This is a genomic window from Gardnerella phocaeensis (assembly GCF_048545075.1).
Classification (GTDB): Bacteria; Actinomycetota; Actinomycetes; order Actinomycetales; family Bifidobacteriaceae; genus Bifidobacterium; species Bifidobacterium vaginale_J.
Genome location: NZ_JBKQXS010000002.1, coordinates 133,466 through 191,136 on the forward strand (window position 1 = coordinate 133,466; position 57,671 = coordinate 191,136).

Below are 57,671 nucleotides of genomic sequence, written 5' to 3' on the forward strand. Positions count from 1 at the left end.
TAATAGTTGGAGACCATTGAGCATTAGGAACCAACTGCTGATACGGGCTAGTCATTGAAGGATCAAAATTAGCCATGCTCAAACCAGTTAAAGACATGTACTCTAGGTTTGCAGTACCGCCACCGTAACCAGAAGAAAGCATCAAACCACTATCCGTATGCTTCTTCAAATTGCTAATAAATGGCATTGGATTCTTGTTCAACTTCAAACCAGGAACACGTGTAGGATCAGAGAAGGATTCAGACAAAATAAGAATAAAAGTATTATCGTTCATATTTGTTGTACGAGAACGATTTATACGTTTAGCTTCATCGTTATAACGCTTGTATACAGCCTTCATAGTTTCTTCACTGTAATCAGCAGGCTTATCCATAATTTTAGGATTCACATTACGCAAAAATGCCACAATAGCACCGTTGCGTTGAGCGTCATAAACAGAATCCCACATAGCAGGATTGTCACCAAGCATTTTAGAAAAAACATTGGCAGAAGAATCAACTGTGCCAACGCCGCAAATATACCAGCTTAAATTCCCTATTAAAATCAACGCAATTGCAACACGAATGCCAGCAGAATAGCGCCAATCTTTAAATCGCACAATCTTTCCATGATTTGTATCAAATATGTGCAAGCAAACAGTTGCAACTAAAATAAGAATAAAAACGCCTAAAGCAACACCAATTACCATAGGAGCATTATCTGGCAAAAATGAAGCAATATTACCAGTGTTACTTTTTAAAAAGTTTAAGTCCGCAGGAAGAATAGTTTCATAACGAACATTTACTTTCATATATTCGATAACAGAAATAAGCAATGAAATACTTAGAATTATTGCGCTTGATATCCAAAATCGGTTACTAATTAAAAGAATTAAACCGTATATAATTGCAACAACTAGCACGCTAAGAACAATAACAAAATTAAGTTCTCTCCAAGTTTTAGTTATTAATCCCCAACGTCCACCAGACATTGCAGAAGTCATCTCAACTCTTCCAGCGCGCTGCACACCCATTTGTACAATAATTACCGACACGACATCAACAACAAAGAAAAGAAATACATACAGCCAATATGGAACTTTCAAGCGCAAAAATGACTTCATACTATCCTCAATAAATCACACGCATACTAAATGTTACTAATACTGTGCAAGTTTACTTATTGCTATCGTCATAACTTTTTAACAATGCATTTAAACAAAAAAATAGAGATTCTAATACTTAGGACTGATTACAATATATGTTCCGATATTTATTATTTAAATAGAATAAATAATAAAAGATAAAACAAATATTGAGGAAAATTTCAGATACTAGCATTACATTACTAGGTTGGGCAAGTACTGTGCGTATATGTCGCTTAGATTAGTAACTGATACGCAATTAGACTAGGAAGTATAGGAGTCAAACATGCTGCAACTGGCAAAAGTGAGTCTTTTGCAAGGATGGCTACCAATAAGCCTTTTTAGCGTAAATGGTATTTCTTTAGTCTTGTTGCTTTTTATGAAAACAAAACGCGGCAAGAAAATGTTCCACTTATTAATACAGCTTGCAATAGGTGTAATAACATTTTTTGTCGGTGGAATAATTGCTTGGCTTATTTCAGACGTGTTTCTTGTATTCGGAGTAAGTCTTGGATGGCTCGTTATTTTTTCTATTGCATGCGGCTTCGGGCTTATAGGTTTTGCAGCAACAGCACTCGTTTTCTTGCACAAATGGAGGAAACTAGTTGCAGTAATAGCTATTATTTTGACATTACTAAGCACAGCTCTTCAAGTAGACATGATTTATGGAGAATACACGACAATAGGTTCAATATTTGGAATGGGCGGTTTTCCAAAATTAGAAGCTAATAGGCAAAAATCCGCATCCCTTACTATTAAGCAGTGGCGAGAATTAGCAACACAACACAAACTGCCAAAACTTCCTAAAAAAGGTATTGTCCGTTCAGTTTATATCCCTAATACTGCTTCACATTTCAATGCCAGAATAGCAAACGTATACCTGCCACCTGCTGCACTTGTTAAAGATTCGCCAAAACTACCAGTTATGGTCATGTTTGCAGGACAACCTGGTAGCCCTAATCACTTTTTTGCAGCAAGCGATATTGCAAACACTTTAGACAATTACGCAAAAGATCACTACGGTCTTGCACCTATTGTTGTAGCTCCTGACCAAAATGGCGACTCTTCACATAATTCTCTGTGCGCAGATACTCATGTGTTCGGAAAAGCAGAAACATATTTAACTGATGATGTTCCTAAATGGATACACAAACATTTACCAGTAAGCAAAGATCCTAAAATGTGGCTTATGGGAGGCTTCTCACAAGGAGGAACTTGCTCAACGCAACTAGTTCCATCTCACCCTGATATATTTGGCAGCATTTTTTCCGCCGGAGGCGAACTAGCGCCAACATATAATAATCGCCAAGAAACAATAAATCGTTATTTCAATGGAAACGCATCAGAATACAATAGACACGTGCCTAGTACGATAATGCGTAAAAATGCTCCTTTGAAACAAAATTATTACGCTATTGCAGGCTCATGGGATACTAAATCTCAAGCAAATCAAGCAACTATCGCACTAAGCGCACATAGCGCTGGAATGAACGTTATAACCATGCTTTCTCAAGGAACTGGTCATGATTGGCACACAGTAAAGGCTGGATTAAAAATAACAATTGATCAATTCTGCAAAAAGACAGGTATTTCAAGCACTGCACCAAAACTTAATACCTACCAAAATGTACAAATTCTTGTCAACCAGCAAGTGAATCGAGACTAATATGATGCTGTCTTTCTTTCATAAACGCTGTAAGAAAAATGATTATGACTCTAAACATTCAATAATTCGTCATGCAAAAATATTGATGCACGACTTCATAATCTGGATGCAACATAAAGTTTTCGCATTAACTCTTACGTGCATTTTTATTATTATAAATTGCACATATTGGATTGTGTTAACGCTTATGCATTTTTACACTTATGGCACAAGCGCTACTCTTGCACAATTATTTATGCGGCACCATCGCTCAAAAGGTCCAAGCTTATTCTTCGGTCACGGAAACGTCACAGAGCTGTTGATAAAAATATGCCATTCGCTTATTTTTGTAAATAATATGCCATCTCTTATGGTTAATTGCTTACTTGTTGCAGTAATTATTGGCGTTGCAGAAACTCGTATAAGCAAACTTAATATTATTTATATTTCAATATTTAGCACAATAGTTGGCATGATTGTAGGACTAACAATCATAGGTAATCTTTCAATCATTATTCGAAACATGCATTGGATTACCAAAATTCCTATTCGACTATCTCCATTCACACTGTTTATTGGCGCTTTTATGGCTTCTGCATCTTACGAATCTATTTTGTGGCGCAGAAGAACTTTAGTAATTGGATACGCTATTACTTCGGCAATGCTTCTTTATAGTGGAAATCCAGGAGATTATTGCACTATTATTGCAGCCCTTACAGGGCACATTATTGGCAATATTATGAGCAAAACAAAAGGCGTCAAACGAAATGTAAACTGGTGGGAAGGCACAGATTACGAAATTCGTAGACTTTTTGCAGTAGCTCAAAGCATTATTGCATTAGGCCCCGTGTTGGCATTATCTTCGCGCTCTCACGCAGGAATTCTTACTAATCTTGGCTTGTTTATGTCACCGCAACTAGGCTCTAAAACATGGCTTACGCGATGCATGACAAATTACAGCACAAATAATTGTTTCCTTCATTCAGGTCTACATCACGCTGCTATTGGAGGATTGTGGATTCGCATCCTATTACCAAGCATCACATTGATGATTGTTGCGTGGGGAATGTTACGCGGACGTAGACTAGCTGCATTAACTTCTATATTTATAAACGCACTAACTGTACTGTATGCAGGAATGTATTTCACTGTTTTGCCTTTAATTGCAACAAAACAAAATATTTTGGAACATCAACACAATGCTGTCGCTGTTGCTTTTATGCTTACAGCTCTCCCGCCATTATTGCTTACTATTTTGTTGATAATTAATTTAAAGCATTTTTCTGTTCATACAAACAAACTACAAGCGCGTTTGGGACTAATGGCAATTTTTATGGCATTGTACATAACTGGCGCTGGGTATGTTATTTTTGGTCTTACGATACCTGAAGACTTTACTCCATCTGCTGATATTTATCACTTATTGCGAGATTTACCAGGGCGCTGGATGCCTATGGGATTTGGAAACAGATCTAACGCAATGCTTCGCACTGAAACGCCTCTATCTTCTTTACTAGCGCAAAGCGTTGGCGTGATATTCTGGGCAATATTGTTTATTGTATGCTTTACATGGTTCCGCAGTAGCATCTCTACAAGCGAAAACGATAGAAAAAAAGCAAGCTCATTAGTAGAACTTGGCGGAAACACAATGAGCTTTATGACAACTTGGGCGAATAACCATTATTGGTTCTCTCAAAGCGGACAATCTGCAATAGCATATAGATTAAGTTACGGCATTGCGCTTACTCTTACAGAGCCTTTTGGAGATGAAAAAGAGTATTCGCAAGATATTCGAGGATTTATTAAATTATGCGAACAAAATTCGTGGTCTCCAGCATTCTATGCTGTTCACGATAAAACGCGTCAAGAACTAGAAAAACTTGGATTTACTTCTATTAAAGTCGGAACAGACATGCTAGTAGACCCTAATGTTTGGCAGACGCGAGGTAAAAAATGGCAAGATATTCGCACAGCTATAAACAAAGCAAAACGAGATGGAATTGCCGACGTACTTACAACATATAACGAAGCCTCTTGGGACATACAGCAACAAATTGTAGAAATTTCAGAAGAATGGGCAGAGTTAAAAGCTCTTCCAGAAATGAAATTTACTCTCGGCGGACTTGACGAACTTCAAGATAGCCGCGTCAAAATTTTATACGCTATTAATGAAGACGGCAGGGTACTTGGAGTAACTAGCTGGATGCCAACGTATAGGAATAATCGAATTATTGGTTGGACGCTTGATTTTATGCGTCACCGCACAGATAGTCCTAATGGGATTATGGAATTATTAATTGCTAGAATGGCAGAACGTTTAAGAGATGAAGGATTAGAAAACCCAGATTGCGCTGTAGAATTTATGAGCCTTTCTGCTGCACCTCTAGCTGGCATAAACGAAGACACGTTAAACGAAAATGGTCAAAAATCTTCTAATGTTATTAATCATGCACTAGAAATGATGTCTGACATTTTGGAACCAGCTTATGGATTCAAATCACTATATTTCTTCAAGAAAAAATTCCAGCCATCTGCAAGTTCCGTATATGTTTGTTACATGGATTCTGCAAAATTAGCTCAGATTTCACTAGCTGTAACTCACGCCTATTTGCCGGAAGCTAATCCTAAACAAATACTAGAAATGGTGAAATCTTTGCGTCCAAAAAGTAGCGAAGCGAACAAATAATTTGTTAAGTTTTAGATAAACTTCGGCGAGTTCTCCCTAGTGTTGCGTAAAGTAACAAGTGCACGTCAGGGAGGTTCATCGTGTCAGAAGTAAAGCCAACCGTCGCTGTCGTAATGGGATCCTCAAGTGATTGGGAAACCATGCGTCATGCTTGTGAAATTCTAGATAAATTCCAAGTTCCGTATATAAAACGAGTTATTTCCGCACATCGTACACCAGAATTAATGGCAGATTTTGCGCATAATGCTCGCTCAAACGGTTTCAAAATTATTATTGCTGGAGCCGGCGGAGCTGCCCACTTGCCTGGCATGATTGCGGCACAAACCACGCTTCCTGTTATTGGCGTGCCAGTGCGCTCGCATGCGCTATCGGGCTGGGATTCATTGCTTTCAATAGTACAAATGCCAGGAGGTATTCCTGTTGCAACTACTGCAGTAGGAAACTCTGGAGCAACAAATGCTGGATTGCTTGCTGTAAGCATTTTAAGCACAACTGATAATCGTCTTGCTGAAGAACTAGCAGAATATCGCAATGATCTAAAAGAAAAAGTCGAGGAATCAAATGCCAACCTTATCTGAAGTCACTAATGGCGCTGTTGAACGTTTAATGCCGGGAGCCACTATTGGAATTATTGGCGGCGGTCAGTTGGGGCGCATGATGGCTATTGCAGCTCGCCATATGGGTTTTCGTATTGGTGTTCTCGATCCAACGCTTGACTGCCCTGTGTTCCAAGTAGCAGATTTGCAAGTTGAAGCTAATTATGACGATCCTGAAGGCTTGCGTGAGCTTGCAGAGCGTTGCGATGTATTAACTTACGAATTTGAAAATGTTAACGCAGATGCACTTGATAAAGTTCGTCATTTAACAGCAATTCCTCAAGGAACTGACTTGTTACGCGTAACTCAAGATCGCGTCAGCGAAAAAACGTTTATCAATAGTCATGAAATCGAAACAGCTCCATGGCGTGAAGTAAATAATTTAGACGATTTAGATGACGCTATTGACGAAATAGGCTTACCAGCAATTCTTAAAACTCGTCGCGGCGGCTACGACGGTCACGGTCAAGATGTTTTGCGCACAGAAGAAGACGTTGCCAATATTCACCATCGTGCGGATCGCGGCGGAAAATTCCCTCCTTCAATTCTCGAAGGTTTCGTCGATTTTGCTTTCGAAGCGTCGATTCTGGTTTCTGGAAATGGCAAGGATTTCGTAACTTATCCTCTAGTAAAAAACGTGCATCACAATAGTATTTTGCACATGACTTTAGCTCCTGCAGTAGTTGATCCTGAAGTTGAAAAAACAGCTCACGAATTAGCTTTGCGCTTAGCTAAAGGATTCGAGCTGGCAGGAACGTTAGGAATTGAGCTTTTCATCACTAAAGATAATCGCGTAGTAGTAAACGAGCTTGCTCCTCGTCCTCACAATTCTGGGCATTATACGATTGAAGCTTGCGATATGGATCAATTCGAAGCGCATATTCGCGGTATTGTTGGCTGGCCTTTAAAGAAGCCTAAGCTGCTTTCTCCTGCTGTTATGGTAAATGTTCTTGGACAACATGTAGCTCCTACGCGTTCGCTGATTTTGGAACATCCAGAATGGCATATACACGATTATGGAAAAGCTGAAGTTCGTAAGAATCGCAAAATGGGTCATATTACTGTGCTATGCGATAATCCTGTTGAAGCAGCAGCTGCATTGGACGCAACAGGCTGCTGGGATGACGAACTAGACTAAACAACGAAAGGACGTGAAATGCCTAGCGAGCCTATGCGTAGACATACGAAGCAAAAAGAAATAGTACTCTCCTACTTACGCGAATCTCGTAATTTTGTTTCTGCACAAGATTTGCACAGAATACTCGCTAAAAACGGAGAGATTGTTGGCTTAGCAACAGTGTATCGTCAACTTAATTCTTTAACTCAAAACGGCGAAGTAGATACCGTGCGCTTTAAGGGACAGCAATTATTCCGTATTTGTGATGAAAATACTCATCACCATCATTTAGTGTGCGAACGTTGCGGAAAAACAGTCGACATTGAGCCGCCTGACGACGAGGGATGGATTCATAAAGTAGCTGAATCTCACGGGTACACTGTTGTGGATCATACGCTAGAAGTATTCGGCTTATGCGAAAGCTGCCGCGAAGAAGATAAGTAACCCTGCGTGCGTCTTAAAGACGCACGCAGACCTCGCTTGCGTTGAAAGCACACCGTGCTTTCAACCATGAGCAAGCTCGGCACTCCGAGTTGCTTTCGCGCGCTAAATCGCTGCGCTCAAGCAGGTCGTCGCGCACGCAGTCAACCATCTGCACCAGTAACAAAAAACGACCAAAACTGTACAGCGGTGTAAAGAAACGGTCGCCTACGCGCGAAAAAACGGCAGAAACTTTACGCACGTGTAAAGAAAAAGCCGTTTGCGCACCTCAATCCGGCAGAAACTTTACAACCGCGCGCAGTTTATGCCGCTTCCCAGCCAGATTCCGACCAAAACTTTACAGCGGTGTAAAGAAAAAGTCGGCTACGCGCGAAAAAACGGCAGAAACTTTACAATCGCGCTGCTAGCGAATCGATACACGCGTTAAATATTTTTGCAGTCAATAGAAAATGTCGAAAACATCTTGCGATTATGTATTTTCGACAGTTTTGGCTTGCGTTTTGTTTATTCCACCAAACGATTTGGTATTTTCGACATTTTAGTAAGCTGCAAAAATCGTAGAAAACGCTTGGAACGCAGCGCTCAGGCAGGTCGTCAGCGCACACCAATCACAGCCGAATTCCTAATGAACTACCACACAAACCTGCCCTGCCTTCGTCATTCGAGATGAAGGCAGACCTCGCTTGCGTTGAAAGCACACCGTGCTTTCAACCATAAGCAAGCTCGGCACTCTGAAAAATCTTGAAATGCGCTATGCTATTTCAAGATTTCATCGTGAACACGACTCACACAAAAACTACTCGCTCACACCTACAAATTCCGGAGAATTTCCTACAAGCATTACACACTAATCTGCCCTGCCTTCGTCTTTACTGACGAAGGCAGACCTCGCTTGCGTTGAAAGCACACCGTGCTTTCAACCTTGAGCAAGCTCGGCACTTTTAAAAAGCCCGAAATTCTTATAATTTCGGGCTTGGTAAAACACAAAACAAAAACCAAAAACAAACCAACAAGAACACCCTGCGCGCGTCTTTAAGACGCGCGCAGACCTCGCTTGCGTGCAAAGCACACCGTGCTTTGCACCCCGAGCAAGCTCGGCACTCTGAAAAATCTTGAAATGCACTATGCTATTTCAAGATTTCATCGTGCCCCCGACGCGACTCGAACGCGCAACCAACGGATTAGAAGGCCGTTGCTCTATCCTTTGAGCTACAGAGGCAAACAAATGGTTATTATACCAAAAAACTACTATCAACGCGCCATAAAATTATAAATATCAAACGTTTATATAAAAATTGTTATTCAATAATCCACGCAAGTGACATCAACACTGCAAGGAAGAACACATTGACAATAGTATACGTGAGCAAATAACGCCCACGGTAATGCGAATACTGGTGCGTAATTCCCTTATAAGAAATAAGCGAAGCCATAGAAGCAATCAAAGTACCCATTCCACCAAGATTCGTGCCAATGATAAGAAGCTTCCACTGGTCACAGAATCCAGAAAGCAGAATCGTCGTCGGCACGTTACTAATAAATTGGCTTGAAGCAATAGAAACTTCCATCGGATGCGTGCCAACCCACATTTGCGCAAGATCACTAAATCCAGGAACTCGACGCATATTGCCAATAAAAACAAAGAACATAATAAACGTGAGCGGCAAAGCCCAATCTAAAACACGGAATACGTGACGGTCGCAAACAAGAAAAGCTGCAACCATAATAAGCACCATAATCCAGTCAGGAATCCAACCACTAACACCACACAAGCAAACGACAAACAGCAAACTATAAACAGTAACACGCCAGCGAGTAAAACTCATGCCATAGCCCATAACGCGAATTTCATCAGGCTGCGGATGACCATGCGAAGGAGCCAACACACTTTGCTCAATATCATCACCATGCAAACCTGCAAACTGGTCAACCGGGCGCGACTTAAAGAATACGAATGCAAATACAATCATCAACAGTGCTGCTGTAATCGTATAAGGAGCCATAATCTTCAAAAAATCTTGCGTAGACATATGAGTCAACGCCTTTAAATACAGATTGTGAGCATTGCCAATAGGAGTAAGCATACTTCCAACATTGGCACCAATGGTCATAAGCGTAATTACAAGAATTGACTGCTTTTCAGCATTCGCCATTACGAGCACAGATAATGCAAAAGGCACAAAAGTAACCAAAGCAACGTCGTTCGTAATCCACATTGATGAAAAGAATGTTAGCGACATAAGCACGAGCACCAAGCCGCGCTCAGTGCGCACATGCCTTAACAAACGCGCACCAATAGATCGAAACACACCAATGCGCTGGAATCCGCACACAACCATCATAAGACACACTAATTGCGAAATAGTGTTGACATGAATATAACTTAAATATTGCGGATCTGGAGGTACAAAAAAACAAGAAATAATTGCTAAAATTGCGGCAACAATAAGAATGGTTTCACACTTGACCAGATTCAACAGCCAGCGCTTCATCATTCCTCCGTAACGCAATAGACACAATGATTCTATTGTACTAGAAACCCAGTCCCACAATCGTGTTAAATTCCCGACAAAATCGTTGCAATAACAATAAATTAGCAAGTATTAATAGCGTGATTTAGCCTAAAGTAGCTAACACAAAATTCCGCCCTTTTTTATGACACGCGCATCGCAAAAAATTGCGTTTAAAGACAAGATTGCGTATATCATATTAAAACAAAGAATTTGTTGTCTACACAAGAAGCGAATTATGGCAGAAATAAACAAAACAGAAGATCAAAAGCTTGAACAAAAACTTGCTCGTCAAATGCATCTTCGTGAAAACCACAAGCGCAATACTGCAGATTTAGTTGTTGAATGCTTGGTAAACGAAGGCGTTGAAGTAGTATTCGGTATTCCAGGTGAGGAAAATATTCCGCTTCTTGAAGCAATTGAGCGCGATGGACGAATTCGTTTTGTGCTTACTCGCCACGAGCAGGGCGCCGGTTTTATGGCAGCAACATACGCTCATATTACTGGAAAACCGGGCGTATGCTTGGCAACTCTAGGTCCTGGCGCATTGAATTTAACGCTTCCTGTAGCTCAAGCAAACGCAAGCACTACACCGCTTGTAGCGATTTGCGCACAAGGTAACGTTTCTAGGCTTTATAAGGAATCTCACCAAATTATTGATTTGGTTGCGCTCTTCCAACCGATTACGCAATGGTCTTCTATGATGCTTGCTCCAGAATCTGCGCCGGAAATGGTTCGAAAAGCTTTCTCTATTGCCGGTCGCAACCGTCCGGGAGCCACGTGCCTTGTTATTCCGGAAGATATTAGCGAAATGCCGGCACCTGACGACGCAAAGCCTCTTCCACTGCCGCATCCTTTGCATATTATGCCAGCGCCAGACACTATTGAAGAAGCTGCGAAAATTATTAGTCAAGCAAAGCAACCTATTATTTTGGCTGGAAACGGCGTTGCGCGCTCTCACGCTGAGGATCAGCTTCTTGCGTTTGCTGAGCAGCTTAATGTGCCAGTTGCAACTACTTTCGAAGGTAAGGGCGTTTTCCCAGATAATCATCCGAATGCACTTGGCGTAGTCGGCTTCATGCATCGCGATTACGAGAACTTCGCGTTTGACACTGCTGATTTGATTATTGCTGTCGGCTTCTCAATTCAGCAGTTCGACCCGAAGAAAATCAACCCAAATATTGATAAAACTATTATTCACATCAATACTTTTGTGGAAGATACCGACGCGCACTACCCTACTGCGTTGAATATTATGGCGAATATTGGCCAAACGCTTAAAACTCTTACAGAAGTATTAAAGACACGCAACATCACTTTCGACGTAAGCCACCCACGTATTCGACAACTGCTTACGGAAGAATTACATTCTTGCGAAAACGACGAAAGCATGCCAATGAAACCACAGCGCGTAGTTTACGATATTCGCCGCGCTGTTCCTGAAGGCACGAAGGTACTTGTAGATACAGGCGCTTTGAAAATGTGGATGGCACGCTTGTACCCAACTATGCACCCGAATACTTGCATAATCGACAACAGTCTTTCAACTATGGCTTGGACGCTTCCGGGCGCTGTTGGAGCTTCGTTTATCCGCGATAATTCCGGCAAAATTAACACGAAACCGGTTTTGGCTGTGATGGGCGACGGAAGCTTTATGATGAACGTGCAGGAAATCGAAACTGCAGTGCGCGTTGGAAGCCGAATGGTAGTTCTTGTTTGGGAAGATAACGCGTACGGCTTAATTAAGTGGAAGATGGAACTTCACGCAGGCGAGCACGAGTACGTTGATTTCCATAATCCGGATGTGCCAAAACTTGCGGAAAGCTTTGGCGCGCGCGGTCACGTTGTTAAAAAGCCGGAGGATTTGTACAACATGCTTCGCTCGGCTTTGGAGCAGGAAAGCGGAGTGGACGTGATTTCTTGCCCAGTTGATTACAGCGAGAATATGAAGCTTATTGAAAAGCTCGGCGATATTGACTTTAGTAACTGAGTTTCAATAAATTTTTGCAAGCAAAAGGCCACGCAATCACACTAGATTACGTGGTCTTTTGTTTGTATTTTTAATACAGTTCATTTTACACTATTCAGTCGTGTGGATATTCGTGTGGTAGAGATTTGAGATTTTTTGCACTGAGCGAGGCGAACGTCAGAGCCGCAGGCTGCTGATTCGCCAAGCGAAGAAGAAAAATCGAAAAATCTCTGCGATAGACACGGTTATTAACGATTAAACACACAGAGTTTGGGGGATTTCTTTACGAGCGCTAAAAGAGGACTGAGAAGCTACATTCCTTAAAGAAAAGCGAACACAATAAGCGCCTTTAGCAGCCAGAGCGCCCGAAGGACGGGACGCACGAGGAGAGAAATCCCCCGAAACTCGCGCAACAGCAAGCAAATCGTAAAATTAACTACAGTTTTGCACAAAATATTGCATTAAAGGCTACATGATTTGCGATTGCAAGTTTTTGCGAGCCGCTTCCATTGAGGTGATTTTCCCCAGAAGCTCAAGCTTTTCCTGACCATCCTTAAGTTTCGCCATACGCGCTCTAGCAGCACCGATTCTACGCATATAGCCGATATCAAGAAGGCGAATAAGCAGCTCGTTTGCATACTTACTTTCTGCGCTTGTAGCTTTCCGCAAAAGATCTGAAGGAGATCCGTTTGAGACTTGCTGATTCTGTCGATTGCCGGCATCTTCCAATGCATCTGCAGAAGAAGGAAGCGGCAACGGCATTACAGAAAGCTCTGTAATAACGGACTCAAGCAAAGGACCTGCAGCTTTTGTCATCATGTGCAGCCACAATCCTTGCGAAACATTGCCAACTGGCAATCCACCTGCAGCTACAAATGCTTGAAACAGCGTACGAAATACTGGTGTAATAAAATTATTCAAAGTCAATTGCGCAAATAATTTCTCATCAAAAGCAAGCGGGACTTGCAAAAGTAACGCCATAAATTGTTGTTCGCACATAAATACAGCATCATCCACACGATAATAATGCTGATTTTTAGCAGAACTTTTAATAATTTCCATGCGAGAAGCTTTAAAACCTGCATTACGATCGTCATTAATTTGCTGACCAAAAGGCGGAATAACGTTATGCTTTTGCGCATAAGCGTCGTCGTCATAAACTTTCAAACGTCTACGTGCAGACTCAACTTCATTGCGCATAACAGCTAAATCAACGCCAATTGAACGCACGGCTTTGCGCATATACAAGTCAAGCAACGAACGGTCTCGGATTTGCGCAATAAGAGGAGCGACAGCCTTTATAGCGCCCATTTGACCAGTAGTGTACGAAGTTTCAAAACGATTAATTACTGTGTCAATAACGAAATCATATAGCGGACTTGCGTGCGCAACAAGCGAACGCACAGCCTCGTCACCGCGCTGAATACGCAAATCGCAAGGATCGAGATTATTGTCTGCTACAGCAACAAAAGTTTGCGTCAAAAAGGCAGAATCCAAACCAAAAGCGTGAAGCGCAGCCTTCTGCCCGGCAGCATCACCATCAAAAGTAAAAACGATGCGCGAACTTACAGACTGTCCATCCACCTTCAGTGGGCCAACAAGCTGAATTGCACCCAAAGAATCGTCTGCAATAAGGCGGCGCACAATTTTTGCATGCTCAACACCAAACGCAGTTCCGCAAGTTGCAACAGCAGTATCGACACCAGCCAAATGACATGCCATTACATCTGTGTAGCCTTCAACAATTACAACTTGACGCTTTTTTACAATATTTGCTTTAGCTAAGTCAATTCCGTACAAAACTTGCGTTTTTCGATACAGTGCAGTGTCAGGAGTGTTAATATATTTTGCGCTAATAGAGTCGTCGTCGTAAAGCTTGCGAGCGCCAAAGCCAAGAGTTCGACCAGTCGAGTCGCGAATAGGCCAAGTTAAGCGACCGCGGAAATAATCATATATTCCGCGCTGACCGAGTCTGGCAAGTCCAGCGTCGAGAAGCTCTTGACGAGTAAAACCTTTATTCGCTAAGTATCTGACTAAATTATCCCAGCCTTTAGGCGCGTAACCGCAAGAAAAACGCGCACTTTGTTGCGGAGTAAAGTTTCGCCCTGCAAGTAATTCGCGCGCAGGAGCTGCCTCTTGAGTGCCGAGATTTGAAACGAAAAACTTTTGCGCTTCTTCATTTGCTTCTAAAAGCCTGGCTCGCTTAGAACCGCGCGCTTGAGAATCACTATTTTGCTCCTGCTTATAATGCATCTCAATGTGGTAACGATCTGCTAAAAACTCGACCGCTTCACGAAAATCAATATTCTCTTTTTGCTCAACGTACTTAAATACATCGCCGCCAGCGCCGCAACCAAAACAGTGCCACACTCCCAAGCTTGGTCGCACGCTAAAACTCGGCGTTTTTTCATCGTGGAATGGGCAAAGACCTACAAAAGTGCCAGTTCCGGAAGGCTTAAGCGTCACTGTTGCAGACACAATGTCATACAAATCTGCCGCAGCGCGCACGCGCTCAATGTCTTCTTTCACAATCATTCCAACCATGCTATCTAGCTTATCGCAAATCTGCTGCGAGTGGTATTGCGCACATAACTTTAGTGTTTTCTGCGCAACAAAACCGTCGAAAACACATAATCACTTGGTGAAATAAACAAAACGCGCGACGAAACCGTCGAAAACACAAAATCATTTGATGAAATCGACTTCTATATTGACTACAAATTATTTAATACGGATGTAATATACAAGTAGGTGTTTATTATCCGGAAAAATAGAGATTTTAGAAAGATTGTAAGAGGGATAGTATGTTTTGCGAGAATTGCGGAAGCAAAATTAATGCAGGAGACAAGTTCTGCAATTTGTGCGGAAGCACTGTTGAAAGTTATACATATACTCAACAAGCTCAGAAAGCGCAGTCGACTCAACCAGCCCAATCAGCTCAAAAAGCGCAACCAACCCAGATAACCCAACAAGCACAACCAACTCAACCAGCTCAACAGACCATACCAGTTCAGCCAGTCCAACCAACTCAGCCAACTCAACCAACCCAAACTAAACAGCAATCACAACAATCTTCGCAATTACCTCTACCACAACAGAATAAAACTTTTGAAGATCAAAAAACTAGCAATAAACCAAATAAGCATAGCAAAAAAATTGCAATCATCATCACTAGCATCGTGCTGTCAGTAGTGCTTGTGTTAGCTGGAACAGTTTGGTATTTCGCCAAAAATATTTCTTTAACTTCTATAGGATTAAATTCAAATCCAGGAGTAATTCCCAAAGCAAAAGTTGGAGACAATGCGGATAATATTGCAAAAACACTGGAAAATAACGGTTTCCGCACGAAAGTTATAGACGAGTTTAGTTCTAAGAAACAGGGAAGTTTCCTTCGATATGTGAATGTTAAGCCAGGTTCACACAAGTCTACTAGCACGGTTGTGAAGATTTTAAGATCTAAAGGTCCTGGCGTTCCAGCGAAAGGCGTTGTTGGCGCAAGTTTAGACGAAGCCAAAAAAATCGTGAAGTCGATGGGTGTTCCAGTAAAGCTGCATCATGTTCCTTCCACAGATGCTGCAGTCGGTAAAATCGTTGCGTCTAGCCCGATGCCTGGAAACGCTGTTGGTAAAGACGGCGTGATTCATGTTGCTATCGGCGAAAAACGCGATGGCGTTCCGGTTGATTTGTTTGGATTAGATAAAGACAAAGCCAAGGACATGCTATCTTCTAAGCCTTTCGGAGTTAACCTTCGCCCGAAGTTTTCATCGCCAAAATATTTCGGCAAAATTGTTGGCGCGTACCCTGCTTTGGGCACTAAAGGCAAGCCTAAAGCCGTAACGCTTTATTATGGTGTTGACGCATCCAAGACTAGGGATGTTGTAACAGAACCAACGGATTATAACGATAAAACGGCTTATCTTGTAACCCGAGCTGGTTCTTTTATAGGCAAATGGTGCACGAAGAGTGGTAAATGCATAACTCTTATTCCACGTCTTTATAAAAATGAGAAAAAGTGGGAAAGCGACGAAAAAAGTATTACAGAACTTATACCTACAGATATTGCAGATAAAAACGGTAGAATACCTGATGAAGACAACAAAGGTTATATAAATACGAAAGGTGTTCTTGGACTAAATTCAGGAGGCCAAGATCCAACTGATCGCGCTATATTTGATAAGAATATTCCAGATAGTGAATTTATGAGGAACCATCTTATTTCTGGCGATACTGGTGCTGTTGAACTGTATTCTGGTGGAGCAGTTATAGAATGCGGCGGTGAGGATGCTTTTATTATGGGCGCTGGATTCACGTGTGTGAACGGAAAATATGTTCAGTTTCCAGATAACAATCCAGAAGAATATGACAGAATTCATAATGAACCAGGCTACGACCTAGGCTACTACTACACTATGCGAGATTTTATGGTAATCGTGCCAGTTGGAGCGAAGTTCGACAAGCTTGTAAACAGCGGATATTTTGTTGGAAAGCCTACACACAAGCCAGATTTGAAGCGTCCGTTTATTTTGCGCAGAGATCCTAAGCTATACAAAGAAACACGCAGGAACCAGAAACCGGGAAGTGCTTGGGTTAATCCTTTTGTGCCTACGGAGAGTAGTCGCGCAGTTCCGTTCGCACCAGCACCGGATGATTCGAACGCGTATTATCTTGTGGAAGAACCTTTCGACTGGGACGATTCCCCTAGCGAATCGTTGTAAAACGTGCTTGTTTTATCTACTTTACTTGGTATTAGCACGCTTTTATACCAATTGTGTCTAAAACACAAAATCATTTGGTGAAATAAACGAAACGCGAGACGAAACTGTCGAAAACACCAAACCAACCGATAATATCGACAAAATACGAGACGAAATCAGCGGAAGATGCACAAATCGCAAATAATTGCGCAAACCGCATCTTCCGCAATCTTCCGCAATCTTTTGCTACTTTACAATTCCCTATCTTTAAGGAACCACCAATCAAACGGCTTCTCAACTAGGTAGTAGACGTTTGAATCATCCGGAGCTGGAGCAAAAGGTACAGGCTTATTAAATTCAGTTGGGACAAATGGATTATGCCTCACATCTCCATCTTTTGCCTCAACTGTTAGCTCTGATTTACTGTAATATTTAGGATCTCTGCGCAAAATAAACGGACGATCCATATCCGGTTTAGTCTTTCCTTTGCCCTTAAAGAATCCGTTTGCTTCTAGTTCGTCGAGCTTTGCATTAACCGGAACAAGAACGAAATATGCGCGCATTCTATACGTTATACCCTTGTTAGCTCCAGGTATTTTCTCGTAACCAGGTCCGTAACTTGAATAAAGAGGATTCTTATCTAAATCTTCATACGAAACAAATTTTCCGTTAATGCAAGGTCCTGCAGGCGAAGTGTATATTTCATTGCCGCAATAAGGATCACCGCCATCGCGGAATATATCAACCATTCCCGTGTCACCAAATAGCAACGTATTTTGCATAGGAAGTGAATTATGTTTTTCACCGTCGTAAACTTTGATTGCGCTTCCTACGAGGTTTTGAGTAAACTGCCACATTCCAAAACTGTGATAATACTGTGTCTTATCGTCGTTAACTAAATCATCCATAGCATGTGGCCCGTGAAGACGTAGTGAACTATTTTGTTCTGGATCGTCGCGGTCCATGCTACTTCCAGGTTCAAACTCTAAGCAATCTCCCGATTTAGTGCACCATTTTCCAACAAACGGTGTAAGTGTTGATACTTCAACTGTAGTGAGATTTTCGCTATAGTACTTTTTTGAAGTAAACATTTTCTTAGTTTCAGAAGCATCAGCGCCATAATAAAGCGTTATGTCGGAATCTCCCCTATGTGATTGCCCTAATCCAGGATTAGACCCAACAATTTTGCCTAAGTGTTTTCGAGATGAATACTTTGGTACGAGTCTAACTTTGAATCCTTCATCAGACATCATTTTGTAAGCTTCATCTTTATCTTTGTCGAATAATTCAACAGGAATAGACTTGCCGCTGTCAGGATATTTATCTTCTTCGCCAACGCCTATGAAAATTTCTTTATTTTCATCTAAAGGCTCTCCTGGCATTGGGTTAGTTGCAGCAATTTTTCCAGGATGAAGTGAGGCTACTTTGTAAACTTTTACTGGAACTCCCATTGATTTTAATAGAGGCGCTGCTTCTTCAAGAGTTTTTCCAATCACTCCCTTTGCTGGTACGCCAGGTCCCTTGGATTCAACAACCGTTACAACGCGATCCCCGTGAATAACTTGCCCAGGTTTTACGTTTTGATATCGCGCAAAATTACCTGGTTTACTTCCTCCGAAATCTTTTATTACGTGAGTTTCAATACCTTTTTCTTGCAGTTCACGTACAACATCTTGCGCAGATTGTGAGGTTTTCGCTTTAGGTACGACTATGCGATCAGTTGGCGATGCTTTATGAAAACGCGAAGAAGTAAAGAAGAAGATTGCTGCAGCAATAATTGCAACCGCTGCTATAACGCATGCGCTTATAATAATTAGTTTGCGATTTTTTATAAGCGGAGTTGCATATTCAGGCTGAGCTATTTGAATTCCGGGCTGCATTACTTCCGTAGGCTGCTCTACTCCAGTAGGCTGCATCACTTCAGTAGGCTGCTCTACTCCAGTAGGATGCATCACTTCCGTAGGCTGCGATTGTTCAACATTATTACTGTATGAAACAGAAGCCCCACAGTTACCGCAGAATTTTTCTCCAGGAATAATATTATTCCCGCAATTTGCACAAAACATTCTCAACCTTCTTCGCACAATTTAGTCTTTACAACAAATCTACACTCACAGCTCACCCAAAACAAAGCACTTAGCAAAAGCACCTAACACAAAGCACCTAGCAAAAGCACCTAGAACAAAGCAACTAGCACAAAGCCGCGTGAAGAGTTGTAGCAGAACCGTCTGTAAGACTTGCCACCTGGTCGATTGCAACGCGAAGACGCTCATCATCGTTAGTACACTCGTTCCAATCTCCCACGAATACTTCCTCCATTGCATCGTGCGAGCGCGGCGACTTGCTCATAAATACTTCTACTAAATCCGTTAAAATTTTCTGTTCGCGCTTATAAACTTCACGCTCGCGAGGAGCGATTATAAAGTGCACAGCTAAGCTTTTCAGCATCACAATTTCGTAGGAAGTATTTTCCGGAATCACAAGGTTTGCACGGTAGCGAACAAGCGGACCGTTGCCATAACGCTCACGCGTAGCGTGCTCAACAGAGCTTGCAAAACGACCAATAAGAGCACTAGTAATATTTTTCAACTGCGCTAGCGCTCGTCGAGAACCGTCGAAAGAATTAGGAAACATGTGAAGCGAGCGCAAACGTTGCAAAGCAGCCAAAAGTTTATCTACATTCCAACGCTCACCATACCATGCATGGGTTTCTTCAATAACTTCATCTACAACTTTTGAATCTGCAACTAAAGCCGGATTAAAAGCGCCGGTTACAATCGCATCCTCAATATCGTGCACACTGTAAGCAATGTCGTCTGAAAGATCCATTATTTGGCATTCCATTGGTTTTGCTTCGCATGGAGCACCAATTTTCAGCCATTCAAACACATCTCGATCATCCGGATACACGCAGAATTTCAAATCGCGCTCGCCTTTATCGTGCGCTTTTGCTTCTTCTAATCCCCACGGATACTTCACTGCAGCATCTAATGCTGCGCGCGTAAGATTTACTCCTGCACTACTGCCGTTTTCACGAAAAACTTTCGGTTCCAAGCGCGTAAGTAAGCGAAGAGTTTGTGCGTTTCCTTCAAATCCACCAATATTTTTCGCTAATTCTGCGAGCGCGCGTTCTCCGTTATGACCAAATGGTGGGTGCCCTAAGTCGTGCGATAAGCAAGCGCAATCAACAACATCCGGATCGCATCCAAGCATTGCTGCAATTTGCCTACCAATTTGCGCAACTTCCAAAGTATGTGTCAAGCGAGTGCGAGCAAAATCATCCGAACCTGCAACTAAAACCTGGCTTTTTGCACCCAATCGACGAAGAGCAGACGAGTGTATGATTCGCGCGCGATCTCTTTCAAAAGGCGTTCTCGCACGAGTGTGATGAGGCTCACTCGCCCAACGCTCAGTGTCGTGCAAATCGTATTCGCCAACGACCTCATTATCTGATGCAATTACTTCGTCGCACATACAACACCTCTTTTATTTGCAATTAAGGCTATTAATAACCTTCTAAAAACCAAGCATTAACAAGCTATATAAGACTTTTTGCGTCCAATTTTGCAATATCGCTAGAAGATAGCACTTCGTAAGCGTTGCGGTAAAGGCGCGGCACGCGAGGCCCGATTCCAGTCATGATTTCGTAGCTGATTGTTCCTGCAGCTTCTGCCCAATCGTCTGCAGTAGGCTCAGCAAATTCCACGCCTCTTCCAGGTCCAAAAAGCGTTACACTATCGCCTTCTCGAACGCCTAACTCTGAAGCATCGCCTTTTAAATCAACTATGAACTGATCCATGCAAACTCGCCCAGAAACGTTCAAAATTCGCGCACCTTTATTGGTTTCTACTCTCACCGGTCCGCCCTGCTTATCAACATGACGAGCACCTTGCATATCAAATCCGGAAGCAGAACGCAAAATTCCGTCAGCGTAACCAAGCGGCACAATAGCAGTACTCGTATTATTTGGAGTTAAATACGTGCGCCCGTAGGAAATTCCATGCCCTTCTTCTACAGCTTTTACAGTGCCAAGTTGCGCTTGAAGCGTCATAGCTGGTTGCAACCCATAAGTTTGCGAATCCCCCATTGCAGGATCCGGCTCGTATCCGTACAAACCAATTCCTGGTCGAACGAGTTCAAAACGAATTTCAGGACGGTTAAGCGTTGCAGCAGTATTCGCTAAATGGCGGATTTTAGGAGCAACCGATGCTTCTTTCATGCGTTTCGTAAACTCGTGGAATTGTTGGATTTGACGGTCGGTTGCATCTACAAATTCCGGAACGTCAGGAGAATCTGCCACTGCCAAGTGACTCCATTGACCAATAACCTCAATCACGCCTTCGTTAGAGTATTGTTGCAATTTTTCTAAAGCGGCACTAAAACCTTCTGGAGTGAAACCGTTTCGTCCAAAACCAGTATCGACTTTTACGTGCACGCGCGCATGTTTACCTAACTTTCGTGCAGCAAAAGCTACAGCATTAAGCGAGTCAATAGAGCCTACTGAAATATCGATATCTTCTGTAATCAAATCTGCAAATCTCGTAGTTGGAGCGCTAGTAAGCCAAGTGAGAATATGACAACGGCTGGAATCAATACCAGCTGCACGCAAACGTAACGCTTCGTACGGTTGAGCTGTACCAAGCCAAGTAGCGCCTCCAGCTAAAGCAGCGAGCGCACTAGGAATAAGCCCGTGACCGTATCCGTCTGCTTTTACGACTCCCATAACTTCCGGAGCATTCTGACCAGGCTGCAAATCTTTACTAACTCGCGCAACCAAAGTGCGCATATTGTCTCGAAGCGCCTTCAAATCGACAATTACCTGCCCAGGGTATACGCTTAACGCGCGAGCATAGTTTGCTTCTAACATTGCCGCATTACTTGCACTATTACTTGCCGCATTACTTAAATCTGTACTCATAACTCACCTAACCGATTTAGTATGCTTTTAATGCTACATGCTCTTTTGCATACTCTCTATAAGCTTTTTAAGAACACATGCGCATTTCATATGACATGATTAAGCGTTTGCAACCATTGGTATGCAATACGTACTGCACTGTGTGCGCGATCTGGAATAACGACCAACCCACAACGACTAAAACCTGCACGCGTAATTACTTTTTGCATAATCACGTTATCTGGATGCGTGTCAATGCGCACATTATTATAGTTTTCTTGCACCCAATGCAAGCATGCTGTTGCCATTTTTGGTTTTATTCCCGAAGACGCTAAGCGGTGAATTGTTACATAAGGAGAAATATCATCAAGCCACGCACCGTCAATACTGGCATACACTTCATCAACACCTTCGCATAATGCGAATTGCGCTAGAATACGCTCGTTATGCGATTCTGGATCCTCGTCAACAATCAAATAGAAACGTTTTAAACGAATATCCTCAATAACACTTGAAACAAGTGGAAAACTATTCCCCCACTGATGAGGATTGCCTGTAACACGCATAAATTTGCGAGCATTTTCATAAATATGCTCAATATTTCGCAAGTCACCAAGAGTTGCTTTTCTTAATGTTATATCTTCCATGCCAACCTCAAAAGAAACCAAATAAAACTACGCAAAATTACGCAAAACTAGCTAATTATTACTTACACAAGTTTGCGCTCAAAAGGATCCGAGCTAATTCCCTTCGCTAGAATATCTTTACACCATTGACTAGCACCAAATAAACTGTGGTCTCTATAGTTGCCGCAAGATTCAATAGTTGTTGCAGGAACATCATCCCAGGTGGCATTAAACGCAATAAACTCAAGAGATTCCTTTAAAGCGCGCGCCACATCTTCTGTGCTGTGTTCGCCCCAAGTTAGCAGATGAAAACCAGTTCTGCAACCAAAAGGCGAGCAATCAATATAGCCATCAATGCGCTCGCGAAGTAACACTGCAATCATATGCTCAATTGTGTGCAAAGCTGCAGTAGGAATCGCTTCCTCATTAGGCTGCGTTAAACGAATATCATAGTTGGAAATAACATCCCCATTGGGACCTTTTTGCGTATTGATATAACGCACATAAGGTGCTTTCACTTTAGTATGATCTAGTTCAAAACTTTCTGGTCTAGGTCTAGACGCATCCTGCTTATTCATAAGTATTCCCTTCACTTAACTACACAATAAACAATGTACTCTTTAACGTACTGATTACTTCTATAGTAGACGGTAGTTGCCTAATTAGTTGAAAGATTTATTAGTTGAAAGATTTATTTACATGATTGCTGCGTTTACAAGAGCACGAGTGTAGTCATTTTGTGGATTATTGAGCACATCATTTACACTGCCACATTCCACAACTTTTCCTTCATTAAGAACAATAACTCGCGTTGCCAAATGCCGAATCATACCCAAATCATGACTTACAAATATGCATGACATGTTTTTACGCTCAGAGCGAATGGACGCAAAAGCATCTAGAATGCGAGTTCTTTCCGCAACGTCAATTGCACTCATAGGCTCATCGGCAAGCAAAACTCGAGGATTATTGATTAATGCGCGAGCAATACAAACACATTGCGCTTGACCGCCAGAAAGCTCGTGAGGGTGACGTTCCAAAAAATCTTCAGGTTTTAAACCTACTAATTTCAGCATTTCGCAAACACGCTGCTCAATAGTTGCATCGTCTAATTTAAGCGATTTTCGCCATATTCTAAGAGGCTCAGCAACACTTTTTTGAACTGTCCAGCGTGGGTCTAATGCAGCAAACGGATGCTGAAATACAAGCGACGATTCGCGTCTCATAAGCGTACAAGCATTTTTATTTACTTCTAATAAATTGGCATTATTTACGATTTCACCGCAATAAGTAACGTTTCCTTCGCAAAGAGTTTCAAGCCCCAACATAGCGCGTATAAGAGTTGTTTTGCCGGAGCCAGATCCGCCAATAATCGCCAAAGATTCGCCAATATTAAGATTTAAATCTACACCGCTTAACACTTCAGCACGAGTTTTTGCGCGACCTAAAGTAACGTGAATATTTTTTGCATTTATAAGCGAATTTTCTTCACTGTTGCCAATATGGGAATTAAATTCCTTAAAATCAGCGTTTTCAGAATCAACGTTTACAGAACCAGTATTTACAAAATCAGTATTTGCAGAACCCACTTTTGCAGAATCCAAATTTTTAGAACCTAAATTTGGCGCTCTAAAAGTCAACTTTTTAGCAGCGCTCACTAATTGCTTAGTCGAAGAAATACGCGGATTATCAAGCAAATTCTTAACATTTTCGCTATCGACCACACGCCCAGAATCGAGCACATAGCAACGATTAGCAGCATGCGAAAGCACAGAAAAATCGTGCGTTACAAAAAGCATTGAAGCGCCCATATCATCTACGAGTGAAGCAAGCATTCGCACAACTTCACTTTGCGTAACCGAGTCAAGCGCAGTAGTAGGCTCATCAGCCAAAATTAAACGCGGAGAAGTAATCAAAGCTGTAGCAATACCAACTCGCTGCTGTTGGCCTCCCGAAAGCTCAAATGTGCGTTTAGATGCGAGATTTTTCGACAACCCTACTTTTTCAAGCATAATGCATACTCGATTGTGAATATCGTCATCATCTAGATTGTAATGTATTCGCAAAGGCAAAGAAATTTGTTTTTCAACGCTTAACATTGGATTAAGTGCTCTATTAGCTTGCTGAAATACTACACCAACGTATTTTCCGCGAATAGAAGCTAAATTTTCATCTTTTGCTTTAACTGTTTGAAGATTGCCAAGCATACAAGAGCCTGAAATTTCAGCATTTGACGGCAATAATCCAGTTATAGCTCGAATTAGCATAGATTTGCCAGAGCCAGAAGAACCAACTAAGCCAACACGCTCACCGTCAGAAATCTCAATTGATACGTTGTCAAGAATTAGTTTTCCGCCAAGTTTTAGCGTGAGATTTTGAATATTTAAGCTCATTTTTCCCCTACTTTATTCGCACTTTTTGATGAAGGATCTAAAACTTTGCGCAATACGTCACCAAAAAGATTAAGAGCAACAACAACCACAGTCACAATCAAACCTGGCCAGACAACCGATAAAGGATTTACGTGAATTAACGAAACAGAAGTAGCCAACACGCGCCCCCAGCTAGGAACTCCAGCAGGAACTCCAATACCCAAGTATGTTAAGCCGCTTTCAGCCAAAATAACAGTTCCTGCAGAAAGAGAAAGCTCAACAAAAGCAACAGGAATAATATTTGGTAAAACATGATGAATAAGAACATATTTACGAGAGGAACCTTGCAAAACAGCTGAAGTCACATAATCAGATTGCAACGCAAGCTGCGCACTCGGTCGTACAATACGTGCTAAATTCAAGCCATAACCAGTTCCACAAGCAATAACAATCACAACAACACTAGCTCCAAACGGAACTGCAAGCATAAGCGCAATTAAAACAGTTGGAATAGAAATCAATGCGTCAACAGACATAATGCTTATTGTGCGAACAATTTGTGAACTAGAAATCATAAAGCTCAAAACAATAAACCCAACACAAGCAGCAACTAGAACAGTAGAAAAAACGAGAATCAGCTCAATTCTTGAACCTGCCATAAGCCAACTAAGCATATCCGAACCAGTGCCATCCGTGCCAAGCCAATGCGAAAAAGACGGTTTCTGCCATACTTTAAAACCGTTAGTTTCTAAAAGTGAATACGGAGTCCATAAAAGCGAAAGCAAAGCAACAAAAAACCATATTGCAAACGTTAAACACACAAATTTACCGAAAGTAGCATTCCATACGCGCTTAAATAAAGTAGATTTTACTTTGATACTTTTTTTAGACATATTGCACATAAAAACTCACCTTATTCGCATGTTAGATTCAACAATAGGAAATTAATTCAAACTATCTTTAGATAACCTAGGGTCAAGTAGTCGGTGCGTAATGTCAACCACAAAGCCGATTAGTAAGAACAGCGCAGCAAGCATAAAAAGCTCACCTTGCACTGCAATTAGATCGCGCAAACCAACATCTCGAACCATTCCCGTACCAATACCCGGTAAGGAGAACAGGTTTTCAATAACCATCACGCCCATAACCATATGAGCGAAAGTTAAACCAATAACAGATACGAGTTGAGGAAGAGCAAGTCGCAAACCAACACGCCACACAACTTGTTTGCGAGTCATTCCGCAAGCCATAGCTTGAGAAGCTACTTCACTTTTAACAATATTTTCAACAGTTGCAGCTGTGTAACGCATAAAACTAGAGCCAACAATAAGTCCGACTGTAAGAGCCGGAATAAGAAGAGACTCAAAAGCTTCAGAAAATTCGCTCCAGCCATCTGTAGGGAAACCTTGAGTTGGCAGCAAGCTGAACACGCCAATACCGCGTCCTAATAGCAAAATAAGTAGCATGCAACCCCATAATGCTGGAACAGAGCCTGCCGTAATAGCCAAAAAGCGCGTAATTGCCTGTGAAAGTTTGCCTTCATGAGTAATTTGCAAACATCCAAGCGAAATACCAACTACTAAAGCAATAAACAGACCCAAAAGAATCAGCGGAAAAGTAATAGAAGCACGCATCGCAATAGTTGAACTTACAGAACGACCAGTCAACATAGACACACCAAAGTCACCGCGGAAAACACCACAAATCCAGTCAACATACTGCGTAAAAAGTGGTTTATTAATACCAAGTTCTGCTCTAAGCTCCTCTACTTTTCCGCGAGGAGCGTTTAAGCCGGCCATAACTTGCGCAACATCGCCCGGAAGTACACGTAACGATATGAAAATAACTACAGAAATGCCAAGTAAAGCAAGAATAAACAGCAATACTCTGTAGCAAATCATACGAAACATAAAATGCCTCCTTTCTACGTTCTTCTAGTCGAAACGCACCACAAATACACAAATTCGGACACTAGTGCAGTTTGCGAGCTGCGCGCGCTTTGACCGAGCTTGAAATCAACAGGATTTCAAGCTCCTTCAAAGCGTGATTTGGCTCAATTGTGAAGCACGGTGTGCTTCACATGCCAAATCATCCGAACGGCTATGCCGTGAGGAATATGCGCGAAAGCAGGTCGTCAGCGCACACAAACCACAACCAAATTCCCAATGTGCCCACATGTGAGTCTTCCCTGCCTTCGTCAATCGAGACGAAGGCAGACCTCGCTTGCGTTGAAAGCACACTGTGCTTTCAACTTGAGCAAGCTCGGCGCTCCGAATTGTCTTCGCGCGCTACGCTCTATGCGCGAAGGCAGGTCGTCGCGCACAGCTAACACAAAATCAACTAAGTCGCAGGTTGTATAGCGGCAAAATCTCTTGATTCATGTCAAAAGGCATTCCTTCAAGATTCTTCACTTTCGCAGTTACAACGCGATAGTTAAACAGCCAATCAGCAGGAGCCTCCTCGCTAATAATTCGCGCAGCTTTAGCAAGCAATTTATTTGACTCTTTAGGATCCGCACAAAGCATAGCTTTAGCATACAAATCCTGGACTTGCTTATTGTCGTATCCGTAGTAATACGTAGGATCCGCCCACTGCCCAAAATCATGACTCTCATTGTGATCAACCATCGACAAATCATACTGCTTATTCTTATAAACATCCTGAAGCCAAGTAGTAAACTCAACAATATTAACTTTCAAATTGATTCCAATAGGCTTCAATTGCGAGCGCAGCTGATCGCCAATTTGCGTGCCGTAAATATTCGGATAAGTAAGCGTCAAATCCATAGGATGCGATTCGTCAAATCCAACTTCCTTCATTAACGCCTTAGCGCGCTGCAAATCATGCGGATACAGCTTAGTTAAATCCTCATAACCAGGGTCAAGAGAAGGAATTGGACCGCCAAGAGCTAAATCCGTACCGCCACGAGATGCAATAATTTGCTTGTGATCAATCGCGTAACGAATAGCTTTGCGCACGCGCTTATCTTTAGTACGTTCGCCTTTCATATTCATAGCTAGAACAAATTTATCTGTGCCATTACCTGCACTGACATCGTAACGCTTGGAATCATCTTTAAAAGGCTTAGCAAGTTGACCAGAAATAGGAGCTAATGCTTGCACAGAACCGGAAGAAAGTGCGTCAACCGCTGCGTTATCGTCAACAAAATAACGAACTACTATCTTATTGGTTTTCGCACGATGAATGCCTTTATAACGCGGATTTGCTTTTAAAACAACGCGATCATTTGGCACAAATTTGTCAATTAAATACGGTCCAGAACCGACTGCTTGAGTTTTTGCATCATACTTTGCGTTTTTATCAAAAACTAAACCTGAACGACTGCAAAGTGCCCACAAAAGCTTAGCATTTGGCTCTTTAAGCGTAATCTCAAATGTGTAATCATCTTTTGCTTTAGCAGACTCAACTTTTCCAACCATGTTAGAGCCGCGATATTTTTTAGCAATAAGCTCGTTAAATGACCATTCTGCATCATGCGCAGTAAGCTTATTGCCATTAGAAAATACAGCACCCTTACGCATGTGGAACGTGTAGCGCAAACCATCTTTACTTATTTCCCAGCTTTGAGCTAACGAAGGAACTACCTGATTAGTAGCATTGCGAGCAACTAAGCCTTCATACACATTACCAATAAGCAACTGGTCAAGCGCTGAACCTGATTGGTTACGGATATCAAGATTCGTAGGAGCTAGCTTTAGACCTATAGATACAGTTTTGTTCGAAATTTCCGACGCTGAATTTGATTTATTTGGTTTATTAGATGTAGTAAGAGTTGCAAAAATTGCACTAAACACTACTATAAAAACAATAGCTAAGCTAAATAGCCACATCTTGCCCATTTTGCGTTTTGAGCCGGAAGAAGCATATTTTTCAGCTTCATTCAACGAAGAGTCAGTGCTCGCAGCGAAAGAAGTGCTTTTGTTAGCTTCATTATTAGTTTTACCGGAGAATTTTTCAGTCGCGCCGTTTTCTTCGTGCACGCTTTCCTCAGGTTTGCTGTTAGCCATACCATAAACCTTTCTTAATGGCATATAAACATTATTTATTTGTTATTATTTATTTTTTATTTATTCTTTATTTATTTTTGTCTTATAGCTCGCCGCTTTATTGGAAATGCATATTTGCAAACATAACTATTTGCATACCACATAAACCCAAATACAAGTCGACGGCATTACTAATCGTAGTCGATTGACAAGCCAGGCTCACCTATGGCGCGTCCAAAAAATCAAATCATATTTTGTATATTTTTGTAATATTTTTATACAAATACATATGAGATATATCCTACGAATGTGGTTAAATTCCAACAGAACGTAAACTTGCAAACGTACGCAATAATCGGCATAAGATTAAAACGTAGAAGCGCGCAAATTCACGAAATATTAAGATGCATACACGTATCTAATATGTTAAAAGCTCATATGTTAAAGCTAAAGCGAGGAATGATGGCTGAGAACTTGAATACTACGGTAACTGTGAACGAATCCTCGGATCCGCAAAACAAAAGCGGCGAAGACCGTACAGCATTGAACCGTCAATTGGCGCAAATGCTTAAAGGCGGCGTGATTATGGATGTCACCACCCCAGAGCAGGCGCGAATTGCTGAGGATTCTGGCGCGTGCGCAGTTATGGCTTTGGAGCGTATTCCTGCTGATATTCGCGCAGCCGGCGGCGTTTCTCGTATGAGCGACCCAGCAATGATTCACGGCATTCAAGAGGCTGTGTCTATTCCTGTTATGGCAAAATGCCGTATCGGTCACTTTGTTGAAGCGCAAGTGCTTGAGGCTATTGAAATCGATTACATCGACGAAAGCGAAGTGCTCTCCCCAGCCGACGACGTGTATCACATCAATAAGCGCGATTTTGCTGTGCCTTTCGTTTGCGGCGCTAAGGATTTGGGCGAAGCTTTGCGCAGAATCAACGAAGGTGCTTCCATGATTCGCACTAAGGGCGAACCTGGAACTGGTGATGTGATTCAGGCTGTACGTCACATGCGCATGATGAATTCCGCAATTCGTAAGCTTACAAGCATGCGCGAGGATGAGCTTTTTGAAGAAGCTAAGAATTTGCGCGTGCCTTTCGAACTCGTAAAGTACGTTGCACAAAACGGCAAGCTTCCTGTTGTTAACTTCGCAGCCGGCGGTGTTGCTACCCCAGCTGATGCTGCTTTAATGATGCAGCTTGGCGCTGAAGGCGTGTTCGTTGGCTCCGGCATCTTTAAGTCTGGAGACCCAGCAAAGCGCGCTGCAGCAATCGTTAAGGCTGTTACTAATTACAAGGACGCCAAGATGATTGCTAAGCTTTCCGAGAACTTGGGTGAAGCTATGGTTGGTATTAACGAGCAGGAAATCAAGCTTTTGATGGCTGAGCGAGGCGAGTGATTTTGTCAAACTCACCTACCAATACTGATAACTACGCTCATACTGTAGCAGTTTTAGCTGTTCAAGGTGCTTTTCTTGAACATCGCTTAATGCTTGAAAAATTAGGTGCGCGCGTTATTGAGCTTCGTCAAGCGCGCGACTTGGAGCAGTCTTTTGACCGCTTAGTACTTCCTGGCGGCGAAAGCACTGTGCAAGCTAAGCTTCTTCGTGAGCAAAATATGCTCGAACCTTTGCGCGAGCGGATAGCAGGCGGAATGCCTGTTCTTGGCACTTGCGCAGGTTTGATTTTGCTTGCGAAGAACGTGGAAGGTGACGAAGTAAACGGTTTTGGCACTTTAGACGTAACAGTTAAACGCAATGCTTACGGACGTCAGCTCGGAAGCTTCCATTGCGAGGCTGAGTTTGGCGAGATAGGCAATGTGCCGATGACGTTTATTCGAGCTCCTTACATTGCAGAAGTAGGCTCTAACGCCAAAGCTCTTGCAACTGTTGACGGTCACATTGTTGCCGCGCGCCAAGGTAACCAAATCGGCACATCCTTCCACCCGGAGCTTGACGACGATACGCGAATCCACCAGCTTTTCCTGGATTTGTAATCTAATCCGTAAGCAATCCGTAACTCCGGCAAATGTGGTCAAAAACAGGCAAAACGACAACATTTGCCGGAAATTCTCCCGCAAATGTTCCTGAAGCTTTGCAGTTGTGCTTCTGCGAACGGCGAGTATTTGCTGCTTAGAGAACTTTAGCATTAATGCTCTGCTGACGTTGAGTCTTTATTGCCTAGAGAACACTAACATCCGTGCTGCTGCACACATCACGTCAGGCACTCCTACCACACCAAAAACAACGGTGGGTGAATTTACGAGTGTGAGATAGGAATTGCTTGGTCGAGCAATATAAAAGCGGAACGATAGTAATATCTTTTTGACAAATAACTACTTCTGCAGAAAAAGTAAGTAAAAAACTAAACTTAACTATGCAACCTATAAGTTCAAGTAAGGTATAAGAGCGGAGCGCTGTCCTCACAGCTAATTGCCGTTCGGCTGAGCTTGCGTTGAAAGCACACTGTGCTTTCAACTTGAGCAAGCTCACACTCCGAGTTGCTTTCGCGCGCGCAATGCTGCGCTCAAGCATGTCGTCGCGCTAGTAATTCCTATATCACACAGACACGCAAGAAACCCGCCAGCCAAACACGCACCAAAGTCGCACTACCGCACTACCGCACTACCGCAGGTTGCGCTGATAAATCGAAGCCATACCTTTGAAAATAAGATCCGGATCGTAATAGTCAATCGATTGCACGTCATTTTCAAAAAGCCTACCCAAGCCACCAGTAGCAACTACCTTAAATGGCTCGTCTATTTCAGCTTTAAACTGTGCAATTGTGCGCTCAATTCCACCCAAGAAGCTGTAATATAATCCAGCTTGCATTGCGAGTTTAGTAGATTTTGCAAGAACAGACTGCGGTCTAGCTATTTCCACTTCCGGAAGCTGAGCCGTGTTATCCCAAAGTGCAGCAGCGGCAGTACGAATTCCTGTGCAAATAAGTCCGCAAGTAATCGCACCACTTTTATCTACATAGTTGTAAGTTGTTGCTGTACCAAAATCAATAACTAATACAGATCCTCCATACTCACTAAACGCGCCAACGCAATCAGCTAAACAATCCGCTCCAAGAGTTCTTGGTTCATCAATGCGAATATTCATGCCGGTTTTAACACCAGGACCTACAATCATAGGATCGATATGAAGAAATTTGATAATACCAGCACGGAATGAATGCATAACTTTCGGCACAACAGAAGCAACGATAACATCTTCAACATCGCTTATTTTAAATCCGCTTAAATGCAAAAATTGCGCAATCATAATGCCATACTCGTCTGAAGTATGATTAGACTTTGTTGTCATACGATAAGTGCCAACAATTCGGTTATTTTCCAAAAAACCCAGCACAATATTCGTATTACCAATGTCTACTGCTAATAACATGTGTGCCTACTTTCTATATTAGCATTTAGCGGATTTAAGTTAATTTGCAATCACGTGCGCACGTATTGTATGTGTATTTATACTATCCTATTGTATTTATACTACTTTTGCTAATAATCTTACTTTTACGCAAAATTAAGCTGCTTTTACGAAATCACTTAATTTAATAAGTTACGTTTAATAAGTTACGTTTAATAAGTTACGAAATTATCTAACTACAAATCCTTGATTGTAACCATATTCTTGAAGATCTTTTTCCCACAATAAAAGACCATCTTTTAAAGAAATGCGCTTACCAGGATCATCTGGAAGCCACAATTTACTTCCATCATCTCGAGTAACACCAGCATCAATCATAGCTTGCACGTTTAATCTAGCTAAAGATTTAACACTCCAGCCATATGCTTGACCCATAGTTGCTCTAAAATCACTTCGCGAATAAACCTCAAAAGGCAAATACCTGTATCCCGTATCTACGCGATTAGCGGCATCTGCGAATACACGATTAAACTTCTGTCCGCCAAAATAAGGTATATCAATGCCTCGTGAATCGCGAATAGTAGTTCTATCTAAAAATGACTTATCTCTAAGCGTAACAACATCTGCAGGAAACGCTCCACCATTGACACGAGTACGAATTCCATGCATATCGTGACATACAAAATTCACAAATCGCATTGCTGCTTCAGGCTTACGGCTCGATTTAAGCACAGATAACGAAGAGCCACCCATTTCTGCATTACGCTTTTCGCCGTGCATAGTTGGCACATTCGTAACTTTCCACAATCCTGCAGTTCCAGGCACATTTTCCAAAAGCAAAGACGGCATCCAAGCTCCTGAGAAGACAGAAGCAATCTTGCCAGCTCCAACACCGTTCTTCCAGCGTTGACTCCAAGTTGTAGTTCTAATGTCAATCAAGCCTTCATCAATCATTGATTGCCAGAACTTTGTAAACTCTTCAGTACCCTTATCTTTACTCAATCTAACAGTAACTGTTTTCCCATCATGAGAAGTCATAAACGGGTGTCCGCCTGCAAGCCAAATCATAGCGTTATAAAAACTCGCGTCACCTGAGTCTGACGCAATATACACACCGATATCTTTAAGCTTACGAGCAGCCTGACGGTAATCTTCCCAAGTGTGTATTTTTGTGGCATCTACACCAGCCTGCTTAAACACGTCATCATTATAAAACCAAGCCATTGGGCCAGAATCCATTGGCAAACCGTAAATGCGTCCACCAAGTTGCACAGAAGACCATGTTCCAGGAGTATAGAAAGTGCGAGTATTTTTCACACGATCAGTAATATCTAAAAGCTGTCCGCTTACAGCATATTGCGGAAGAGCAAAATATTCTAATTGAACAATATCCGGCATACCGTAGCCATCTTGAATAGCGCTATTAAGATTGCTATATCCGCTAGTATCTTTTACAGTTACGTGAACATCCGGATTATGTAGTTCAAATTCTTCAGCAAGTCGCTTCATGCTTGGTTCCCAAGACCAAACACTAATTTGAGTTCTAGAATCTTTAGTTCCGCATCCGCAAGAAAACAGCAAAGAAAAAACACAAAGTAGCGACAGAAGCAAGCGCGAAAAATGATTGCGCTGTTGCAAAATTCTTGCAAATGCAGACATAAGATTTGCCATCCGTTACTTTGTGTTACTCAACGTTGTTATGCGCTTACTCAACAGTTACAGACTTTGCAAGATTACGAGGCTTATCAACATCATAACCTTTTAACTTTGCCATATCCATTGCAAATAATTGCAATGCAACTACATCTACAAGAGGACTTAGCAAAGTCGCGCATGCAGGACGCCAGAACACAATATCTGCATAGCGAGAAGCATCTGGATCACCCTCTTCTGCAACAGCTATAGTGAAAGCTCCGCGCGCTTTAACTTCTTCAATTCCAGAAATAACTTTCGCATGAAGCACATCACGACCGCGAGAAGATGGCACAATAACAACTACCGGCTCACCTTCATCTACAAGCGCAATAGGACCATGCTTAAGCTCACCTGCAGCAAAACCTTCAGTAAACGTATACGCAATTTCCTTAAGCTTCAACGCACCTTCTAGCGCAACAGGATAGCCAACATGTCGACCTAAGAAAAGGAAAGATTTAGCTTCTAGAGTATGCTCAGCTGCTTTCATAATTGATTCAGATTGCGTATCAAGTACGTGCTGAATTTTATCCGGCATCTCTTTTAATTGCGCAACTATTTGCTGAATTTCATCACGATACATAGTGCCTTTTACTTGCGCCAAAAACAGGCCAAGCATATAGGCTGCAACTATTTGCGCAACAAAAGCTTTAGTAGACGCAACTGCTATTTCGGGACCTGCATGCGTGTAAAGAACTGCATCAGATTCGCGCGGAATGCTAGAACCTTGAGTATTGCAAATCGCGAGAACACGACTACCTTGCTCACGAGCATGACGCAAAGCCATAAGCGTGTCCATTGTTTCACCAGATTGCGAAATAGCAACAACTAATGTGCGATGAGTCAAAATAGGATCGCGATATCTAAACTCATGAGCTAATTCAACTTCTACAGGCACACGAACCCAATGCTCAATAGCATATTTTGCAACTAATCCGGCATAACTTGCAGTTCCGCAAGCAACAACAATAATTTTATCTATTGAACGCAAAACATCTTGACTAATATGCACCTCATCTAGCACAATATTTCCTTGCGCGTCAAAGCGACCGCGCAAAGTGTCAGCAACAGCATGTGGATCCTCATGAATTTCCTTATCCATAAAGGAATCCCAACCGCCTTTTTCTACTGCAGAAGCATCCCAATCAACCGTAAAACAAGTAGGATTTTCAACAATATTATTGTCAAAATCAGTTAGAAGCAAAGATGCTTTGCCACTGCCATCTACATCTCCAATGCACACAGCTTGATCTTGACCAACTTCCAAGACTCGATCCGTATAAGCAACAAAAGCTGCAACGTCAGAGCCAAGGAAATACTCACCGTCTCCAAGACCTACAACCAAAGGCGAATCGTGACGAACAGCAGCCACAATACCTGGCTGACGAACGTCAACAGCAAGTAATGTGAAAGCTCCCTTTAACATTTTTGCAGTACGACGAAGAGCTGTGAATAAATCCGGCTTACCAGTTTCGTCTACAATATCATTCGCAATTTTGCCAAGTAATTTTGCAGCAACTTCAGTATCTGTTTGAGAAGAAAATTCGTATCCTTCTTCGTGAAGCTGTTCTTTTAATACAACAGCATTTTCAATAATGCCGTTATGAATAAGCGCAATTTTGCCATCTGCACTAGTATGAGGATGCGCATTAGTGTCACAAGGAGCACCATTAGTAGCCCAACGAGTATGACCAATAGCTGCACTCGCTTCAGGCATAGGATTTGCATCAATATCGTTGCGAAGAACAGATAAACGACCAGCTTTCTTTCGCACAGTCGCACATTTCATCCCAGGAGCAACTAAAGCTACACCCGAAGAGTCATATCCGCGATATTCTAGACGCTCTAACCCACCTAAACAAACTTCTAAAGGTTTTGCACAAACTTTTCCAAAACCTGCGTATCCTACAATGCCACACATAATCTTCTATTGTACGTTATGCGAGCGAGCGCACGCCAGAGAAGCACACAAAAACTACGCAAAACTACATAAATAAGATACGTTTCTTACGTAAATTACAATACGTGATTTAGGAAATCTTTAAAACGATCAGTTTGCGGATTAGTAATAATATCTGCGCTACCCTGCTCAACTATGACACCGCCATCCATAAACACAACCTGATCTGCAACCTCACGCGCAAAGCCAATTTCGTGAGTTACTACAATCATAGTCATGCCATCTTTAGCAAGATTTCGCATAACGGTTAACACTTCACCTACAAGCTCTGGATCTAGCGCAGATGTTGGCTCGTCAAATAGCATAATTTCCGGTTTCATAGCAAGAGCGCGAGCAATTGCAACGCGCTGCTGCTGACCGCCTGAAAGCTCTGCAGGATAATGGTTCATACGCTCATCCATGCCGACTCGCTTTAGCTCTTCAATAGCTAAATCGCGCGCTTCTTGAGCTTTCATATGCATAACATGAACAGGAGCTTCCATAACGTTTTCTAAAGCCGTCATATGAGGGAATAAATTAAAACGCTGGAATACCATGCCAAGCTTTGCACGCTGTTGAGCAATTTCTTTGTCGTTAAGAGCCTGCAGGCACTTCTCACCTTTATACGTTACTTGCTTTACGCCGATGCGCTCGCCATAAATACTTATACTTCCTGCAGTCAAAGTTTCTAGTTGATTAATTAAACGCAATAACGTCGATTTTCCAGAACCGGACGGACCCAAAATAACTGTTACGCTACCTGGGTTCACTGTCATGTTAATACCGTTAAGTACATGCAATTGACCGAAAGATTTTTGCACATCGTTAATAGCAACCGCAGGAAGATTAGATTTTGCTTCTACCATTTATTCACATCCAATTTGTTTGTTTCATGCAAAATTTAAAGTTTACAAAGAAAAATATTTAAAAATTTAAGCTATTATGCACTTATTTAAGCATTAAATCCGAGCATAGCAGCATCATTTCGTCCTTTAACATTTTTCCGTTTAGCATCTAATGATTGATCGCCGCGCTGATCAGAATCAGTATTAAGTTGAGCATGTTTTACAATATCTCTTGCTTCAAAGCCTTTAGCAAAATGCTTCTCGAGCATGTATTGCAAAACCATCAAAATGGAAGTGATAATCAAATACCAAATACTCGCAACAAGAAGAAGCGGAATTGGTTTATAGATACGGTTAGCAATAGCGTTTGTAGCAAATTGCAATTCAAGAGTAAACGGAACTGCAAGAACTAACGAAGTCGTTTTCAGCATACCAATTGTTTCGTTACCAAGTGGAGGAACAATAATACGCATTGCTTGAGGAAGAATTATACGCCTCATAGTTAAAGCTCTACCCATTCCAAGAGCCTTAGCAGCTTCAACTTGTCCGCTATCTACGGCTTCCAATCCTGCGCGAACAATTTCCGACAAATAAGCGGATTCATTCAAAGACAAACCAACTACAGCAGCAGTAAGAGAAGTCATAATTACATTAGAATCGATAGACCAAAATTCTACAGAAGTAAAAGGAATACCAATACTAATTTTCGGCACAAGAACTGCAAACATGCCCCAAAATACAAGCTGAGTATAAACAGGAGTACCACGGAAAAACCAAATAAAGAACCAACTTACGCCACGAAGCACAGGATTAATTGACTTACGCATCATCGCTAAGCCTACAGCAAGAACGATTGAAATTACCATAGCAATTAGCGTAAGAAGCAACGTCCAGCCAATACCAGAAAGCACGTTATCGCTTATTAGATATATTCCAACTACTTCCCATTCAAAACGAGGGTTGGTAATAATACTGTAAAGAAGCGAACATGCTATTACAGCTACAATTACTCCAGCAACAATAGGTCCCGGCTTTTTTACTGGCAAAATACGTTCAGAGTTATCTACTCCGGACTTGCTCTTAGAAGAGTTACCAATTAAAGAATTCAAAATATGCTCCAATAAGTACGTTTATACAAAACAGCAAAGTAACGAAACAATCTGAGTCGAGAATTAAATCACGACTCAGATTAACGATATCATTTTAAATAATTATTTGATTATTTGGTAGCTAAAGTTTTATCGCTAAAGTTTTATAGTTTTGGATTAACTACAGACTTTTCAATAGCAACATCTTCAACGCCCCACTTCTTCAAGATATCCTTGTAGACGCCGGACTTCATAAGCTTATCAATGCCAGCTTTTACAGCCTTCAGCATCGCTGTATCACCCTTTTTAACAGCCGCTCCCATTGGCTCAGAATCCTTGCTGTTTTCCAAAATTTCAAGCTTTCCAGGATTCTTAATTGAAGCGTAACCTGCAACAGGAGTATCTGCATACATAACGTCAGCGCGACCGGAAATAAGTGCGGTAGTTGCGTCAGTTTGATCCTTGAAGCTCATGATTTCAAGAGGCTTATCTCCTTTAGCTGCGCACTCTTTCTTTGCTTCTTCCATAATAGGTTCGCCAACAGTACCAGTTTCCAAAGTTACTTTCTTGCCACAAAGGTTCTTTGGATCTACCTTAGTAGGATTTCCCTTGCGCACTTCAAAAGACAAACCTGCGTTTGCGTAAGTAATAAAGTCTACAGACTTCATACGTTCAGCATTTACTGTAAAACCAGAAATACCGACATTATATTTGCTTCCTATTGCTGGAATAATTGAGTCGAACTGAGCATGCATAATTTTTGCTTTTAAGCCCATGACTTTTGCAAGAGCCTTCGAAAAATCAATTTCGTAACCTACAGGAGTTTTACCGTCTGCAGCAAAGAATTCTGCAGGAGCATAACTTACGTTTACACCAACAGTTAGCTCTCCTGTTTTCGCAACTTCTGCTGGAACTAATGCTGCAACAGCATCATCTTTTTGCACATGACTTACATCATAGCTACGAGCAACATCAGGGTCTGCTTTTTTAGAATCAGCAGGTCCACATGCAGCAATACTGCCAATCATTACTAAAGATGCAACAATAGCAACAGGTTTCATAGATTTAAACATGGTTCTTCTCCTCATTTATTTACTAAGAATTTATAATTTGCATTGATGTGTATAACTATACACGATAACACTACAAATTCAACAGCCTTTTATGCGATTATTGAATATACGAAGATACTCATACAGTGCATCTGCGCAATAATTATGCTTTTTATAAACAAAAACTGTATATTATTCGCAATAATGTATAATATGTGCGTGTCGCGTTGAGATGATTATTGAGCGCGCAACTTACTTGCGACCAAAACTACTCACGGCTGAGCAGTTTCGGCCGGAATCTAGCTGGAAAACGACATAAACTACTCACAGCTGAGCAGTTTCGGCCGGAATCTAGCTGGAAAGCGACATAAACTACTCACGAGAACGCAAATTACGGTAACGCATTTCACGCAAAGCTTCTCGCTTATCTTGCTCCTCACGCAAAGCCTGACGCTTATCAAATTCCTTTTTACCGCGCGCTAAAGCAATTTCTACCTTTACGTAACTTCCCTTAAAATACAAACGCAAAGGCACAACAGTGTAGCCTTTCGCTTCGGTTTGCCTAGAAAGCTTAGAAATCTCAGCAGCATGAAGCAGAAGCTTACGCTTGCGCTTAGGAGCATGATTATTCCACGTACCGTTTAAATATTCAGGAATATTTGCTCCCTCAAGCCACATTTCACCGCGACGATCAATATTCACAAATGATTCAGCTAAAGAAGCACGCCCTTCGCGAAGTGACTTAACTTCAGTACCAGTAAGAGCAAGACCTGCTTCATAACAATCTTCAATCACATAATCATGATGCGCTTTACGGTTTTGTGCCACAGTAACAGTGCCATCTTGCGCAGGCTTATTTGCCATAATTCCCCTCCAGTACACATCACGCACAAAAGAAACTTGCCATAAGATACTACTATCTTATGGCAAGAACAATAAGTCGTAAACTTACAACGCATTCAATTTCAACAAATTGAAAACTATGAAGTGCTTATATTTAATAATGCACGTACTCGTAATCACCTGGATTATAAATAGTTTCATAAGCAGGGAATGTTGCAAAACCAGTTCCACCTTCAGAAATAAGAACTGATCCGTCAGCATTTACACGTTCCACAACCGCAACATGTCCATATTGCCAATCAGCATTCCAGTTGCCAACGCGTTGACCGCGAGCAAACACCATAACAGCACCAACATGTGGAGTTCTATTAACTAAATATCCAAGCCTACGACCAGTATTCGCCCACTCAGCACCGTTACCCATGTAGGAGCCAACAGGCAGACCAAGTTGCGAACGACGCAAATAAGCCCATAACGTGCATTGACGTGCAGGATAAGCAGAACCGCCAACAGTGTTTCCAGTATCATGACCGTAGCAGGACTTAGAACCCTCTGCGCAGTTTCCAGGAACAGTATAATTCATACCATTAGCAGCACCATTAGAAAGTTGCATTGGAGGAAGGTAAATATTCCTTCCAGAGCTTCCATTTAATTGCTGACGATTACCGGCATTCGGATCAGCTTTAGCAAATGACTTATTAGCAAGAGCACGAGCTTGAGCATCAATAGCAGATTTCATTGCTATAATTTCTGCAGCTTCACGAGCAGACTGAGAAGTCAAACTACTCTTTTGACTTTCTAGCTGCTTGCGAATCTCTTCACCATGATCTCGCAAACTTTGCAAAGACTTTTTGCGATCATTAGCAGCTTTCGCAGCAATTTGAGCACTTTGCGCTTGAGCGTCCGCCTGCTGCTTTAACTTGGCGATTTCTGCTTCAATAGCAGCCAAACGCTGACGACGATTCATAGAAGTATTCAACTTAATAGCAGCATCATTCGCAGCATTTGCTTCACTTCTAGCAACAGCAGCTTCGGATTGCAACTTTCCAACAAACTGTTCTGTAGTAGTTGATTTAGTCACAATATTCATAACATTAGATGCTTGAGAACCATGGAAACTCTTACGAGCAAGCTGCGCTACAGCAGCCTTAGCATCATCAAAATCTTCACCAGTTTTTTTAATTTTCTCTTCCAAATCACGCTTATCTTTTTGCGCAGATTCTAGACGCTGCTGCGTTGATTCTACAAGACTGCGTGCCTGAGAAGCTTGCTCTTCTGCTTGTTGAGCAGCTCGTATTTGATTTGGAATTTTATGCTCATTTAAATCATTTAATTCAATGATTTTATTTGCAAGTTGTTTATTTACACCAGTAAGTTGGCGCTTCAGGTTCTCGTTTCGTTGTATTTTGCGCCTATATTCCTTCATATTGACAGCACTTGCAGTAGACGCATTAAATAATGTACCAGCAACACCAGCAAACATCATTGAAATAGCAACTATTAAACTCACTACAGTATTAGTGCGTCGAATTACATACATGCTATGTCGATCTTCGCTCATATCACTTCCCTTTCAACATCACTATTGCGAATTATACCGTAATACAAGAAATCATGCGAGTTTCTACTTAAAATCTTTTAAAATATTACTTTCACAATGCTGATACGAAAATAACGCAAATAATTACGCATCTATTATTTTGCATCTTAAGCTTTTAAGTATCTCCTCAAAGCAATAGCAGAAGCAACTATAGATAGCACTACTGCACCAGCTACAAGTACTGGAACGCATAGCCACACAGTTGTTTGAGTAACAAATGGCATCCAACGCACATTCTGCGCAAGCCAATCAGTTACAAAAACTTTAACTACTAAACTTAGCGCAGCACCAGCAAGTAAAGAACCTACAAACGATGCAAACGCTCCTTCAAGAATAAACGGCATGCGAATAGTCCAGTTAGAGGCACCAACTAAGCGCATAATTTCAGTTTCTTGACGTCGGCTAGCAGCAGACATTCGAATCGTAGTGCCAGTAAGCATAATAGCTACAACAACCATAACTGCTGCAAGGACAATTGTCACAACAGTAGCGCGATTAAGCACACTGAAAACAGGATCAAAAATCTGACGCTGATCAACAACTTCTTCCACACCGTCGCGTCCAGAAAGAACTTCTGAAACAACCTGATATTTCATAGGATTAGTAAGCTTCAATCGCAGCGAATCTTGCATATCTGCCGCAGTTAAAGTACGTCCTTGATACATTCCGTTAGGATATTGCTTTAAGAATGTGTTCTTATAAAATTCATTGCGGCTAACATAAGTAATATTTGAAACATCATCACCTAATTCTTGGTGAATAATATGCTCCAATTTTACAATTTCGGCATTAGTAGGAGCTTTTCCAGAAGCACAAGAAGGAGATTGGCTAGTTCCATCCGGGCACAGCCAAGCAACCACCTCTACTTTGTCATACCAGTCACCTTTTGCCTTGGTAATTTGCGCTTGCATAAGCACTGAAACACCAATAAAAAGGAAAGAAATGAACGTTACAAGCATAACCGAAAGAATCATCGAAACATTACGACGCAAACTAATGCATGTTTCGGAAAAAATAAATCTTAAACGCATTACTCTGCTCCTTCAGTTTTATTAGTGTCATTATTGCTATCGTCAACACTAATGTTCTTATTATTAGTATTTGCAGCCGCAACAGGTGGCTTAGGCGGAGCTGGAGGCATAGGAGGAAGCTGAGATTTACGCTCAAATCGCTCAGATTCAGCATCGGATTGTGACTTACTTTCTGCTTCGGATTGCGACTCATCACTGGTTTCAGATTGTGATTCTTCGCTCACTTCAGAGTCTTCAGCAGTTTCGTGAGTTTCGTGAGATTCTGCAGTTTCGTGAGATTCATTAGTTTCTGCAGTTTCATTATTATCAGCAGTCTCAGCAGTCTCAGCAGTATTAGCAGTTTCTGCAGTTTCAGAATTTCCGGCAGCTTCAGAGGATTCTTTATTATCTTCCGAAATCTCAACTTCTAAATCATCTTCTTCAACATCTTCATTATCGTTTGAAGAAATCAATCCGCGTCCCCAAGTCATTGTTGTTTCCAAAGACTGGAACACTTCGCCGTAACGACCGGTTCTGCCAGAATGAACAGACTGAGCAAGGCGCGCAATTCCTTCATTTTCTGAAGTGTCACTCTTCAACGATTGCGTTACCATGTCAACAACTTCACGCGCTTGAGCCGCACGTTGAGCTTTTTTAGAAAGCCTCTTATGGCGTTCAGTATGCTCAGATTGAGCAATTGATTTTTGAGCATCGCGATCTGATTGATCTTGAGAATTTTCAACAGTTTGTTGCGCTTTAGAATTATGCTCAACTTCACTATCTGGGAAATACAATGCAGAATCATATGATCCTTCACGCTCATCACGCACAATTTTTCCAGCATGAAGTTCCACAACTCGCTTACGCATTGAGTTCACAATTTCCTCATTATGCGTAGCCATAACAATCGTTGTGCCAGTTCGGTTAATAGCATCCAAAACTTCCATAATTCCAAGAGAAGTAGTCGGATCCAAATTACCAGTAGGCTCATCTGCAAGAATAATTTGAGGGTGATTTACGTATGCGCGAGCAATTGCAACTCGCTGCGCTTCACCACCAGAAAGCTCGTGTGGGTAATTATTTTCTTTACCAGTCAAACCAACAGTTTCAAGAACACGAGGCACAAGCGAGCGAATCGTAGAACGACTCGTGCCAATCACTTCCAAAGCAAAAGCAACATTTTGATAAACTGTTTTATTATTAAGCAGCTTATAATCCTGAAAAATAAAGCCAAGAGATCTACGATACTGCGGCACCTGCCGGTTAGAAAGTCTGCGCAAATCGTTACCAGCTACGTGAATTTCCCCACCATTTGCTTCTTCTTCGCGAAGCAACAAACTAAGCAATGTAGTTTTGCCAGAGCCGGAAGCGCCAACAAGAAACACAAAATCTCCGCGATCTACATGCAAAGACACATCGTCTAATGCAGGACGTGTACCTCGAGGATATATTTTTGACACATGATCTAATGAAATCAGCGACATTGTTTCAATTCCTTCCGAAGATTATGTGTAATTGTTGGTTTTTAGTTCTAGATTTAGCTTTATCTTTAGTTTTATTTAAGATTCTGCTTCAGCTTCTTTTTGAGCTGCAACTCGCTGCTCGTGACGCCAACGAATGCCAGCTTCAATAAAACCGTCAATATCGCCGTCAAAAACAGCTTGAGTTTGTGAAGTTTCGTAACCAGTGCGCAAATCCTTCACCATCTGATAAGGGTGAAGCACGTAAGAGCGCATTTGATCTCCCCAACTTGCCTTAATATCTCCAGCAAGTTCCTTCTTTTTTGCAGCTTCCTCAGCATGCTTAAGCACAAGCAAACGCGATTGCAAAACTGCCATTGCAGCAGCGCGGTTCTGAATCTGGCTTCGTTCATCTTGCATAGAAACAACCAAGCCGGTTGGCAAATGCGTAATACGAACAGCAGAATACGTAGTGTTTACGCCCTGGCCGCCAGGTCCTGAAGCTTGGAAAGTATCCACGCGAATGTCAGAATCCGGAATATCAATATGATCCGTAGCTTCAACAAGAGGAATTACTTCAACAGCACTAAAGCCAGTTTGGCGACGACCTTGATTGTCGAATGGCGAAATACGAACCATTCTGTGAGTGCCGCCTTCTACAGAAAGACGACCATACGCATAAGGGGCATCAACTTGGAAAGTAGCGGATTTAATACCAGCTTCTTCTGCATAAGACGTATCCATCATCTTAGTTTTATAGCCATTTCGCTCAGCCCAACGCAAGTACATACGAAGCAACATTTGAGCAAAATCAGCAGCATCAACGCCACCCGCACCAGAGCGAATCGTAACGACTGCAGAACGAGCGTCATACTCGCCGTCAAGAAGAGTCTGAACTTCCATATCGTCCAACTCGTGAGCAATATTTCCAAGCTCTTCTTGAGCCTCATTCATTGAATCAGCATCGCCTTCTTCTTCACCAAGCTCAATTAAAGTCTTAGTATCTTCAATGCGTTGCTCAACAGCTTGCAAACGCTTCAATTGAGACTGAGCTGCAGAAAGCTTACTAGTGACTTGCTGAGCATGCTCAGAATCGTCCCAAAGTCCAGGCTCTGCAGCCTGCTTTTCTAAATCAGCAATCGTAGCCTTCAACGAATCGACATCTAGTGCTTTAGAAATCGAAGAATACTTTGCTTCAACATCATTTAGTGCTTGGGAAAAATCAAATTCCGCCATTTATTTAAAGTACCTCTTTACATACCTGTTTTACGCAATTACTACTCGCAAAATACTTACAAAATCAACTATTTATAAGTTTAGCGCACGGTCAAAATCTCAGGACCGTTTTCCGTAATTGCAATCGTATGTTCAGTGTGTGCACCACGAGAACCATCAGCAGAACGAAGAGTCCAACCATCCTTAGGATCCTGATAAATTTCGTCAGTAGTCTTTAAGAACCATGGCTCAATTGCAATCACAAGACCTGGGCGAAGCTTGTAGCCATGGTGAGCAGTGCCATCGTTAGGAACGTGCGGATCTCCGTGCATAATATGACCGACTCCGTGACCACCAAACTCAAGGTTTACGCTGTAACCATACTCGTGAGCAACGCAGCCAATAGCAGCAGAAATATCGCCAAGACGGTTGCCAGGCTGAGCCATATTGATACCAGCTTCCAACGCTTCCTCAGTGCACTTAATTAAGCGCAAATCCTCAGGATCAGCATGATTTCCAACCACGAAACTAATAGCGGAATCACCAACCCATCCGTCGACGTTAATTGCCAAATCAAGAGTCAACAAATCGCCGTCTTTAAGGTTGTAATCGTATGGAACTCCGTGAAGAACAGCATCGTTTACAGAAGTGCAAATATAGTGTGCAAAAGGTCCTGTACCAAAATCAGGAGCGTAATCAACATAGCAAGAAGACGCACCTTTGCGGCTCATAATTCGCTGACGAACGAAATAATCAATCTCAAGAAGATTCGTGCCAACTTTGGTCATTGCTTTCAAGTCTTTAAGAATACTACCGACGAAGCGACCTGCAGGCTTCATCGCTTCAATTTCAGATGGAGTTTTAAGTTCAATCATGCTTTAAGACTAACGCGCAGGCACGAAAATAGCGCAAAATATGGCGAAAATAACGAGAAAATATGGCGGAAATATTAACTAATAGTGTCGCTTAATACTTGTAAGCTAATCTCATGTCTAACAATAATGAAAATAATAGTAAAAATAAGGGATTGCAGAAGGAAATTTCTGCTGTAGATTTCGACCCTGCATCCTTCTCTTCGGTTACTCGACCACAAGACGATTTATTCCGTTATGTAAACGGTCCTTGGATTGACACTTACACTCTTCCAGAAGACAAACCGATGTATGGTGCTTTCCACAAGCTTGCAGAAGATGCAGAGACGCAAATTCGAGATATTTTAGAAAGCGAAGATTGCACAGCTAAAAAGTCACAAACTTTATACCGTAATTATTTGAATACTGCAGCTATCAAAAAAGCTGGAATTACGCCAATTAAGGGCGATTTAGACGCTGTGGATTCGGCTAGCAGCAAAGAAGATTTGGTTCGCACTATTGGCGCGCTTAACCCGTATGGCGGCCCAGATGCAATGTTTTCTTTTGGCGTTTACGGAGACCCTAAAGATCCTAAGACGAATATTATGCATATTGAACAATCGGGATTGGGCTTGCCAGACGAAGCATACTATCGCGAAGATAATTACGCTCCAATTCGCGCTGAATACGTAAAAATGGTAGCTTCTTTGTTGAGATTGGCTGGTTACGGAGATACCGCTACTACCCAAGCGCAAGCCGAACGTTTTTTGAATGTTGAAACTAAAATCGCGAAGCACCATTGGGATAACGTTGCAACTCGCGATTCTCAAAAAACTTATAATCCTTACGATTATGCTGATTTGGCAAAAAATCTTGAAGCTCTTAATCTCGACGCTTTCTTAGAAGCTGCTCAAAAAGCGTACGACAACTGCGAAGAAGAAGCACATCAGCCAATCAATCTTCGTGAAGCTTTTAGCAAAGTAGTAGTTCACGAACCAAGCTTTATAGAGGGATTGAATAAGATTTGGCAGGAAGCTGACTTAGAAGATTTAAAGCTTTGGGCACGCTTGCACGTGATTTTGTCTTGGGCAAGCTTATTGAGCGAAGATTTTGCAGAAGCTAAATTCGACTTCTACGGCAAAGTGCTTTCTGGAGCCACAAAACAGCGCGACCGCTGGAAGCGAGCAATTGGAGTTGTTGACAATGCTTGCGGTGAGGAAGTTGGGCGCGAATACGTGCGATTGCATTTCCCTGAGTCTTCTAAAGAGTATATGAAAGGCTTAGTTGACAATCTTATTAACGCTTACCGAGAGTCGATTTCTCACAGCAGCTGGCTTGGCGAGGAAACTAAGGCGAAGGCTTTGGAAAAGCTTAGCAAGTTTGAGCCAAATATTGGTTACACAAACCATTGGGTTGACTACTCTGCGCTAAATATTAAGGAAGATGCTGATTTAGTTGATAACATGCGCGAAGTTTACCGCTTTGGTTTTGGTAGAAATACTGCAAAAGCTGGAAATCCTGTGGATCGCGAAGAATGGCAGATGACTCCGCAAACTGTGAACGCTTACTACGATCCTCTGCTGAACGTAATCGTGTTCCCAGCTGCAATTTTGCAACCTCCATTCTTTAACCCGAGCGCTCCAGACGCAGCAAATTACGGCGCTATTGGTGCCGTGATCGGTCACGAAATCGGTCACGGTTTTGACGATCAAGGTTGCGAATACGACGGCGACGGCGTGCTTAACAATTGGTGGACTGAAGAAGACAAAGCTAACTTTGCTGAGCGCACTAAAAAGCTTATTGAGCAATACAACGCTTTTACACCAACGCAGCTGATTGTTAAATACTCTCACTTAAAGAACAAAGCTGAGCGCAATGCGATGCCTCACGTAAACGGTGCTTTAACAATCGGCGAAAATATTGGCGATTTAAGCGGCGTAACTATTGCGCTTAAAGCATACGCTTTCGCTTTACAAAAGAGTGAAGGACGTGAAATTGACGGAAGTGACGATGCTATTCACGAAACTTTGCTGAACGCTCCTGAAGTAGATGGTTTCACTGCTTTGCAACGATTCTTCTTAAGCTATGCACTTGTATGGCGTTCCAAGGCTCGTAATGAGATTGCGGAACAGCTGCTTCAAATCGACCCACACTCCCCAGCCGAATGCCGCACTAACGGCATTGCTAGAAACGTTGACTTGTTCTACGATGCGTTCAATGTTCAAGAAGGCGACGAGATGTGGCTCGACCCAAGCGAGCGCGTGCACATTTGGTAAAATGCCTCAAATTGAGCGTAGAAAACTGACAATAAAAAATAAAAAATAAAAAAGCCTGCAAGCGTTCTTTACTAACGTTTGCAGGCTTAATTTATATTGCTTTATAAGTTTTATTCTTCTACAGAGGAAGAAACTTCAGAAACAGCTTCTCCTGCTACAGCAGGAGCACTATCAACAGCAGAATCAGCAACAGCCTCATCAGCAGCATCAGCAACTTCTGCTACAGTATCAGCATCAGCATCAGCAACAGCCTCATCAGCAGAAGCAGCATCTACAGAAGCAGCTTTTGCACGCGCATTTTTGCGCGACTTATAAAGCAAAACAGAGAACACAGCTACAGCACAAAGAATAATTACAATTGCAATTACAGCAACCACCATTCCAGAAATACCAGTTTTTTCAGTATTTTTAGCGGAATCTTTACTATTTGCAACTTGAGAATTAACCTTATTGGCTAAATGCTTATCTTTTTCAAATACTTTCTTTTTGCTAGATTTATTATCCTTAAGTTTTTTCTTATCTTTCTCGTCTTTCTTATCCTTATCGTCTTTCTTGTCCTTATCGGATTTAGCTGTATTAGTATTATTCGCTACGGCAGCAGGACTACGATAAACTTGAGGACTTCCATAACCAATCTTGCCATCAGGATAGTCAATATCACCGTTATATTCCGACAAAGTTAAATCACCAACAATGCCGTATGGACCGCCTTGAGCTTCACCATAACCAAAAGAAATATTTCGTGGATTCAAAATTTGATACAAATGACCATTTTCCTCAGTAAAAGCACCACGAGCAGCTCGCAACGGTCCCTCTTCATTTTGAATCCATAAGCGCATAGAACCAGCAAGATCTGTACCCCAGCTTAAGTTTTCGCCCCAAGCTTTTCTACCATTAAAATCAGGCGCGCTTTTACCATCTGGAGCAAAATGACCAAATTTACCATGTTGAGCAGTCTCTTGCGCGCGACGATAGGCATCCTCTTCATTTGCGGAATCGTATTGAATATTATTCACATAAGCTTGTTTAGTTAAACCGCAACGACTCACATAATCTTGCAAAGGAATTCCTTCAAAGTAAATACTACGATCGTCGTATAAACGCGAACGTGCATTACGAATTGAAGCCAGCACATAGCGCACTACATCAACAGATCGAACCCAGCCAACACTACGTGCAACGTTTTTTTGTTTAATAATCGGGTTTTTAATAGACAGGTTTGACGTAGACGAATTAGATGCTTTTTGGCTTAATTCTAACGAATTTACGCCCATAAAATTCATTTTCATGTAGCTTTGCGCAGGCAAGCACACAAAGGATACTACAGCGAACAGGCTTATTAGCGAACATACAATGCGCTTCACTACAGTATTTTTAATTATTGCATTCTTCGAATTTATTGAATTATTCGATTTAAAACCAAATGATTTAAATAAGTTAGAGGAGCATGAATTTACATGCATAGCTAGATTGCGCACCAATCCCTGCTTATTATTTTTCATAGTAAACTCTTCTTCTGTTCATTCAATGCAACAAATATAGGTCAATAGTATCTCTTAATGAGGAATTATTGCGAAAATGCTTGCAATATTGCGGTCTTTAAATTGGTTTTATTGTCAATATTTTTAATAAATTGTGGTTAAAACATAGCTTTTAACCACAATAAAAGAATTTTCTAGAACAATTCTCGCAAAACATTCATAGTTGTTATTACTGCGGCATTTCCTCGTGGCTGCGAAGCTCAGGGGCAATAGTGGCTCTGATTTCGGGGCTGAAATGACTGCAGTCCAAATCGTGAAAGGATGATGAATATGGTACAACAACAGTCAACTGTGACTATTAACGGATTTGTAGGCGCAGAACCAATAAGTTTTGGACGTAACGAAAATTCTCCTGCTTGTTCTCTACGAATTGCAAGCACACAATCTTACTATCGAAATGATGAGCAGCAATGGCATGAGCGCCCAACTACATGGATGACTGTGAAGGCGTATCGCACTTTGGCTTCAAACGTTCTTAAAAGCGTACATAAAGGTGATGCAATTGTTGTTTCTGGAAATTTGAGTACTGAAAGTTGGACAAAAGACGGGAATGATTATAATCGCATAATTTTAGAAGCGGCTACTATTGGTCACGATTTAAATCGTGGAACTACTCAATTTACAAAGCGAAACGCTGATACTGCAAAAAACGGACAGACGAAAGAAAGTAATCAAGTACAGCATAACAATAAGGCACAAGAAAATAATTCTAATGAAAACATTTCAAATGACGAATTTGGGGGCGAAACTGATATTTAGGGAGGTAAAATCACAACTCGAGAAATCCCACAAACTCGCGCAACGGTAAGCAACTTAATATGAATAAAATAGCCGCCAAGAATTAACATTCCTGGCGGCAAATTGATTTATAGGCACTTATGCAAGCAAAGCGCTACGCTCTATGCGCTCAAGCAGGTCGTCACGCACGCCAATCACAGCAGAATTCCCAATGAACTACCAAGCGAACCTGCCCTGCCTTCGTCTCGATTGACGAAGGCAGACCTCGCTTGCGTTGAAAGCACACCGTGCTTTCAACTCTAAGCAAGCTCGGCGCTCCGAGTTGCTTTCGCGCGCTAAATCGCAGCGCTCAAGCAGGTCGTCACGCGCTCTACAATTCGGCTTGCAGCTTCGTCAACTGGAACTGCTTCAACGTTTGAACCGTTGCGATCGCGGATTTCAATCGTACCGTTGTTCACGGTATCGCGACCTGCTACAGCAATCAGCGGCACGCCAACAAGCTCAGCATCCTTAAACTTCACACCTGGAGAAACCTTTGGACGATCGTCGAAGATTACTTCGATGCCTTGCTTGCTAAGCTCTTCAACAACCTTTTCAGCAGCATCGAAAGCAACTTGATCCTTGCCAGTAGCAACGACGTGAACCTGAGCTGGAGCAATTGCCATAGGCCATGCGAGACCAGCGTCGTCGTGATGCGTTTCTGCCAAGCATGCGATCACGCGGCTAACGCCGATACCGTAGCAACCCATCCAGACTGGTACAGCTTTACCGTTTTCGTTAAGAACGCTTAAGCCCAAAGCCTTAGAATACTTTAAGCCGAGCTGGAACACCTGACCGATTTCCACACCGCGTTCGAAGCTAAGAGGACCGGAACCATCTGGGCTCATATCGCCGTCGCGAACCTGGGCTGCTTCAACAACGCCATCAGCCTCAAAATCGCGACCATAAACAGCGTTGTAAACGTGCTTTCCTTCTTCGTCAGCTCCTGTAATCCAGGCACTTCCCTTTGCAACGTGAGCATCCATCAAGTAACGGACAGGATTTTCAATACCCCTACCCTCTTTGCGAGCTTGAGGACCCAATACGCTAAAGCCAATGTATCCCTTAACAAACTCAGGATGAGCCTTCAAATCATCCTCAGTTGCTTCTTCAATTTCTGCAGGAGCAAACTGAGCTTCAAGACGCTTCATATCTACCTGGCGATCACCCGGAATACCAATTGCCACGATTTCGCGCCATGGCTCCTCATGCTCGCCACCCTCAGCATCAGCCGGGTGCTTAACAGCAATAATAAGGTTCTTCAAAGTGTCGTCTGCTTGCCATTCGCGACCATCTTTACGCGGATGCAAATCGTTAGAAACCTTAACCAAAGCCTCAATCGTCTTAGCGTCTGGAGTTTCGAGAGCTTCGGCTGCAGGAGTTGCAGAATAATCAACATCTGCAACTTCTGGAGTGGTAAGAGCCTCAACATTCCAAGCTTTTCCGGAAGGTGCGAGAGCAAAAGTATCTTCGCCAATTGGCATTGGAGCCAAAAACTCCTCGGAATCAGAACCGCCCATTGGGCCGGAAACAGCGTGAACAATCACGTATTTAATGCCCAAACGGTCGAAAATGCGGGCGTAAGCGGCGCGCTCCTCAACGTAAGCAGACTTCAAACCATCTTCGTCAATCGAGAACGAGTAACCATCTTGCATAATAAACTCGCGGCCGCGAATAAGACCTGCGCGAGGACGGAATTCATCGCGATACTTCGTTTGAATCTGGTACAAGGTAACAGGCAAATCCTTGTAAGAAGAATACATATCCTTAACGAGAAGCGTGAAAACTTCTTCGTGCGTTGGAGCAAGAAGATAGTCAGCCTCATGACGATCTTTAAGACGGAAGATGTTGTCGCCGTATTCTTCCCAACGGTTTGTAGCCTCATAAGGCTCGCGCGGAAGAAGCGCTGGGAAGTGAACTTCCTGCGCACCGATACCGTTGATTTCGTCGCGAATAATCGCTTGAACCTTATTTAAAACCTTAAGTCCTAGCGGAAGCCAAGTCCACACGCCTGGAGCAGATTTACGAATATAGCCTGCGCGCTGCATAAGTTTTGCGGAAGTCACGTCCGCGTCTGCAGGATCCTCGCGCAGCGTACGAAGGAACAGCTGAGACATACGAAGTACATTGGAATTCATGCGTTCCAATCTATTTGCGCATGAGGACATAAACACTTGTTTACGCGCATCAACAAAAGTGATGCTCGATTAGTAATGTCGATTAGGTCATGGGGAGCGCAAATCTGCCAAAGCGACATAAACTACGCAGCTATGTAAAGAAAAAGCCGCTTTTAGAGCGAAATCCGACCAAAACTTTACAGTCGCGTAAAGTTTCTGCCGCTTCTGAAGCGAAATCCGACCAAAACTTTACATCCGCGTAAAGAAAAAGCCGCACGCCAGTAAAAAACGCGTATCGCACTAAAACTCATCGTCAAAGGAAAACTCGTCAGCAGCATCTCCGCCGCAAACACCAAAAAGATCAAACTGCTTCTGATCCGCGCAATCGCCATATGCGTTTTTAGCAACAAACGCAGCAGCACCGTCGCTAGAAAGCAGCTCACTCGCACGATTTGAAGCATCACGCAAGGATCCGTCAAGCAGTACAGCATCTGCTGAAACGCTAAACGCGCGATCGTTAATACCCTCTAAGTAAAGACCGCCCAGATTTTCCACGCGCGAAAGCGCTACGTATCCCATTCCGGGAGCGAAAGTTCTACGCAAATCCATTACCGCAGAATCAAGCGTCATACCTTGCGATTTATGAATCGTAATTCCCCACGCGCAACGAAGCGGCACTTGATTTACGCTAGCAAGAACCGTTTCGCCATCCGTCATTTCCCAAGCAGCTGGCTTAAGAGTCACAATATTGCCGTTTTCAAACTCAACAATCGGCCATCCGCCTTTAGATTCAGGCGCGAATCTCAAAACACGCCCAACCGAGCCGTTTACGTACTGCTTTTCCTGGTCATTTCGCAACGCCATCACAGCAGCTCCGGCCTTCAAAACTAAACGCTCCGGAGCAAGCATATTCTTTTTTAAGCGCTCGACGAGATTTTTAGGTCCTGCTTCCGTTGCAACGAATTCGTGAGGCTCAGCATCAATTTGCGCAAGCTGCATATTATTTAATCCGTCAGCTTGCGAGTTCGTTGGGAAAAGATGCACTGCAACTTCGTCATCTTGAGGATATTCGCCAAGGCGGCTGGAAAGCACTTGCTTATCGTAGTCACTTACAAGACCGTTACGAATATCCGTCAAAACTTCAAGCAACTTGCCGTCATCCTGACGATGTTGCTCAGTTAAGTAGCACACAACAGGTTTTAAAGCGTCCCATGCGAAAGATTCTGTAATATAGCCTTCCGGATTTTTTCCAGCTGCAGCATACTTTTCGCGCGACGCAATAAACTCCGGGCTAGGCTCGAACACGTCACGATTTCGCATAGAAGTGCTAACAGGCGGCAGTTGGAAGAAATCGCCAGAAATAACTACTTGAAGCCCACCGAAAGGAGCTGGATTTTTGCGCACCTTCCTGCATACTTCGTCAACCATGTCAAAAAGCCACGCGTGAATCATTGAAACTTCGTCCAGCACGAGCACGTCCGTGGCTTTTATGCGCTTTCCTCGCCTAGCTCTAATGGTTTTAAGAAGCGTATCCGTAAGCGCGTTTGAAACTCCCACTCCACTCCACGAGTGAATAGTTTGACCGTTTAAGTGAGTTGCCGCAATGCCGGTAGAAGCAGTTACGGCAACGCTTAAACCGTTTTTTCGCATTTCGCGAATAGCTTCGTTTAATACGTAGGTTTTACCTGCACCCGGAGCACCGGTAATGAATGCGCTTGCACCAGCGTCGATTATGGTTAGAGCTTCGGATTGCTTCATTGGCAGTACCTTTTATTGCGTTTAGTAGTCGCGCTTTGTTTAGTTTAATAGTCGCGCTTTATTTAATAGTCGCGCTTTTCCGCGGAATTTACGTCTTCTAGCGCTTCTCCGCGACGCTCGTAGTCACGAAGCAAGCTCGTGCTCTCAATGTGCTGTGCTCCAGCTTTTGCCTGTGCTTCGCTTGGGCCTGGAGCTGGAACGAACATCATATCACGATAGTAACGAAGCTCGTCAATCGACTCAATAATATCCGCGAGCGCACGGTGGCCGCCATGTTTTGCCGGCTTATTGCGGTAAACGTCCGGGTAAAGCCTGCGCGAAATTTCCTTCAACGTGCTTACGTCTATTACGCGATAGTGCAGATTTGCCATTAAATCTGGCATGTAACGGTCGAGGAACTTTTTGTCGGAACCGACGGAGTTTCCAGCAAGATGAGCTTTTCCGCGAGCTGGAAGGAATCGCTTTACGTACTCAACTACCTGCTTTTGAGCTTCTTGTAAAGGCAAACCGTTCTTATTCCACTCGTCAACAAGCCCAGAAGAAGTATGCATATTGCGTACAAAATCGTTCATATGAGCCACAGCAGCATCGCTTGGCTTAATCACTAAATCAATGCCGTCGTCCAAAACTTTAAAATTAAAATCAGTTGGAACTACAGATACTTCGCATAATTCGTCGTGGAAAATATCGAGTCCAGTCATCTCGCAATCAATCCAAATTAAGCGCGATTCTTCCGGCGTAAACGTAAGATCTTCCTTAGCTTCAGCCATTTTCGTTCCTTTCCTAATATTTTTTTAGAACCCCTCAGCCTACATCTTCGTAGAGACGAGGCGCGTATTAAAAACGACGAAAAGCAGGCAAGTTGTAGATAACTTGCTTAACTTTTCGCCGTTTAATGCAAAAATAGTTGCGATTTATACGCGACTTATACGCGCAACTTACGCACCACGCGACTTAGTTGTGGAAACCGCTGTAGTTTGGCGCTTCTGCAGTCATCACAATATCGTGAGGATGTGATTCGCGAAGACCTGCATCAGTAATGCGAATAAAGCGTCCGCGCTCTTGCATTTCCTTAATATTGTGAGCACCAACGTAGAACATTGACTGATGCAAGCCGCCAAGCAATTGGTAAAGCACAGCATTAAGTGGACCGCGGTATGGAACTTCACCTTCAACGCCTTCTGGAACCACCTTATCGGAGCTGGTAACGTCTGCTTGGAAGTAACGATCCTTCGAATAAGACTTCTTACCGCGAGGAGCCATTGCGCCAAGCGAGCCCATGCCGCGGTAAAGCTTGTACTGCTTGCCGTGAAGAAGAACCTTCTCACCAGGAGCTTCCTCACATCCAGCCAAAGTGCCACCAAGCATAACGGTGTCAGCACCAGCAACCAAAGCCTTAGCAATATCGCCGGAATAGTGAATGCCGCCGTCTGCAATGCATGGAATACCAGCAGCCTTGCAAGCCTGAGCAGCGTCGTAAACTGCAGTAAGCTGAGGCACGCCAACACCTGCAACAACGCGCGTAGTGCAAATAGAGCCTGGACCAACGCCAACCTTTACAGCGTCAACGCCAGCGTCAATCATAGCCTGTGCACCCTGGCGAGTAGCAATATTTCCGCCAATAATTTGCACGCCGTCGAAAGCTTTATCTGCCTTAATGCGACGAATCATGTCGAGAGCCAAGCGAGCCTCGCCGTTTGCGGTATCAACCACAAGCACGTCAACTCCAGCTTCCATAAGAGCGCACGCACGCTGCCAAGCATCACCAAGGAAACCAATACCAGCAGCAACGCGCAAACGACCCTGATCATCCTTAGTAGCATCCGGATACTGCTCAGTCTTCACAAAGTCCTTAACAGTAATCAAGCCTGTAAGCTTACCTTCAGCATCAACAAGCGGCAACTTTTCAATCTTGTTATCCGCAAGCAAGCGGTGAGCATCTTCTTTAGAAATATTTGAAGGACCAGTGACGAGATTTTCGCGCGTCATCACATCCTTAACTTTCAAGCGATCGTAATCTTCGGAAGCAATAAAACGCATATCGCGGTTGGTAATAATACCAACTAAACGATTTTCGCTATCTACTACCGGCAAGCCCGAAATATGGAAACGCCCGCACAATTTATCTAAATCGGCGAGCGTAGCATCTGGGTGAACAGTAAGCGGGTCGGTAATCATACCGGATTCACTGCGCTTAACAATATCAACCTGCGCAGCTTGATCATCAATAGAAAGATTGCGGTGAAGTACTCCAATACCACCGTTACGCGCCATGGCAATAGCCATATCGGACTCGGTAACAGTATCCATAGCTGCCGAAATAGTAGGCACTTTCATGGTAATTTCGCGAGTCAGACGAGTGGAAGTATCCACTTCGGACGGAATAACATCAGTTTCGTTTGGAAGCAACAGCACGTCATCATAAGCGAGACCGAGCTTCTCGAAAATTGGTGGAACAGGAGCATACACGGATTCCGTGTTAATATCAGTTGTAGCCATAGGGTTACTATACGTTTTTGCTATGACGTTTGCCGAAACTCCGACATACCAATAACATTTTTAATTGCGTTGCTATAGATTCACGAATATTCATGTGGTGAGATTTGAGATTTTTCGCACTGAGCGCGGCGAACGTCAGAGCCGCAGGCTGCTGATTCGCCAAGCGAAGAAGAAAAATCGAAAAATCTCTGTGATTGAATGAGGTTATTAATGGTTAGCACGCAGAGTTTGGGGGATTTCTTTACGAGCGCTAAAAGAGGACTGATGGAGCAACATTCTTTAAAGAAAGGCGAACACAATAAACGCCTTTAACAGTCAAAGCGACTGAAGGACGGGACGCGCGAGGAAAGAAATCCCCCAAAACTCGCGCCACACCAAGGAAAACAAAATTAAGCAGTCGCTACGAATTGCGAAGTTCGGGCAGGCGGCGGCGCAAGTACGGCATCATTGTGAGCACAGTAAGCAACGCAGCAGCAAGAATCATCCCAACAAGCACATACACAGCTTTAAAGAACAGAATCATAATAGAGCCAAACGCAATCAGCGCCGCCCATCCCCACAAAATCAGCACAGCACCCTGCACAGAATGCCCAATGCGAAGCATGCGGTGATGCAAGTGCATGCGATCCGGATGCATTGGCGACTGCCCCTTAGCAACGCGCCTAAAAATAGCCAAGCACATGTCAAGAACCGGCAGGAACAGCACAAGAATCGGCAGCAAAATCGGCATAAATACAGGCAAATAAATACTCGTATGTACAGCTGACGGATCCAAATGTCCGGTCATAATAATCGACGCGCAAGTAATTAAGTAGCCGATTAGCATGGAGCCGGAGTCCCCCATAAAAAGTTTCGCAGGATGCCAGTTGTGCAGAATGAAGCCGACACACATACCAACCATTGCAACGTCAATAAGGGTTGCCATTGATGCGTAGGATGGCGACGTGCGCGCGAGCATGTAGGAGTAGGTTGCGAAGGCGATTCCGCCGATTGCAACAATTCCGGAAGCTAGTCCGTCCAGCCCGTCTACAAAATTTACTGCATTAATTGAAGCAA

The 57,671-nt window shown here is 42.7% G+C and carries 41 protein-coding genes and 1 tRNA gene (2 of these 42 running past the window's edge); 11 read left to right on the forward strand and 31 right to left on the reverse strand.

Features of this window, described 5'->3' with window-relative positions; genetic code table 11:
• Positions 1 to 1,102, reverse strand: the 5' portion of a protein-coding gene (locus ACJV2T_RS03390; protein ID WP_419399148.1) for an LTA synthase family protein. Its footprint begins 968 nt before the window's first position; the window shows 1,102 of its 2,070 coding nt (coding positions 1–1,102); it begins with the start codon at positions 1,100 to 1,102; its stop codon lies off the left edge, out of view.
• A 307-nt stretch (positions 1,103 to 1,409) separates the two neighbouring features.
• On the opposite strand from ACJV2T_RS03390, the gene ACJV2T_RS03395 reads away from it, so the two are divergent.
• From ACJV2T_RS03395 to ACJV2T_RS03415, 5 genes are all read left to right on the forward strand, one after another.
• Positions 1,410 to 2,789, forward strand: a complete 1,380-nt coding sequence (locus tag ACJV2T_RS03395; protein ID WP_415683798.1) for an alpha/beta hydrolase — start codon at positions 1,410 to 1,412, stop codon at positions 2,787 to 2,789.
• A 1-nt stretch (position 2,790) separates the two neighbouring features.
• The gene (locus ACJV2T_RS03400) at positions 2,791 to 5,454 is read left to right on the forward strand and encodes a bifunctional lysylphosphatidylglycerol flippase/synthetase MprF (protein ID WP_419399149.1); all 2,664 of its coding nucleotides are present in this window, start codon (positions 2,791 to 2,793) and stop codon (positions 5,452 to 5,454) included.
• A gap of 113 nt (positions 5,455 to 5,567) precedes the next feature.
• A complete protein-coding gene (gene purE / locus ACJV2T_RS03405) occupies positions 5,568 to 6,032 on the forward strand; it encodes a 5-(carboxyamino)imidazole ribonucleotide mutase (RefSeq protein ID WP_415687009.1) in 465 nt (154 codons plus the stop codon).
• Positions 6,016 to 7,188, forward strand: coding sequence for a 5-(carboxyamino)imidazole ribonucleotide synthase (gene purK, locus ACJV2T_RS03410; protein WP_415686629.1), 1,173 nt, complete (start codon positions 6,016 to 6,018; stop codon positions 7,186 to 7,188). The genes purE and purK overlap by 17 nt, the downstream gene beginning before the upstream one ends.
• A gap of 18 nt (positions 7,189 to 7,206) precedes the next feature.
• The gene (locus ACJV2T_RS03415; RefSeq protein WP_415686628.1) at positions 7,207 to 7,611 is read left to right on the forward strand and encodes a Fur family transcriptional regulator; all 405 of its coding nucleotides are present in this window, start codon (positions 7,207 to 7,209) and stop codon (positions 7,609 to 7,611) included.
• 1,143 nt (positions 7,612 to 8,754) lie between these two features.
• Here the strand turns inward: ACJV2T_RS03415 and ACJV2T_RS03420 are convergent.
• Positions 8,755 to 8,827: transfer RNA gene (locus ACJV2T_RS03420), tRNA-Arg, on the reverse strand.
• 79 nt (positions 8,828 to 8,906) lie between these two features.
• A complete protein-coding gene (locus ACJV2T_RS03425; protein ID WP_415683794.1) occupies positions 8,907 to 10,100 on the reverse strand; it encodes an SLC13 family permease in 1,194 nt (397 codons plus the stop codon).
• 313 nt (positions 10,101 to 10,413) lie between these two features.
• On the opposite strand from ACJV2T_RS03425, the gene ACJV2T_RS03430 reads away from it, so the two are divergent.
• Positions 10,414 to 12,108 (forward strand): acetolactate synthase large subunit, encoded by a 1,695-nt coding sequence (locus tag ACJV2T_RS03430; protein ID WP_415687651.1) that lies wholly within the window; start codon positions 10,414 to 10,416, stop codon positions 12,106 to 12,108.
• A gap of 447 nt (positions 12,109 to 12,555) precedes the next feature.
• On the opposite strand, the gene dnaG is transcribed toward ACJV2T_RS03430, so the two are convergent.
• A complete protein-coding gene (dnaG, locus tag ACJV2T_RS03435; protein WP_415683792.1) occupies positions 12,556 to 14,631 on the reverse strand; it encodes a DNA primase in 2,076 nt (691 codons plus the stop codon).
• A 260-nt stretch (positions 14,632 to 14,891) separates the two neighbouring features.
• Between dnaG and ACJV2T_RS03440 the strand changes: the two genes are divergently transcribed.
• Positions 14,892 to 16,802: a PASTA domain-containing protein gene (locus ACJV2T_RS03440; RefSeq protein WP_419399150.1), complete on the forward strand. Its 1,911-nt coding sequence runs from the start codon at positions 14,892 to 14,894 to the stop codon at positions 16,800 to 16,802.
• A gap of 230 nt (positions 16,803 to 17,032) precedes the next feature.
• Here the strand turns inward: ACJV2T_RS03440 and ACJV2T_RS03445 are convergent, their stop codons facing one another.
• From ACJV2T_RS03445 to ACJV2T_RS03485, 9 genes are all read right to left on the reverse strand, one after another.
• Complete coding sequence (locus tag ACJV2T_RS03445; RefSeq protein ID WP_419399151.1) at positions 17,033 to 18,847, reverse strand: PASTA domain-containing protein; 1,815 nt, start codon at positions 18,845 to 18,847, stop codon at positions 17,033 to 17,035.
• A 124-nt stretch (positions 18,848 to 18,971) separates the two neighbouring features.
• The gene (locus tag ACJV2T_RS03450; RefSeq protein ID WP_419399152.1) at positions 18,972 to 20,255 is read right to left on the reverse strand and encodes a deoxyguanosinetriphosphate triphosphohydrolase; all 1,284 of its coding nucleotides are present in this window, start codon (positions 20,253 to 20,255) and stop codon (positions 18,972 to 18,974) included.
• A 64-nt stretch (positions 20,256 to 20,319) separates the two neighbouring features.
• Positions 20,320 to 21,699, reverse strand: a complete 1,380-nt coding sequence (gene alr, locus ACJV2T_RS03455) for an alanine racemase (RefSeq protein ID WP_419399153.1) — start codon at positions 21,697 to 21,699, stop codon at positions 20,320 to 20,322.
• Between the two features lie 86 nt (positions 21,700 to 21,785).
• Positions 21,786 to 22,325, reverse strand: coding sequence for a GNAT family N-acetyltransferase (locus ACJV2T_RS03460; RefSeq protein WP_415687873.1), 540 nt, complete (start codon positions 22,323 to 22,325; stop codon positions 21,786 to 21,788).
• 62 nt (positions 22,326 to 22,387) lie between these two features.
• The gene (locus ACJV2T_RS03465) at positions 22,388 to 22,882 is read right to left on the reverse strand and encodes an S-ribosylhomocysteine lyase (RefSeq protein ID WP_004118906.1); all 495 of its coding nucleotides are present in this window, start codon (positions 22,880 to 22,882) and stop codon (positions 22,388 to 22,390) included.
• A 117-nt stretch (positions 22,883 to 22,999) separates the two neighbouring features.
• Positions 23,000 to 24,697 carry an ABC transporter ATP-binding protein gene (locus tag ACJV2T_RS03470; RefSeq protein ID WP_419399154.1) on the reverse strand — a complete coding sequence of 566 codons (1,698 nt, stop codon included), beginning with the start codon at positions 24,695 to 24,697 and terminating at the stop codon, positions 23,000 to 23,002.
• Entirely contained in the window at positions 24,694 to 25,578 is an 885-nt protein-coding gene (locus tag ACJV2T_RS03475) for an ABC transporter permease (protein ID WP_415683784.1), read from the reverse strand. Before ACJV2T_RS03475 ends, ACJV2T_RS03470 begins: the two co-directional genes overlap by 4 nt.
• A gap of 42 nt (positions 25,579 to 25,620) precedes the next feature.
• Complete coding sequence (locus ACJV2T_RS03480; protein WP_391495911.1) at positions 25,621 to 26,586, reverse strand: ABC transporter permease; 966 nt, start codon at positions 26,584 to 26,586, stop codon at positions 25,621 to 25,623.
• Between the two features lie 426 nt (positions 26,587 to 27,012).
• The gene (locus tag ACJV2T_RS03485; protein WP_419399155.1) at positions 27,013 to 28,704 is read right to left on the reverse strand and encodes an ABC transporter substrate-binding protein; all 1,692 of its coding nucleotides are present in this window, start codon (positions 28,702 to 28,704) and stop codon (positions 27,013 to 27,015) included.
• Positions 28,705 to 29,145: 441 nt separating this feature from the next.
• Here ACJV2T_RS03485 and pdxS point away from each other — a divergent pair, with 441 nt between their 5' ends.
• Positions 29,146 to 30,081 carry a pyridoxal 5'-phosphate synthase lyase subunit PdxS gene (gene pdxS, locus ACJV2T_RS03490; protein ID WP_076002965.1) on the forward strand — a complete coding sequence of 312 codons (936 nt, stop codon included), beginning with the start codon at positions 29,146 to 29,148 and terminating at the stop codon, positions 30,079 to 30,081.
• On the forward strand, positions 30,078 to 30,677 hold the full coding sequence (gene pdxT / locus ACJV2T_RS03495; protein WP_419399156.1) for a pyridoxal 5'-phosphate synthase glutaminase subunit PdxT: 600 nt from the start codon (positions 30,078 to 30,080) through the stop codon (positions 30,675 to 30,677). Before pdxS ends, pdxT begins: the two co-directional genes overlap by 4 nt.
• A 628-nt stretch (positions 30,678 to 31,305) precedes the next feature.
• Here the strand turns inward: pdxT and ACJV2T_RS03500 are convergent.
• From ACJV2T_RS03500 to map, 12 genes are all read right to left on the reverse strand, one after another.
• A complete protein-coding gene (locus ACJV2T_RS03500; protein ID WP_119526278.1) occupies positions 31,306 to 32,073 on the reverse strand; it encodes a type III pantothenate kinase in 768 nt (255 codons plus the stop codon).
• A gap of 207 nt (positions 32,074 to 32,280) precedes the next feature.
• On the reverse strand, positions 32,281 to 33,711 hold the full coding sequence (locus ACJV2T_RS03505; protein WP_415687653.1) for an ABC transporter substrate-binding protein: 1,431 nt from the start codon (positions 33,709 to 33,711) through the stop codon (positions 32,281 to 32,283).
• 46 nt (positions 33,712 to 33,757) lie between these two features.
• A complete protein-coding gene (gene glmS, locus ACJV2T_RS03510) occupies positions 33,758 to 35,665 on the reverse strand; it encodes a glutamine--fructose-6-phosphate transaminase (isomerizing) (RefSeq protein ID WP_415687624.1) in 1,908 nt (635 codons plus the stop codon).
• 95 nt (positions 35,666 to 35,760) lie between these two features.
• Positions 35,761 to 36,549, reverse strand: coding sequence for an amino acid ABC transporter ATP-binding protein (locus ACJV2T_RS03515; protein WP_119526272.1), 789 nt, complete (start codon positions 36,547 to 36,549; stop codon positions 35,761 to 35,763).
• Between the two features lie 86 nt (positions 36,550 to 36,635).
• Entirely contained in the window at positions 36,636 to 37,637 is a 1,002-nt protein-coding gene (locus ACJV2T_RS03520) for an amino acid ABC transporter permease (RefSeq protein ID WP_419399157.1), read from the reverse strand.
• 143 nt (positions 37,638 to 37,780) lie between these two features.
• A complete protein-coding gene (locus ACJV2T_RS03525; protein ID WP_419399158.1) occupies positions 37,781 to 38,689 on the reverse strand; it encodes an ABC transporter substrate-binding protein in 909 nt (302 codons plus the stop codon).
• Between the two features lie 351 nt (positions 38,690 to 39,040).
• Positions 39,041 to 39,532, reverse strand: coding sequence for an SsrA-binding protein SmpB (smpB, locus tag ACJV2T_RS03530; RefSeq protein WP_415683779.1), 492 nt, complete (start codon positions 39,530 to 39,532; stop codon positions 39,041 to 39,043).
• Between the two features lie 133 nt (positions 39,533 to 39,665).
• On the reverse strand, positions 39,666 to 41,072 hold the full coding sequence (locus tag ACJV2T_RS03535) for a CHAP domain-containing protein (RefSeq protein WP_391495918.1): 1,407 nt from the start codon (positions 41,070 to 41,072) through the stop codon (positions 39,666 to 39,668).
• A gap of 146 nt (positions 41,073 to 41,218) precedes the next feature.
• Complete coding sequence (gene ftsX / locus ACJV2T_RS03540) at positions 41,219 to 42,142, reverse strand: permease-like cell division protein FtsX (protein ID WP_391495919.1); 924 nt, start codon at positions 42,140 to 42,142, stop codon at positions 41,219 to 41,221.
• Positions 42,142 to 43,605, reverse strand: coding sequence for a cell division ATP-binding protein FtsE (ftsE, locus tag ACJV2T_RS03545; protein WP_419399159.1), 1,464 nt, complete (start codon positions 43,603 to 43,605; stop codon positions 42,142 to 42,144). The genes ftsX and ftsE overlap by 1 nt, the downstream gene beginning before the upstream one ends.
• Before the next feature lie 75 nt (positions 43,606 to 43,680).
• Positions 43,681 to 44,817 carry a peptide chain release factor 2 gene (gene prfB, locus ACJV2T_RS03550; protein ID WP_375169357.1) on the reverse strand — a complete coding sequence of 379 codons (1,137 nt, stop codon included), beginning with the start codon at positions 44,815 to 44,817 and terminating at the stop codon, positions 43,681 to 43,683.
• A gap of 80 nt (positions 44,818 to 44,897) precedes the next feature.
• Entirely contained in the window at positions 44,898 to 45,671 is a 774-nt protein-coding gene (gene map / locus ACJV2T_RS03555; protein ID WP_419399160.1) for a type I methionyl aminopeptidase, read from the reverse strand.
• A 113-nt stretch (positions 45,672 to 45,784) separates the two neighbouring features.
• On the opposite strand from map, the gene ACJV2T_RS03560 reads away from it, so the two are divergent.
• A complete protein-coding gene (locus ACJV2T_RS03560) occupies positions 45,785 to 47,923 on the forward strand; it encodes a M13 family metallopeptidase (protein ID WP_419399161.1) in 2,139 nt (712 codons plus the stop codon).
• Positions 47,924 to 48,033: 110 nt separating this feature from the next.
• On the opposite strand, the gene ACJV2T_RS03565 is transcribed toward ACJV2T_RS03560, so the two are convergent.
• Positions 48,034 to 49,212, reverse strand: a complete 1,179-nt coding sequence (locus ACJV2T_RS03565; RefSeq protein ID WP_419399162.1) for a CAP domain-containing protein — start codon at positions 49,210 to 49,212, stop codon at positions 48,034 to 48,036.
• 522 nt (positions 49,213 to 49,734) lie between these two features.
• Here ACJV2T_RS03565 and ACJV2T_RS03570 point away from each other — a divergent pair.
• Positions 49,735 to 50,223, forward strand: a complete 489-nt coding sequence (locus ACJV2T_RS03570; RefSeq protein ID WP_415687638.1) for a single-stranded DNA-binding protein — start codon at positions 49,735 to 49,737, stop codon at positions 50,221 to 50,223.
• Between the two features lie 314 nt (positions 50,224 to 50,537).
• On the opposite strand, the gene ACJV2T_RS03575 is transcribed toward ACJV2T_RS03570, so the two are convergent.
• From ACJV2T_RS03575 to ACJV2T_RS03595, 5 genes are all read right to left on the reverse strand, one after another.
• Entirely contained in the window at positions 50,538 to 52,379 is a 1,842-nt protein-coding gene (locus ACJV2T_RS03575) for a proline--tRNA ligase (protein ID WP_419399163.1), read from the reverse strand.
• Between the two features lie 279 nt (positions 52,380 to 52,658).
• Positions 52,659 to 54,116: a PIF1 family DEAD/DEAH box helicase gene (locus ACJV2T_RS03580; protein ID WP_419399164.1), complete on the reverse strand. Its 1,458-nt coding sequence runs from the start codon at positions 54,114 to 54,116 to the stop codon at positions 52,659 to 52,661.
• A 62-nt stretch (positions 54,117 to 54,178) separates the two neighbouring features.
• Positions 54,179 to 54,886 (reverse strand): oligoribonuclease, encoded by a 708-nt coding sequence (orn, locus tag ACJV2T_RS03585; RefSeq protein WP_419399165.1) that lies wholly within the window; start codon positions 54,884 to 54,886, stop codon positions 54,179 to 54,181.
• Between the two features lie 184 nt (positions 54,887 to 55,070).
• Positions 55,071 to 56,615, reverse strand: coding sequence for an IMP dehydrogenase (guaB, locus tag ACJV2T_RS03590; protein WP_415689576.1), 1,545 nt, complete (start codon positions 56,613 to 56,615; stop codon positions 55,071 to 55,073).
• A 400-nt stretch (positions 56,616 to 57,015) separates the two neighbouring features.
• Positions 57,016 to 57,671 carry the 3' portion of an MraY family glycosyltransferase gene (locus tag ACJV2T_RS03595; protein ID WP_415687643.1) on the reverse strand. It continues 448 nt past the right edge of the window, so 656 of the gene's 1,104 nt are visible here — the last part of the coding sequence; its start codon lies beyond the right edge, outside the window; it ends in the stop codon at positions 57,016 to 57,018.

Coding starts and splice junctions, on each gene's coding strand:
- ACJV2T_RS03425 (WP_415683794.1), bottom strand. CDS start 10,100: ATGAAGCGCTGGCTGTTGAATCTGGTCAAGTGTGAAACCATTCTTATT.
- ACJV2T_RS03565 (WP_419399162.1), bottom strand. CDS start 49,212: ATGAAAATGAATTTTATGGGCGTAAATTCGTTAGAATTAAGCCAAAAA.
- purK (WP_415686629.1), top strand. CDS start 6,016: ATGCCAACCTTATCTGAAGTCACTAATGGCGCTGTTGAACGTTTAATG.
- ACJV2T_RS03460 (WP_415687873.1), bottom strand. CDS start 22,325: ATGGAAGATATAACATTAAGAAAAGCAACTCTTGGTGACTTGCGAAAT.
- ACJV2T_RS03440 (WP_419399150.1), top strand. CDS start 14,892: ATGTTTTGCGAGAATTGCGGAAGCAAAATTAATGCAGGAGACAAGTTC.
- ACJV2T_RS03445 (WP_419399151.1), bottom strand. CDS start 18,847: ATGTTTTGTGCAAATTGCGGGAATAATATTATTCCTGGAGAAAAATTC.
- ACJV2T_RS03430 (WP_415687651.1), top strand. CDS start 10,414: ATGCATCTTCGTGAAAACCACAAGCGCAATACTGCAGATTTAGTTGTT.
- ACJV2T_RS03395 (WP_415683798.1), top strand. CDS start 1,410: ATGCTGCAACTGGCAAAAGTGAGTCTTTTGCAAGGATGGCTACCAATA.
- ACJV2T_RS03450 (WP_419399152.1), bottom strand. CDS start 20,255: ATGTGCGACGAAGTAATTGCATCAGATAATGAGGTCGTTGGCGAATAC.
- ACJV2T_RS03560 (WP_419399161.1), top strand. CDS start 45,785: ATGTCTAACAATAATGAAAATAATAGTAAAAATAAGGGATTGCAGAAG.
- ACJV2T_RS03475 (WP_415683784.1), bottom strand. CDS start 25,578: ATGTGCAATATGTCTAAAAAAAGTATCAAAGTAAAATCTACTTTATTT.
- ftsE (WP_419399159.1), bottom strand. CDS start 43,605: ATGTCGCTGATTTCATTAGATCATGTGTCAAAAATATATCCTCGAGGT.
- ACJV2T_RS03515 (WP_119526272.1), bottom strand. CDS start 36,549: ATGGTAGAAGCAAAATCTAATCTTCCTGCGGTTGCTATTAACGATGTG.
- ACJV2T_RS03580 (WP_419399164.1), bottom strand. CDS start 54,116: ATGAAGCAATCCGAAGCTCTAACCATAATCGACGCTGGTGCAAGCGCA.
- ACJV2T_RS03415 (WP_415686628.1), top strand. CDS start 7,207: ATGCCTAGCGAGCCTATGCGTAGACATACGAAGCAAAAAGAAATAGTA.
- ACJV2T_RS03470 (WP_419399154.1), bottom strand. CDS start 24,697: ATGAGCTTAAATATTCAAAATCTCACGCTAAAACTTGGCGGAAAACTA.
- ACJV2T_RS03535 (WP_391495918.1), bottom strand. CDS start 41,072: ATGAGCGAAGATCGACATAGCATGTATGTAATTCGACGCACTAATACT.
- ACJV2T_RS03500 (WP_119526278.1), bottom strand. CDS start 32,073: ATGTTATTAGCAGTAGACATTGGTAATACGAATATTGTGCTGGGTTTT.
- orn (WP_419399165.1), bottom strand. CDS start 54,886: ATGGCTGAAGCTAAGGAAGATCTTACGTTTACGCCGGAAGAATCGCGC.
- dnaG (WP_415683792.1), bottom strand. CDS start 14,631: ATGGTTGGAATGATTGTGAAAGAAGACATTGAGCGCGTGCGCGCTGCG.
- ACJV2T_RS03465 (WP_004118906.1), bottom strand. CDS start 22,882: ATGAATAAGCAGGATGCGTCTAGACCTAGACCAGAAAGTTTTGAACTA.
- smpB (WP_415683779.1), bottom strand. CDS start 39,532: ATGGCAAATAAGCCTGCGCAAGATGGCACTGTTACTGTGGCACAAAAC.
- ACJV2T_RS03480 (WP_391495911.1), bottom strand. CDS start 26,586: ATGTTTCGTATGATTTGCTACAGAGTATTGCTGTTTATTCTTGCTTTA.
- ACJV2T_RS03400 (WP_419399149.1), top strand. CDS start 2,791: ATGATGCTGTCTTTCTTTCATAAACGCTGTAAGAAAAATGATTATGAC.
- purE (WP_415687009.1), top strand. CDS start 5,568: ATGGGATCCTCAAGTGATTGGGAAACCATGCGTCATGCTTGTGAAATT.
- ACJV2T_RS03485 (WP_419399155.1), bottom strand. CDS start 28,704: ATGGCTAACAGCAAACCTGAGGAAAGCGTGCACGAAGAAAACGGCGCG.
- map (WP_419399160.1), bottom strand. CDS start 45,671: ATGATTGAACTTAAAACTCCATCTGAAATTGAAGCGATGAAGCCTGCA.
- alr (WP_419399153.1), bottom strand. CDS start 21,699: ATGAGTACAGATTTAAGTAATGCGGCAAGTAATAGTGCAAGTAATGCG.
- glmS (WP_415687624.1), bottom strand. CDS start 35,665: ATGTGTGGCATTGTAGGATACGCAGGTTTTGGAAAAGTTTGTGCAAAA.
- ACJV2T_RS03505 (WP_415687653.1), bottom strand. CDS start 33,711: ATGTCTGCATTTGCAAGAATTTTGCAACAGCGCAATCATTTTTCGCGC.
- pdxS (WP_076002965.1), top strand. CDS start 29,146: ATGGCTGAGAACTTGAATACTACGGTAACTGTGAACGAATCCTCGGAT.
- prfB (WP_375169357.1), bottom strand. CDS start 44,817: ATGGCGGAATTTGATTTTTCCCAAGCACTAAATGATGTTGAAGCAAAG.
- ACJV2T_RS03575 (WP_419399163.1), bottom strand. CDS start 52,379: ATGAATTCCAATGTACTTCGTATGTCTCAGCTGTTCCTTCGTACGCTG.
- ACJV2T_RS03570 (WP_415687638.1), top strand. CDS start 49,735: ATGGTACAACAACAGTCAACTGTGACTATTAACGGATTTGTAGGCGCA.
- ACJV2T_RS03525 (WP_419399158.1), bottom strand. CDS start 38,689: ATGTTTAAATCTATGAAACCTGTTGCTATTGTTGCATCTTTAGTAATG.
- ftsX (WP_391495919.1), bottom strand. CDS start 42,142: ATGCGTTTAAGATTTATTTTTTCCGAAACATGCATTAGTTTGCGTCGT.
- guaB (WP_415689576.1), bottom strand. CDS start 56,615: ATGGCTACAACTGATATTAACACGGAATCCGTGTATGCTCCTGTTCCA.